Source organism: Pseudomonas sp. UBA5706, from assembly GCF_002419965.1.
Taxonomy (GTDB): Bacteria; Pseudomonadota; Gammaproteobacteria; order Pseudomonadales; family Pseudomonadaceae; genus Aquipseudomonas.
Genome location: NZ_DIHC01000061.1, coordinates 1 through 42,502, shown reverse-complemented (window position 1 = coordinate 42,502; position 42,502 = coordinate 1). Strand labels below are relative to the sequence as shown.

Annotated in this window: 34 protein-coding genes; 20 read left to right on the top strand and 14 right to left on the bottom strand. The window is 59.0% G+C overall.

All coding sequences use genetic code 11. The features are described 5' to 3' along the window. Window positions 1-116: 116 nt before the first annotated feature. On the bottom strand, window positions 117-1,610 hold the full coding sequence (locus tag B3I26_RS28005) for a CoA-acylating methylmalonate-semialdehyde dehydrogenase (RefSeq protein WP_296262663.1): 1,494 nt from the start codon (window positions 1,608-1,610) through the stop codon (window positions 117-119). A gap of 66 nt (window positions 1,611-1,676) precedes the next feature. After that, window positions 1,677-3,023 (bottom strand): aspartate aminotransferase family protein, encoded by a 1,347-nt coding sequence (locus B3I26_RS28000; RefSeq protein ID WP_296262662.1) that lies wholly within the window; start codon window positions 3,021-3,023, stop codon window positions 1,677-1,679. Between the two features lie 144 nt (window positions 3,024-3,167). On the opposite strand from B3I26_RS28000, the gene B3I26_RS27995 reads away from it, so the two are divergent. From B3I26_RS27995 to B3I26_RS27955, 9 genes are all read left to right on the top strand, one after another. Next, the gene (locus B3I26_RS27995; RefSeq protein WP_296262661.1) at window positions 3,168-4,088 is read left to right on the top strand and encodes a LysR family transcriptional regulator; all 921 of its coding nucleotides are present in this window, start codon (window positions 3,168-3,170) and stop codon (window positions 4,086-4,088) included. Window positions 4,089-4,377: 289 nt separating this feature from the next. Beyond that, window positions 4,378-5,763: a uracil-xanthine permease family protein gene (locus tag B3I26_RS27990; protein ID WP_296262660.1), complete on the top strand. Its 1,386-nt coding sequence runs from the start codon at window positions 4,378-4,380 to the stop codon at window positions 5,761-5,763. An 84-nt stretch (window positions 5,764-5,847) separates the two neighbouring features. Next, the gene (locus B3I26_RS27985; RefSeq protein ID WP_296262666.1) at window positions 5,848-6,525 is read left to right on the top strand and encodes a TetR/AcrR family transcriptional regulator; all 678 of its coding nucleotides are present in this window, start codon (window positions 5,848-5,850) and stop codon (window positions 6,523-6,525) included. A gap of 18 nt (window positions 6,526-6,543) precedes the next feature. Continuing rightward, entirely contained in the window at window positions 6,544-7,137 is a 594-nt protein-coding gene (locus B3I26_RS27980) for an IMPACT family protein (protein WP_296262659.1), read from the top strand. Between the two features lie 592 nt (window positions 7,138-7,729). After that, window positions 7,730-9,289 (top strand): ABC transporter ATP-binding protein, encoded by a 1,560-nt coding sequence (locus tag B3I26_RS27975; RefSeq protein WP_296262658.1) that lies wholly within the window; start codon window positions 7,730-7,732, stop codon window positions 9,287-9,289. Between the two features lie 36 nt (window positions 9,290-9,325). Then, entirely contained in the window at window positions 9,326-10,426 is a 1,101-nt protein-coding gene (locus B3I26_RS27970; RefSeq protein WP_296262657.1) for an ABC transporter permease, read from the top strand. Further along, entirely contained in the window at window positions 10,426-11,352 is a 927-nt protein-coding gene (locus tag B3I26_RS27965; protein ID WP_296262656.1) for an ABC transporter permease, read from the top strand. Before B3I26_RS27970 ends, B3I26_RS27965 begins: the two co-directional genes overlap by 1 nt. A 104-nt stretch (window positions 11,353-11,456) precedes the next feature. After that, the gene (locus B3I26_RS27960; protein ID WP_296262655.1) at window positions 11,457-12,143 is read left to right on the top strand and encodes an SDR family oxidoreductase; all 687 of its coding nucleotides are present in this window, start codon (window positions 11,457-11,459) and stop codon (window positions 12,141-12,143) included. 276 nt (window positions 12,144-12,419) lie between these two features. Then, window positions 12,420-13,775: an 8-oxoguanine deaminase gene (locus tag B3I26_RS27955; protein ID WP_296262654.1), complete on the top strand. Its 1,356-nt coding sequence runs from the start codon at window positions 12,420-12,422 to the stop codon at window positions 13,773-13,775. 100 nt (window positions 13,776-13,875) lie between these two features. Here the strand turns inward: B3I26_RS27955 and B3I26_RS27950 are convergent, their stop codons facing one another. Then, window positions 13,876-14,967: a calcium:proton antiporter gene (locus tag B3I26_RS27950; RefSeq protein ID WP_296262653.1), complete on the bottom strand. Its 1,092-nt coding sequence runs from the start codon at window positions 14,965-14,967 to the stop codon at window positions 13,876-13,878. Between the two features lie 350 nt (window positions 14,968-15,317). On the opposite strand from B3I26_RS27950, the gene B3I26_RS27945 reads away from it, so the two are divergent. The 3 genes from B3I26_RS27945 to B3I26_RS27935 all read left to right on the top strand — a co-directional run bounded on the left by B3I26_RS27945 (window position 15,318) and on the right by B3I26_RS27935 (window position 18,530). After that, window positions 15,318-16,415 (top strand): BMP family ABC transporter substrate-binding protein, encoded by a 1,098-nt coding sequence (locus B3I26_RS27945; RefSeq protein ID WP_296262652.1) that lies wholly within the window; start codon window positions 15,318-15,320, stop codon window positions 16,413-16,415. A gap of 113 nt (window positions 16,416-16,528) precedes the next feature. Next, a complete protein-coding gene (locus tag B3I26_RS27940; RefSeq protein ID WP_296262651.1) occupies window positions 16,529-17,497 on the top strand; it encodes a 2-oxoglutarate and iron-dependent oxygenase domain-containing protein in 969 nt (322 codons plus the stop codon). Window positions 17,498-17,576: 79 nt separating this feature from the next. Further along, window positions 17,577-18,530 (top strand): adenosine deaminase, encoded by a 954-nt coding sequence (locus B3I26_RS27935; protein ID WP_296262650.1) that lies wholly within the window; start codon window positions 17,577-17,579, stop codon window positions 18,528-18,530. Window positions 18,531-18,692: 162 nt separating this feature from the next. On the opposite strand, the gene B3I26_RS27930 is transcribed toward B3I26_RS27935, so the two are convergent. Then, window positions 18,693-19,385, bottom strand: a complete 693-nt coding sequence (locus B3I26_RS27930; RefSeq protein WP_296262649.1) for an ArsR/SmtB family transcription factor — start codon at window positions 19,383-19,385, stop codon at window positions 18,693-18,695. 673 nt (window positions 19,386-20,058) lie between these two features. Continuing rightward, window positions 20,059-21,267: a multidrug effflux MFS transporter gene (locus B3I26_RS27925; protein WP_296262648.1), complete on the bottom strand. Its 1,209-nt coding sequence runs from the start codon at window positions 21,265-21,267 to the stop codon at window positions 20,059-20,061. Between the two features lie 247 nt (window positions 21,268-21,514). Between B3I26_RS27925 and B3I26_RS27920 the strand changes: the two genes are divergently transcribed. Both B3I26_RS27920 and B3I26_RS27915 read left to right on the top strand, forming a co-directional pair. Continuing rightward, entirely contained in the window at window positions 21,515-21,874 is a 360-nt protein-coding gene (locus B3I26_RS27920) for a hypothetical protein (protein ID WP_296262647.1), read from the top strand. Window positions 21,875-21,955: 81 nt separating this feature from the next. Next, entirely contained in the window at window positions 21,956-22,453 is a 498-nt protein-coding gene (locus B3I26_RS27915; RefSeq protein WP_296262646.1) for a GreA/GreB family elongation factor, read from the top strand. A 128-nt stretch (window positions 22,454-22,581) separates the two neighbouring features. Here the strand turns inward: B3I26_RS27915 and ettA are convergent, their stop codons facing one another. Beyond that, entirely contained in the window at window positions 22,582-24,246 is a 1,665-nt protein-coding gene (ettA, locus tag B3I26_RS27910) for an energy-dependent translational throttle protein EttA (RefSeq protein ID WP_296262645.1), read from the bottom strand. Window positions 24,247-24,632: 386 nt separating this feature from the next. Between ettA and B3I26_RS27905 the strand changes: the two genes are divergently transcribed. Further along, window positions 24,633-28,472, top strand: a complete 3,840-nt coding sequence (locus tag B3I26_RS27905; protein WP_409522090.1) for a bifunctional diguanylate cyclase/phosphodiesterase — start codon at window positions 24,633-24,635, stop codon at window positions 28,470-28,472. A 274-nt stretch (window positions 28,473-28,746) separates the two neighbouring features. After that, window positions 28,747-30,000 (top strand): serine hydroxymethyltransferase, encoded by a 1,254-nt coding sequence (gene glyA, locus B3I26_RS27900; protein WP_296262644.1) that lies wholly within the window; start codon window positions 28,747-28,749, stop codon window positions 29,998-30,000. A 180-nt stretch (window positions 30,001-30,180) separates the two neighbouring features. Here the strand turns inward: glyA and yjiA are convergent, their stop codons facing one another. From yjiA to B3I26_RS27885, 3 genes are all read right to left on the bottom strand, one after another. Beyond that, complete coding sequence (yjiA, locus tag B3I26_RS27895; protein WP_296262643.1) at window positions 30,181-31,158, bottom strand: GTPase; 978 nt, start codon at window positions 31,156-31,158, stop codon at window positions 30,181-30,183. A 146-nt stretch (window positions 31,159-31,304) separates the two neighbouring features. After that, window positions 31,305-31,502, bottom strand: coding sequence for a YbdD/YjiX family protein (locus B3I26_RS27890; protein ID WP_166598406.1), 198 nt, complete (start codon window positions 31,500-31,502; stop codon window positions 31,305-31,307). 26 nt (window positions 31,503-31,528) lie between these two features. Beyond that, a complete protein-coding gene (locus B3I26_RS27885) occupies window positions 31,529-33,598 on the bottom strand; it encodes a carbon starvation CstA family protein (RefSeq protein WP_296262642.1) in 2,070 nt (689 codons plus the stop codon). 179 nt (window positions 33,599-33,777) lie between these two features. Between B3I26_RS27885 and B3I26_RS27880 the strand changes: the two genes are divergently transcribed. After that, window positions 33,778-34,146 carry a PilZ domain-containing protein gene (locus B3I26_RS27880; protein ID WP_296262641.1) on the top strand — a complete coding sequence of 123 codons (369 nt, stop codon included), beginning with the start codon at window positions 33,778-33,780 and terminating at the stop codon, window positions 34,144-34,146. A 101-nt stretch (window positions 34,147-34,247) separates the two neighbouring features. Here the strand turns inward: B3I26_RS27880 and radA are convergent, their stop codons facing one another. After that, a complete protein-coding gene (radA, locus tag B3I26_RS27875; RefSeq protein WP_296262640.1) occupies window positions 34,248-35,618 on the bottom strand; it encodes a DNA repair protein RadA in 1,371 nt (456 codons plus the stop codon). Between the two features lie 197 nt (window positions 35,619-35,815). Here radA and mscL point away from each other — a divergent pair, with 197 nt between their 5' ends. After that, window positions 35,816-36,265 (top strand): large-conductance mechanosensitive channel protein MscL, encoded by a 450-nt coding sequence (gene mscL / locus B3I26_RS27870; RefSeq protein ID WP_296262639.1) that lies wholly within the window; start codon window positions 35,816-35,818, stop codon window positions 36,263-36,265. A gap of 199 nt (window positions 36,266-36,464) precedes the next feature. Here mscL and B3I26_RS27865 read toward each other — a convergent pair whose 3' ends face one another. Beyond that, complete coding sequence (locus B3I26_RS27865; RefSeq protein ID WP_296262638.1) at window positions 36,465-37,241, bottom strand: ferredoxin--NADP reductase; 777 nt, start codon at window positions 37,239-37,241, stop codon at window positions 36,465-36,467. A 360-nt stretch (window positions 37,242-37,601) separates the two neighbouring features. Here B3I26_RS27865 and B3I26_RS27860 point away from each other — a divergent pair, with 360 nt between their 5' ends. Together B3I26_RS27860 and B3I26_RS27855 are read left to right on the top strand one after the other, a co-directional pair. Beyond that, complete coding sequence (locus tag B3I26_RS27860) at window positions 37,602-37,832, top strand: helix-turn-helix domain-containing protein (protein ID WP_296262664.1); 231 nt, start codon at window positions 37,602-37,604, stop codon at window positions 37,830-37,832. Window positions 37,833-37,985: 153 nt separating this feature from the next. Then, a complete protein-coding gene (locus B3I26_RS27855) occupies window positions 37,986-39,110 on the top strand; it encodes a methyltransferase (protein WP_296262637.1) in 1,125 nt (374 codons plus the stop codon). A gap of 137 nt (window positions 39,111-39,247) precedes the next feature. On the opposite strand, the gene B3I26_RS27850 is transcribed toward B3I26_RS27855, so the two are convergent. The 3 genes from B3I26_RS27850 to B3I26_RS27840 form a co-directional block, all read right to left on the bottom strand. Beyond that, window positions 39,248-39,430, bottom strand: a complete 183-nt coding sequence (locus B3I26_RS27850) for a DUF2474 domain-containing protein (protein WP_296262636.1) — start codon at window positions 39,428-39,430, stop codon at window positions 39,248-39,250. A 67-nt stretch (window positions 39,431-39,497) separates the two neighbouring features. Next, window positions 39,498-40,505 (bottom strand): cytochrome d ubiquinol oxidase subunit II, encoded by a 1,008-nt coding sequence (gene cydB, locus B3I26_RS27845; protein ID WP_296262635.1) that lies wholly within the window; start codon window positions 40,503-40,505, stop codon window positions 39,498-39,500. A gap of 3 nt (window positions 40,506-40,508) precedes the next feature. Then, complete coding sequence (locus tag B3I26_RS27840; protein WP_296262634.1) at window positions 40,509-41,948, bottom strand: cytochrome ubiquinol oxidase subunit I; 1,440 nt, start codon at window positions 41,946-41,948, stop codon at window positions 40,509-40,511. Window positions 41,949-42,502 lie beyond the last annotated feature (554 nt).

Genomic DNA, 42,502 nt, shown 5'->3' with positions numbered 1-42,502 from the left:
CATCCAGAGGGGCGTCAACACTTAATTTCAAAAAGCTGAAAGTTTTTAGCGTAGAGCCGCAAGAGGTGGTTGCCCTGCCCGCCTGCGGCTTAAGACTCAAGTCTTGCGCCTACTTCTCAGAGGCTCGGAAACGCGAATTGCGACGCTTCATGACTTGCGCGCTGCGGCCAACGCTGGGTAATTGCTTTACGACGAGTATAGAAGCGCACGCCGTCAGGGCCGTAGGCATGCAGGTCGCCGAACAAAGAACGCTTCCAGCCGCCAAAGCTGTGGTAGGCAACCGGTACCGGCAATGGCACGTTTACGCCTACCATGCCAACTTCGATCTCGTCGCAGAATAAGCGTGCAGCTTCGCCGTCACGGGTAAAGATGCAGGTGCCGTTGCCATACTCGTGATCATTGATCAGTTGCATGGCCTGCTCAAGACTGTTTACACGAACGATGCACAATACCGGGCCGAAGATTTCTTCTTTATAGATGCGCATTTGGGCGGTGACTTGATCGAACAGGCAGCCGCCCAAAAAGAAGCCGTCTTCATGCCCGGATACGGTAAGGCCACGGCCGTCGACCACCAGCCTGGCACCCGCAGCAATACCATCTTCTATATAGCCACTGACCTTGTCGCGATGCTGACCGGTCACCAACGGCCCCATGTCCAGACCGCAAGTCGTCCCTGCACCAATCTTCAATGCTTTGATCTGCGGAACCAGTTTGGTAATAAGGGTGTCGGCAATCTGATCGCCCACGCACACTGCAACCGAGATCGCCATGCAACGCTCGCCGCACGAGCCGTAGGCAGCGCCCATCAGTGCACTCACCGCATTGTCCAGATCCGCATCCGGCATCAGCACGGCGTGGTTCTTAGCGCCCCCCAGCGCCTGAACGCGCTTGCCGCGAGCGGTAGCCTCCTTATAGATGTACTCAGCAATCGGCGTTGACCCGACAAAGCTCAACGCTTTCACTTCAGGCGCATCTATCAGCGCATCGACCGCCGCCTTGTCGCCGTGTACCACGTTAAGCACGCCCTTAGGCAGGCCGGCCTCGTGCAGCAGCTGTGCGATCAACAGGGTCGAACTCGGGTCGCGCTCCGAAGGCTTGAGGATAAAGCAGTTACCGCAAGCGATCGCCAGGGGATACATCCACAGTGGCACCATCGCGGGAAAGTTGAACGGGGTAATGCCTGCGACCACGCCCAGCGGTTGGAAGTCGGACCACGCGTCGATGTTCGGACCGACATTGCGGCTGTACTCGCCCTTGAGGATCTCCGGCGCGGCGCTGGCGTATTCGACATTCTCTATACCCCGCTTCAGCTCACCGGCGGCATCTTCCAGGGTCTTGCCGTGTTCTTCACTGATCAGCTGGGCGATGCGCGCCTCATTTTGCTCAAGCAGTTGCTTGAAACGGAACATCACTTGCGCGCGCTTGGCAGGTGGCGTATTGCGCCAGGCCGGAAACGCTGCTTTGGCTGAATCGATCGCCTGCTGTACGGTTTCGCGGCTGGCCAAGGGGACCTTGTGAATGGCCTGACCGGTGGACGGGTTAAACACGTCGGCCGTACGGCCGCTGTCGCTGACCAGTTCTCCATGGATCAGGTGTTGAATGTTGCTCATGCGTTACTCCGAAAAAAGAGTGCTTGCAGGCGCATCCGCGCGCGCCTGTAGATTAAGAAGAGGGGATCAGTCGATCTGATTGAGCGCTTCGCCCACGGCATCGAACATGCGATCAAGATCCTCTGGCTTGCTGTTGAACGTTGGCCCGAACTGCAGGGTGTCGCCGCCAAAGCGAACGTAGAAGCCAGCCTTCCACAGCTTCATCGCCGCTTCGAACGGACGAACGATTGCATCGCCGTCACGGGCAGCGATTTGAATAGCGCCTGCCAGCCCGTAGTTACGGATGTCGATGACGTTCTTGCTGCCCTTGAGACCGTGGAGCGAGTTTTCGAAATGCGGCGCGGTTTGCGCAACTTGCTGAACCAGGTTCTCGCGCTTGAGGATATCCAGCGCCGCCAAACCCGCGGCGCAGGCAACTGGGTGTGCCGAATAGGTGTAGCCGTGGGGAAATTCCACCGCATACTCAGGCGTCGGCTGATTCATGAAGGTCTGGTAAATCTCGCTGCTGGCAATCACCGCGCCCATCGGAATCGCGCCATTGGTCACCTGCTTGGCAATGCACATCAGGTCCGGCGTCACGCCAAAGCTGTCGGCGCCGAACATCGAACCGGTGCGACCGAAGCCGGTGATCACCTCATCAAAAATCAGAAGGATATTGTGCTGATCGCAGATTTCGCGAAGACGCTTCAAGTAGCCTTGCGGCGGAACGATCACACCGGCAGAGCCCGCCATTGGCTCGACAATTACCGCCGCGATGTTCGAGGCATCGTGCAACTCGATGAGCTTGAGCATTTCATCGGCCAGCGCGATACCGCCCTGCTCCGGCATGCCACGGGAAAACGCATTGCTGGCGAGCAAGGTGTGGGGCAGATGATCGACATCCATCAACTGGCCGAACATTTTGCGGTTGCCATTCACCCCGCCCAGGCTGGTACCGGCGATATTCACGCCGTGGTATCCCCGCGCACGACCGATCATCTTGGTCTTGGTCGCCTGGCCTTTGAGGCGCCAATAGGCACGCACCATCTTCACTGCGGTATCGGCGCACTCAGACCCGGAGTCGGTGTAGAACACATGGTTCAAGTTGCCCGGTGCCAGGTCGGTGATTTTCTCCGCCAGCTGGAATGACAGCGGATGGCCAAATTGGAATGCAGGCGAGTAGTCCAGAGTGCCCAGCTGTTTGGCGACGGCTTCCTGGATTTCCTTACGGGTATGCCCTGCACCACAAGTCCACAGACCGGAAAGCCCGTCGTAGATTTTGCGGCCTTTATCATCAGTCAGATAACTGCCCTCGGCCGCCACGATCAGTCGCGGATCGCGCTGGAAATTGCGGTTTGCGGTGTAGGGCATCCAGTGCGCGTCAAGCCTGAGCTGGCTGGCCAGGGACATATCGGACGACTCGGGCATATTCATTGAAAATAACCTCACAAGGGCGTGGGTGGCCTGGCTTCATGCGTCGGGGGTCAGGAAGCAGAGCCGTATTGCAGCTACGTTGCCACGGGCATAAAGTCGCTAAAACCCTGCATTTATGATCTTTAGTTGGTGGACTACTAAACAATGAGTACACGCCGTTCTGATCCGCTGGCCCAGGTCAGCGACTTTGATATCCGGCTATTGCGCATCTTCCGAAGTGTAGTCGAATCGGGAGGTTTCTCGGCGGCCGAAAGTGCACTGGGCATCGGCCGCTCTGCCATCAGCCAGCAGATGAGCGATTTGGAGCAACGCTTGGGGTTGCGCCTGTGCCAGCGCGGCCGAGCCGGTTTCTCCCTGACAGAAGAGGGGCGCGAGGTCTATCAGTCATCGCTTCAACTATTGAGTGCCCTGGAAAGTTTTCGCACAGAGGTCAATGGCCTTCACCGACATTTGCGAGGTGAGCTGAATATCGGCCTGACCGACAACCTGGTCACCCTCCCCCACATGCGCATCACTCACGCGCTCTCGCATCTAAAAGAGCGCGGACCCGATGTGCACATCAATATCCGCATGATCGCGCCTAATGAAGTCGAGCAGGGTGTGCTAGATGGCAGCCTGCATGTCGGCGTCGTGCCACAAGCCAATGCCCTGTCGGGCCTTGAGTACCAAGCGCTCTACGGCGAACGCTCGTTGCTGTACTGCGCAGTCGGCCATCCGCTGTTTTATGTGGACGATGCTCAGTTGGGCGACGAACGACTGGCAGATCAGGAGGCGATTGCACCGACCTTCCGCCTGCCTGCAGAAATACAGGCGCATTATCAGGCGCTCAAATGCACGGCCAGTGCGTCGGACCGCGAGGGCATGGCCTTTCTGATCCTCACGGGGCGCTATATAGGCTATCTGCCTGATCACTACGCATCGCTCTGGGTACAACAAGGTCGCCTGCGCGCCTTAAAACCCTACGCACGCTTTTATGACTTGTGTTTGGTCACGGTCACCCGTAAAGGTCGCCGCCCTCATTTGGTGCTGGAAAGTTTCCTGGAGAGCCTGGCCGCCACACGCTGAGGCTTCCGAGTACGATAACGCGAGTGACTAACACGGCTTAGTTAGCTGGGTTAAACAACGTAACCCTATGTTATATATAGACATAAACAAAATTTTCAGAAAAGTATCTGATCAGTTGGACAGGTTTTTGCAATAGCGACTGATGTCGGTGGGATATTTCGGGTCGATGTGCGACCTGGTATCTGTAGCGTCTGAAAACCCTCGTCAACGGCCGACTCTCAAAGAACCAGGGCGTTTCGAAAGTGGACAGGCTCACCAACCTGGTTAAACACAAAACCGAGAATCCAGCATGCAGCCTGAAGCGACAAACACCAACGACCTGATCTATGGACTCAATGACCGGCCCAAACCCGGGCCTGCCATGCTTGCCGCTATCCAGCATGTGCTGGCGGCATTCGTCGGCATCATTACACCGCCGCTGATCATCGGTTCGGCATTGGGACTGGGCGCCTATTTGCCTTACCTCATCAGCATGGCGTTGATGGTTTCAGGTGTAGGGACTTTCATCCAGGCTCGTCGTCCGTTTGGCATCGGCGCGGGAATGATCTGCCTGCAAGGCACCAGCTTCGCGTTCCTCGGTGCGGTGCTTTCTGCCGGTTTTATGGTCAAGCAACGCGGCGGCAGCCCCGAGGACATCATGGCGATGGTGTTCGGCGTGTGTCTTTTCGGCGCCATCGTACAGATCGTTCTCAGCCGTTTCATCGGCCAATTGCGCCGCGTCATCACGCCGCTGGTAACGGGCATCGTCATTACCCTGATCGGCGTTAGCCTGATTAAGGTGGGCGTGACCGATCTGGGTGGCGGCTTCAATGCCCCGGACTTTGGAGACCCGATTAACTTGTTCCTGGGTGCGTTCGTGCTACTGGTGATCATCCTGCTGAACCGCTCGACCACCCCTTGGGTGCGCTTGTCAGCCATCATCGCCGGCCTGGCCGCTGGCAGTATCGCCGCATGGTTCAGCGGTAAGCTCGTTCCTCACGCCGTCAGTGATGTCGCCCTGATCAGCATCCCGGTGCCGTTTCGCTTTGGCTTGCACTTTGACTGGGCTGCTTTCCTACCCGTTGCGCTGATTTATCTGATCAGCAGCATCGAAACCGTCGGTGATCTGACGGCCAACTGCATGCTGTCCCGCGAGCCAATCAAAGGCCCCCAGTACATTGCACGGCTAAAGGGCGGCGTGTTGGGCGACGGCGTAAGCTGCATGATCGCCGCTACATTCAGCGCCTTCCCCAACACCACGTTCGCGCAGAACAACGGCGTGATTCAACTGACGGGCGTGGCCAGCCGGTACGTCGGCCTCTACATCGGAGCAACCCTGTTTTTGCTCGGCCTTTTCCCTGTCATCGGTGCGATTGTTCAACAGATCCCCAAGCCGGTTCTGGGCGGCGCAACCTTGGTCATGTTTGGCAGTGTTGCCGCAGCGGGGGTTCGCATTCTGTCTCAGTCGCCGCTGGACCGTCGCAGCATGTTGATCATCGCGACATCGTTTGGCGTCGGTCTGGGGATCGCTGCGCAACCGGCCCTGTTGCACCAGTTACCACAACTGGTGCAGAACCTGTTCGACTCGGCGATCACCAGCGGTGGCATAACGGCGCTGGTGATGAGCCTGCTGCTGCCCGAAGGCAAGGAGGTCGTTGCTGAAAAAAAGCATGAAAGCCCAGCCATTGAGCATTAAATTGCATTGCCACGGCTTGCCGGATCGTCTCGGGTGCGTTATCTGTTCACCCCGCCGCACCCAATGATCCGTCTGGAACTGCACATGACCCTTGAAGTCCCTGCTCACAGCGTCAGCGCCACCAAACCGGCGAGCCGCATTCGTCAGAAGAACGAAGAAACGATCATGAAAGCTGCCGAGGACGAGTTCGCGCGTCACGGATTCAAAGGCACGAGCATGAACACCATCGCGCAAAATGCCGGTCTGCCCAAAGCCAATCTGCACTACTACTTCACCAATAAGTTGGGCCTGTACATCGCGGTGTTGAGCAACATCATCGAGCTGTGGGACAGCACCTTTAACAATCTCAAAGTCGAGGACGACCCAGCCCAGGCGCTGACCCACTATATCCGCGCCAAGATGGAGTTCTCCCGACGTCAGCCGCAAGCGTCGCGCATCTTCGCCATGGAAATCATCAGCGGCGGCGAATGCCTGAATGAATATTTCAGCCAGGATTACCGAGCATGGTTTCAGGGGCGTGCCTCGGTGTTTCAGGCCTGGATCGACGCGGGCAAGATGGACCCGGTCGACCCGGTGCACCTAATCTTCCTTCTGTGGGGCAGCACTCAGCATTACGCCGATTTCGCCACGCAAATATGTCAGGTCACCGGGCGTACGCGGCTGACCAAGCAGGATATGGAGCAAGCAGGCGATAATCTGATCCGTATCATTCTCAAGGGTTGCGGGCTGCAGGCTGCGATCCGAACGCAAGACCAATCCTGATAGTCAGCTGGAATCTTCATGCCATCTACCCTCGTCGGTCCTTGTGAGTTTCGTGAAGAAATTCGCAAGAGCCGCTTCATCACCCTGGCCACCCCGATCAACAGCCCCGCCGACGCCCAAGCCTTCATCGAACACAACAGCGATCTCAACGCCACGCACAACTGCTGGGCCTGGAAGTTGGGCGCGCAGTACCGCAGCACTGACGACGGCGAGCCAGGGGGCACGGCAGGTCGGCCGATTCTCGCAGCCATTGAGGCGCAAGACTTCGATCAGGTCGTGGTATTAGTGATTCGCTGGTACGGCGGCATTCAGCTGGGCACCGGAGGGCTGGCCAGAGCATACGGCGGCGGGGCAAATAAGTGCCTGCAACAGGCTGAACGCTTGCCGCTGATCAACCGCGTCGCGTTCAGTTTCGATTGCAACTTCAGCGAGCTGGCATTGGTGAAACTGCGCCTGGCCGAATTGAACGGCCTGGTGCAGAACGAGACCTTTACTGCGGCCGGCGTGGAGCTGTTGATCGCTCTGGGACCGGAACAGGTCGAACGCTATCAGCGTCAGCTCTCCGACATTAGCCGCGGACGCATCATGCTGCACCTGCAGCAAGACTCCTGACTAACTTCCGGTCAGGTCTGCTGGCACAAGTTGCCCACACCTACTGTGCACCTGCTTGTGGACAAGCTGAGCACATCCGTACACAGGCCGCGGAATACCTGGGCTTGAGAGTGGTGATCGTTTTTTGATCAATTGGTTTTATCCACTGCAGAAACCTTCTGGAAAACAGACAGTTAACTGCAGTTATTGCGAATTGTTCCTAATCTGCGCTTGTTTATATCGCCTAAACGCGTTTGCACACCGCAGCTGTGGAACAACCTGTGGATAACACGTGCAAGGTTGCCCACGACTCTGAAGCAAGCTCGCCTGTCGACATGTGGTTAATTTTTAGCCAACGCACGTGAACCAATTTGTAACGCGCAACAAATGCAGCGCCCTGATGCGGTGCCACCTGGTATGGCGTTGCCCTTATCGATCTTCATCGTGGCAGCACGACCATCTGCCAACGCCAACGATTCCAATGACGCAAGCACTGGCAAGCCTTTGCCGGTACAGGATTCTGCACTATCCGATCGCACACGCGACGAAAACCTGACCAGCTGGCCAAGAAATTGCTACATCCAAGGGCGATCCCACTCTCACTGAGCCTCTCATGCCCCAGCCAACGAATCAGGCGCGTCTGCAACTGCGCCAAATCACCAAGCGATACCCGGGATGTCTCGCCAATGACGCCATCGACCTGAGCATCGCGCCGGGCGAAATCCACGCGCTACTCGGCGAGAACGGCGCAGGCAAGAGCACGCTGATGAAGATCATCTATGGCGTGGTGCAACCCGATGCGGGCCAGCTTGTCTGGCAAGGCAAGACGCTGGCCATGCGCAACCCGGCTCAGGCCCGGGAACTGGGCATTGGCATGGTGTTCCAGCACTTTTCGCTGTTCGAAACCCTGACCGTTGCGCAAAACATTGCCTTGGCCATGGGCGCGGCTGCCGGTACGCCGAAACAACTGGAACCGAAGATCCGCCACGTCTCGCAGCGCTATGGCATGGCGCTCGAACCCCAGCGACTGGTGCACAGCCTGTCCATCGGTGAGCGACAGAAGGTTGAGATCATTCGCTGCCTGATGCAGGACATCCGCCTGTTGATTCTCGATGAACCCACTTCGGTGCTGACGCCATTGGAGGCCGAGGATCTGTTCGTCACCCTGCGTAGGCTGGCCCATGAAGGCTGCAGCATTCTGTTCATCAGCCACAAGCTGGGTGAGGTGCGCGCGCTTTGTCACAGCGCCACCGTCCTTCGCGGCGGTAAGGTTTCAGGGCATTGCGTGCCAGCCGAATGCAGCGATCTGCAACTGGCGCAGCTGATGGTGGGCGATGCCGAGGGGCTGGTCGCGCATTACCCGAAGGCGTGCGGCAGCTCGCCATTTCTACAGGTGGACAAACTCTCGTGGCATAACCCAGACCCCTTCGGCTGCTCGCTGAGCGAAGTCGAGCTAGAGGTACGCAGCGGCGAGATCGTCGGCATCGCCGGAGTCGCGGGCAATGGCCAGGACGAATTGCTGGCCCTGCTCAGTGGCGAGCACACCCTGAGCCGACTCGACGCCCGGCGTGTTCGCTTAGCCGGGAAGCCCATCGCCCACCTGCGACCGGACGCAAGACGCAGACAAGGCCTGGCCGTTGTTCCGGCGGAGCGCCTCGGTCATGGCGCAGTGCCTGACATGAGCCTGGCGGACAACGCACTACTCACAGCGTTTCAGCAAGGGCTTGTGAGCAAAGGGCTGATCCAACGCAGCAAGGTCAAGGTGCTGGCTGAAACCATCATTCAGCGTTTCGCCGTAAAGACGCCCAATGCGCAAACCGCTGCCCGCAACCTGTCAGGCGGTAACCTGCAGAAATTCATCCTCGGTCGCGAAATCCTGCAAAACCCGAAACTGCTGGTCGCCGCTCATCCGACCTGGGGTGTGGATGTCGGCGCTGCTGCTGCTATTCATCGTGCATTGATCGCCCTGCGCGACGCGGGCGCGGCCATTCTGGTGATTTCCGAAGACCTCGACGAGCTGTTCCAGATCAGCGATCGGATGGCGGCCTTGTCAGGTGGTCGCTTGTCAGGATTGGCGCCAACCGCGCAGATCAGTCAGGTGCAGGTCGGCGGCTGGATGGCCGGTCAATTTGATGCCGCAGCCTCTCGAGCTGACGCGACCACGCAGGTCTGACGACCGGATTCAACGACTTATTTAACGGAGATGGCGATGTTGCTCTCACTGGAACCGCGCGGGCAACAGTCACGCGCGATGTTGTGGTTTTCCCCGCTGCTCGCAGCCCTCCTGACCCTGGTGTCGGGCTCGCTGCTCTTTATGGCATTGGGGCTCGATCCGCTGTTAACCCTGCACACGCTGCTGGTCGTGCCGGTCAGCGATCTGTATGGCGTGTCCGAGTTGATGATCAAGGCGCTGCCGATTCTGCTATGCGCGCTGGGCCTTGCCGTGGCCTATCAGGCGCGGATCTGGAACATCGGCGCCGAAGGTCAACTGTTGATCGGCGCGCTGGCCGGCAGTGCGGTTGCGGTCAATGTGATCGATGTCGACAGTCGCTGGGTGCTGGTGCTGATTCTGTTCGCAGGCACAACGGCCGGGGCCGCGTGGGCAGGGCTGACTGCCTGGCTGCGCACCCATTTCAATGCCAACGAAATCCTTACCAGCATCATGCTCAACTACATCGCCCTCAACTTGCTGCTGTATTTCGTACACGGTCCGCTGAAAGACCCTGCAGGCATGAATTTCCCTGAGTCCGCCATGTTCGGCGACGCCAGTCGACTGCCGCTGTTGAGCGAAGACGTCCGCGTGCATGCCGGGGTGTATTTTGCGCTGCTGGCGCTCGTGGCGGTGTGGGTTTTGCTGCAACGCAGCTTCGTCGGCTTTCAGATCAAGGTTCTTGGGCTGGACAAACGTGCAGCCGGATTCGTCGGCTTTCGTGAGAAAGGTCTGATTTGGCTGGCACTGTTGATCAGTGGCGGGCTGGCCGGGCTGGCGGGCGTCTGTGAAGTAACGGGGCCGCTCGGCCAGCTGGTACCGCAGGTCTCACCCGGCTACGGCTACGCGGCAATTACTGTGGCCTTCCTGGGGCGGCTGAATCCCTTGGGCATTCTGTTCGCCAGCCTGCTCATGGCGCTGCTGTACCTAGGGGGCGAAAGCGCGCAGATGACACTCAATTTGCCTCAAGCGATTACGCAGTTGTTTCAGGGAATGATGCTGTTCTTCCTGCTGGCCTGCGATGTGCTGATTCTTTACCGCCCACGCCTCAAATGGCGCTGGGGCCGCCGCCAGATGGCCACCGTGCCGGGAGCCGTGTGATGGATATTGATCTGTTGAGTAACATTCTGTTCGCCACCGTGCGTTGCGGAACTCCATTGCTGCTGGTGGCGCTGGGCGAATTGGTCTGCGAGAAGAGTGGCGTCCTGAATCTGGGGCAGGAAGGCATGATGCTGTTTGGTGCGGTGATCGGTTTCATCGTCGCGTTGAGCACCGGCAGTCTATGGCTGGGCGTATTGCTGGCGATTCTTGCAGGCATGCTGCTGTCATCGCTGTTCGCCCTGGTGGCACTGCTGTTCAACGCCAACCAGGTGGCTACCGGGCTGGCGCTGACGATTTTCGGCGTCGGCTTGTCGAGCTTCATCGGTGCCGCATGGGTAGGCAAGCCATTGACCGGCTTCGAGCCAATCGTGATCCCGTGGCTGAGCGACGTTCCACTGATTGGACGAATGCTCTTCGCACAAGATGTCCTGGTGTATCTGTCATTCGCCCTATTCGCCGCGGTGGCCTGGACGCTGCAGAAAAGTCGTGTGGGACTGGTCATACAGGCGGTCGGAGAAAACCCAAACGCTGCAAGTGCGATGGGGCTGCCGGTACTGTGGGTACGCACGCTGTCGGTGCTGTTCGGTGGAGCGATGGCCGGGCTTGCCGGCGCTTATCTGTCGCTGGCCTACACACCGATGTGGGCAGAAAACATGAGCGCAGGCAGGGGATGGATCGCTTTGGCACTGGTCGTTTTCGCCAGTTGGCGGGTAGGGCGATTGCTGCTGGGCGCCTATCTTTTCGGTTTCGCCAGCATCCTGTATCTGGTTGCCCAAGGTGTCGGGCTGGCCATTCCTTCGAATCTACTGGCAATGCTGCCGTACGTCGCGACGATCGTGGTGCTGGTGTTACTGTCGCGCAACGCAGTGCGCACTCGACTGTATGCACCGGTGTCCCTCGGGCAACCCCGGCAGTCGGGGCACTGAGCATTGGCAGGACTGACCGTTGCGCCGGAAAAACAAATTCCTGAAGCCGACTGCGGTCAACCCTGCTAACGCTGCTTCGTTTCGATCTGCTAGGAGTGACATTCATGCCTGCCAACAAAACCGCGCTGATCATCGGCGCCTCCCGCGGCCTGGGTCTGGGGCTGGTACAACGCCTAACCGAACTGGGATGGGACGTTACCGCCACCGTCCGCGATGCACACAAGGCCGATGACTTGAAAGCCGTCCCCGGCGTGCACATTCAAACGTTGGACCTGGACGAGCAATCGTCCCTTGAAGTCCTCGCGCTCAACCTTAGGGATCAGGTCTATGACCTTTTATTCGTCAACGCCGGGATCATGGGCCCCCTGCACGACAACCCAACTGACGCTACGGCTGGCGAACTGGGCCAGCTGTTTTTGACCAATGCTGTCGCCCCCATCCGCTTGGCCAAACGTTTTGTCGGGCAGATCCGCCCCGGCACCGGCGTCATCGCGTTCATGAGCTCGGTGCTCGGCAGTGTCACGATGCCCGACGCTCCGGAAATGGCCCTCTATAAGGCCAGCAAGGCGGCCCTTAATTCGATGACCAACACTTTCGTCAGCCAGTTGGGCGACAACAAACCGACCGTGCTGTCCATGCACCCGGGCTGGGTTCGCACCGCCATGGGCGGCGACGGCGCCGACATAGACGTCCAAACCAGCGTGCGCGGCATCGTCGAACAACTTGAACGCTTTGCCGGAGAAGGTGGACATCATTTCGTCAACTACAAGGGTGAGACGATTCCCTGGTGATACTTCGCCGTTCGTATCAGCGGTGATGCACAAAACTGATAGCTGGCGCGCACATTTGCAGCAGCAACTTGCCGACGGTGGTTATTCCACACCGCTTACCGACGACGAAGCGTGCTGCTGCAGCGCCCGACCGATGCCCTTGCATCGGCTTTCAACAGCACCCTAAACTCCCCACCCTCGCCTCGCGACATGTGTTCAAGGTCGCGGCGACCCTGGATCAGCAGACAGGGCAAAACTGAGCTGGCTACCTGAACCCACTTTCAGAGGAGCCGGCCAATGCCTGCGATCCGTATCTGGTTGAAAAATCCCCTTGCTGTGTTCACTGCCAACGATCTCGATGCCCGAGGCGGGCTGGTGGTCGAGAACGGCGTAATCGTTGAACTGCTCGCCACAGGCCAGTCGCCCGAGAAGCCCTGCAATCAGGTCTTCGATGCGCGCGAGCATGTGCTGCTGCCAGGCCTGATCAACACCCATCACCACTTCTATCAAACCCTGACCCGTGCCTGGGCACCGGTGGTGAACCAGCCGCTGTTCCCGTGGCTGAAGACGCTATATCCGGTGTGGGCGCGCCTGACACCGGCCAAACTGGCACTGGCAAGCAAGGTCGCGTTGACCGAGCTGTTGCTGTCCGGCTGCACCACGGCGGCCGACCATCATTATCTGTTCCCGGACGGATTGGAAAATGCCATCGACGTTCAGGTTCAGAGTGTCCGCGAATTGGGCATGCGTGCGATGTTGACGCGCGGTTCGATGAGCCTCGGTGAAGCCGATGGCGGGCTCCCGCCGCAACAGACCGTTCAGCAGGGTCAGGTCATTCTGGAGGACAGCCAGCGTCTGATCGATTGCTATCACGAACGCGATGATGGTGCGCAGATTCAGATTGCACTGGCGCCCTGTTCGCCGTTTTCAGTCACCACCGAGATCATGGCCGAAAGTGCTGCACTGGCAGAAAAACTCGATGTTCGCCTGCATACGCATCTGGCCGAAACCCTCGATGAGGAAGACTTCTGCCTGCAACGATTCGGGCTGCGTACGGTGGATTACCTGGACAGCGTAGGTTGGCTCGGACCGCGTACGTGGCTGGCCCACGGCATCCATTTCAATGCACAGGAAATCGCACGCCTGGGCCAAGCGCGAACAGGTATCTGTCATTGTCCGAGTTCGAACATGCGCCTGGCGTCCGGCATCTGCCCGACGCTGGATCTGACCGCAGCAGGCGCGCCGGTCGGGTTGGGGGTTGACGGTTCGGCTTCCAACGACGGATCGAACATGATTCTGGAGGCCAAACAGGCGCTGTATTTGCAGCGGCTGCGTTATGGCGCCGAGAAGATCACCCCCGATCGGGTCCTGGGTTGGGCGACGCGTGGCTCGGCACAATTGTTGGGCAGAGGCGACATCGGCCAGCTGGCGGTAGGAAAACAGGCGGACCTGGCGCTGTTCAAGCTGGACGAGCTGCGCTTTTCAGGCAGTCATGATCCGCTGTCAGCGCTGCTGTTGTGTGGGGCGGACCGGGCGGATCGCGTAATGATCGGCGGCAAATGGAGGGTGGTGAATGGTCAGGTGGAGGGGCTGGATCTGAAAGGTCTGATTGCTGATCACAGACAGGCGGCGGCGGAGTTGATCAGGGGGTGATGTGAGTCGTCTGTAGCAGTCCGCTTGCCGGCGGTGGCGAGAAAACGGGCCGTCACCGCCGGCAAGCCGGACTGCTACAGGAACATGGACTGCAGTTGCCTCACAACCCCATCAACGACAACATCACGAACGTGGCGAACAGCACGAAGTGGGTCATGCCTTCGATGGCATTGGTCTCGCCGTCGTTGAGGTTGATCGCGCTGACCAGCAGGGTCACGAAGATCATCACCGTTTGTACCGGCGTCATCGCCATCTGGAAGGGCTGGCCGGTGTACAGCGCCATGGCTTCCATCACCGGGACGGTGAGGATCACCGTGGACAGCGATGCGCCCAAAGCGATGTTCACCACCGATTGCATGCGGTTGGCCAGTGCGGCGCGCAACGCCGTGAGGATTTCAGGCGCGGCGGAAATCGCGGCAACCAGAATGGCCGTCATCACAGGGGGAGCGCCACTGCCCTCAAGGCCAAGGTCCACGGTCTTGGACATAACCTCCGCCAGCGCGCCGATGATCACCACGCCGAACACCAGGATGCCGATGGACAGCGGCAGGTTTGCCTCTTTCTCGACGTGCTCAGGCTGAGCCTTGCGCCGCTTCTTGTCGGGGTAGCTGTAGCTGAAAAAGTAGCTGTGCGGGCCCACCTGCATGCGCAGAAACAGCCCATACAGCAACATCATCGCGCCAATGGTGAAGGCCGAATACATCTTCCAGTTCGACTCGGGAATGAACTCGGGCACCACCATCGACACGGCCATGGCGGTCAGGATCATCACGCTGTAGGAACGTGCCGAATCATCGTTGTAGGACTGTTCTCCATGCTTGAGCCCGCCCATCAACGCAGCCAGGCCGAGGATGCCGTTGACATCAAGCATGACCGCCGAATAGATGGTGTCGCGCACCAGCGTGGGCGACGGCTCGTTGCTCATCATGATTGCCAGAATCACGACCTCGACCAATACCGCAGCCAGGGTCAGGATCATGGTGCCGTAGGGGTCGCCGACCTTTTCGGCGAGCAGCTCGGCATGGTGCGCGACACGCATCGACGCACAGACGATAAACACGACCAGGACAATCCCGGCAATCAGCGCGACCATATTGCCGTGACTGAGTAATTGGTGCTCGAACGGATAGGCGAAGCAGGTCGCGATCACCGCCAACAGGAGAAATTTTTCTTGCTTGAGAATCGTGCCCATCGTTGCCTTTTATCCCTGCGACGGATGCCGCACGCCCATGAAGTGAGAACTGCTTAAGGCGTTGAGAGTGCTGGTTGTAAATAAAGGTTTCAACACAAGTGCAATCAGACCCGTCACCGAAGCTTGCGCTGGCACATCGTGCTACTGCCCGCGTCCCGGTTTTGCACCGGTTGGCAGCGTAGTCAACCGGCAGCGCACCGTGTACGAACATCTCTGCGGACAGCTGTATCCGGTGCAGCACAACAAACCCGTGCAATGCGGAGACCTGTCTTATTGGTCAGTTTTTTGCATTGAGTCGAACGCCCCGCCCAGACGGCCTGGCCCATAAGACCCACAGGAGCTCGACCTGCATGCTTTCCACTCTTCACTCCCATCGTCCGCTGAAAAAACTGCTGTGCGTCATGGCCGCTGTCGTTGGCCTGAGTTCAAGCCTGATGGCCGTTGCGGCTGATCCGTTGAAAGTCGGCTTTGTTTACATCGGCCCGATTGGCGACCACGGATGGACCTATCAGCATGAGCAGGGCCGTCAAGCCATGGCCAAGGCATTGGGCGATAAAGTAACCACCGGTTTTGTCGAAAACGTTCCGGAAGGCGCGGATGCCGAGCGGGTGATCCGCAACATGGCCAAGGGCGGCTACGACCTGGTGTTCACCACCTCGTTCGGCTATATGAACCCGACACTTAAAGTCGCCAAGCAATTTCCCAAGGTAACCTTCGAACACGCGACGGGCTACAAGCAGGACAAGAACATGGGCACTTACCTGGCTCGCACCTATGAAGGCCGTTACGTCGGCGGCTTCCTTGCGGCGAAGATGACCAAAACCAAAAAGATCGGTTATGTCGCCTCGTTTCCGATTCCGGAAGTGCTGCGCGACATTAATGCCATCCAGCTGGCCCTGAACAAATACAACCCCGGCACCGAGATCAAGGTGGTGTGGGTCAACTCCTGGTTCGACCCGGGCAAGGAAGCGGACGCCGCCAACGCCCTGATCGATCAGGGCGTCGATGTGATCTTCCAGCACACCGACAGCCCCGCGCCGATCCAGGCGGCTGAGCGACGCGGCGTTTACGCAGTCGGGTACGCCTCGGACATGGCGCATTTCGGCCCTAAAGCCGTACTGACATCCATCGTCAACAATTGGGGCCCGCATTACATCCAGGCGACGCAGGCAGTCATCGATGGCACCTGGAAATCACAGGACTACTGGGGCGGCCTGAAGGAAGGCACCGTGGAGTTACCGATCAGCGATCTGGTGCCGGCGGATGTGAAGGGTGAGGCACAGCAGATCATCTCAGACATCGAAAGCGGCGCGTTTCACCCGTTTACCGGACCGATCAAGGACCAGGCGGGTACGGTGAAAATCCCCGCGGGCAGCGTGGCAAGCAACGCGGAACTGGCCTCGATGAACTATTACGTTGAAGGCGTGAAGGCAGATTTGCCGAAATAAAACGCTCACAACGGTTGTTCCTGCAGCCCGGCTTGCCGGCGGTGGTGGTTGTAATGACACTGCTACAGCAAGTCGGGGGCGCTGCAGGACGATTCATCTGGTCCGGAGCTCGCATGAACCCGCTTCCCGTCATCGACATTTCCCCACTGTATGGCAACGACGATCAGGCCTGGCACGAAGTTGCCCGGCAGATCGACGGGGCGTGCCGTGAGTGGGAATTTTTCTACATCAAGGGCCATCCGATCACCGCCGCGCGCATCGACCAGGTGATTGCCGCGGCGCAGCGATTCTTCGCCCAGCCTTTGACCGACAAGCTGAAGATCGACATCATCCAAGGCCGGCATCACCGCGGCTATGGCGCCATCGCCACCGAGCAGCTTGACCCTGATCTGCCAAGCGATCTGAAAGAAACCTTCGACATGGGTTTGCACCTGCCAGCCGATCACCCGGATGTCATGGCGGGTAAACCGCTGCGCGGCCCTAATCGCCATCCTGATTTGCCGGGTTGGCAGCGTCTGATGGAGCAGCATTATCTGGACATGCAGGACCTGGCCTCGACGTTGCTGCGCGCCATGACCCCGGCGCTGGGCATCGAGCGGGACTTCTTCGATCAACGCTTCAAACAGCCGGTGAGCGTGCTGCGAATGATTCACTACCCGCCGCGCCACACTGCCACCAGCGCGCAACAGCAAGGTGCGGGTGCGCACACCGATTATGGCTGCGTCACCCTGCTCTATCAGGATGTCGCTGGTGGGCTTCAAGTGCGCGATGTGCGTGGCCACTGGGCCGATGCGCCGCCCATTACGGGTACGTTCGTGGTCAATCTGGGCGACATGATGGCGCGCTGGAGCAACGACCGATATGTGTCGACGCTGCACCGGGTTATCAGCCCGCTGGGCGTGGACCGGTATTCGATGCCGTTCTTCGCCGAGCCGCATCCGGACACGCAAGTCCAATGCCTGCCCGGCTGCACCGACGCCGAGCATCCACCGCGGTATCCGCCAACCACTTGCGCTGAGTTTCTGCTGTCGCGTTTTGCCGATACCTACGCCTATCGAAGAGACCACCAAACCGAGGTCTGAACCTTTCGGTCAGGTTTTTAACCCGCCTGCGCCCATGACTGTAGAATGCCCGCCATTGCACCTGATGAGAAAAAAGCACATGTACAACTGGTTGAACGACCTGCCCAAGGCCGAACTGCACCTGCATCTGGAGGGCTCGCTGGAGCCTGAGCTTCTGTTCGCGCTGGCCGAACGCAACAAGATCGCCCTGCCCTGGAACGACGTCGAAACCCTGCGCAAGGCTTACGCCTTCAACAATCTGCAGGAATTTCTCGACCTTTATTACCAGGGCGCGGACGTGCTGCGTACCGAGCAGGACTTCTACGACCTGACCTGGGCCTACTTGCAACGCTGCAAGGCGCAGAATGTCATCCACACCGAGCCGTTCTTCGACCCGCAAACCCACACCGATCGCGGCGTCCCGTTCGAAGTGGTGCTCAATGGCATTTCCAAAGCCTTGAAAGACGGCAAGGAACAACTCGGAATCGGCAGCGGCCTGATCCTCAGCTTCCTGCGTCACCTGAGCGAAGAAGAAGCGCAAAAAACGTTGGACATGGCCCTGCCGTACCGCGACACCTTCGTTGCCGTGGGCCTGGACAGTTCAGAAATGGGTCACCCGCCGAGCAAGTTCAAGCGCGTTTTCGATCGCGCCCGCAACGAAGGCTTCCTGACCGTGGCCCACGCAGGTGAAGAAGGTCCGCCCGAATACATCTGGGAAGCATTGGATCTGTTGAAGATTCAGCGCATCGACCACGGTGTGCGTGCCATCGAAGACGAGCGACTGATGCAGCGCATCATCGACGAGCAGATCCCGTTGACCGTTTGCCCACTGTCCAATACCAAGCTCTGCGTGTTCGATCATATGGGCCAGCACAACATCCTGGACATGCTCGAGCGCGGGGTGAAGGTCACCGTGAACTCCGACGACCCGGCGTATTTCGGCGGCTATGTCACCGAGAACTTCTTCGCGCTGCACGAGCACCTGGGCATGACTCAGGATCAAGCCAAGCGTCTGGCCCAGAACAGCCTGGATGCGCGGCTGGTGAAACCTTAATCCGTATTGTCTGGGCGAAGACCGCAGCAGTACGATTTGTCGGCGGTATTGTTCTCAAGGACGCTACCGCCGCACAGCGTGGTGCTGGATTAATGTGTCACCCGACACGACGTGCCCTGACGACCCCATTCATATTTTTTCGAACAGGCTCGTTTCGGGCGATCACGCCGCCGAAGCGATCTTGTTGATCTCCCGTTGCCCGTTGGACGACACCTGCAAGGTGGTGGCCTCTTCTGTGGCGCGCAGCCATCCCAGTTGCATGAACAATTGCAACAGCCCTGCCCCCAATGCTCCGCCCAGATGCGGGTTGATGTCACTGCAGTTGACACAGGCGCAGACCGTTTCACGCTGCCTGTGGGCAAGCGCCGGGACGAAAATACCCCGCTCGGCGAATCGAGAGATACCGACGCTGGTGACCTCCAGGCGCTGATCGCACTGCTCGATCCAGCCGGCGTCCAGCATCCGCAGGTAGAGTTCGGTGCCCAACTCGCCCCCCAGATGATCAGAACAGACACTCGCACGACGTAACGGTAAAGGCGGCAGCGGCTGCGCGACGCTGCGACTGACCACCTCCGCACTGATCATCGAGGCGCTGGCCAGCGCCTGCACGGCTGTGCCGACCTCCGGTGCCGCCAGTCTGAAAAATCGCTTTTTGCCGCGTGTCTCCACCCTGAGCAACCCGCCGGAAGCCAGCCGCGCCAGATGCGACCCGGCCGAAGATGTGGACAACCCGACCAGCAAAGCCAGTTCATCCGCCGCCCGAGAGGCGCCATCCATCAGTGCCCACATCATCGCGCAGCGTTTAGGATCCGCCAGCAGTGCGGCAATCTGACTGATGCAAGGTGCGTGTTCCATGTATTCACTCCCTGTTGAAACATTCGTCTAACGATGAGCGGGTCGCCACATACGGTATGCACCCACATTGTTGCCAAGCACCAATGAGGGCTTTGATCTGGATCACTTTCTGAAAACTCTGCGCTACCGAAGTACTCAGGCGTTACAGATTCATTTTTTGCAGCAAGACAGTTTCAATCTGTTGTTATTAAATCGGATCCTTAGTGGTGGCGTAGTATAAGCGCTGCATCAGCATGGAGAATTGGGCGGGCAATAATTCAGCTGTAAGTTTGTCAGGCTTACTGACAACATTTTAAGCAAAGGTTGCCCTGACTTCTTTGTTAGACAAAAAGTGAATCTCTTCTGAAATGCCCGAATAACAAGGCCTGCGCAGCGTCAACCTGACTCACCTCGCGAAAACAGCGCGGTAAATGCCTACAACATACACTCCAAAAACTCTCAAGAAAAACATCCCCTGTCATATCTCCAACGGGGAATGGATGGCGCACAGAAAAGTTCTGATTTGAATGCTTAAAAAGCTGACTGTAAGAATTTTCTTTATTTTAAGTAGTAAATTACATCGCATTGGCTTGATTCTTCCCTCTAGTGAACAAGCATGGACAGGCTTGTTCACGGCGGGTGCTGACGTCGCCAGAAGGAGAGTACTGCGACGCGAAGTACGTCGCAGTAACGATCAGATTCGTACGTCCCGGTGCGGAGTCAAGGCATCGCGTTTCATCTGCGCGCGCCGGGTAAGCAGTGCCAAAACTGCCGTCAGGACCCCGCACAGCGTAATGACCATCGCCATCGGCACCGCTGTGCCGTCGTGAAGTATGCCAACCAGCGCCGCAGCACCCGCGGCGACGCTGAACTGCAGACAGCCCAACAGCGCCGACGCACTGCCTGCGCGCTTGCCCTGTCCCGCCATTGCACAGGCCGACGCGTTGGGGATGATGCAGCCGAGACTGGCGATGTACACGAACAGCGGGACCAGCAGCGGCCATAGCTTTTCAGTGTGCACGGAGGCGATCGCGAGAAGCACCACGGCGGCGCCCAGGTACACCCAGACCGCACGGGACAACATCCATGCCGGACCAAAGCGACCCACCAGCCGTGCATTGACTTGCGCTATCAGGATAAACCCCGCCGCGTTGGTTCCGAACAACCAGCCATAGTGCTCGGCAGGCACGCCATATAACTTGATGAACACAAAGGGTGAGCCCGCGATGTAGGAAAACATCCCGGCCATGGCGATCCCACCCGTCAGCGCATGGCCGAGGAAGAGTCGGTCGCCCAACAATCTCCAGTAAGAACCCAATGCGCCGGACAGCGGCAGCCGTGGATGTGCAGCTGGCATGCTCTCGGGTAGACCGAGGGCGACTGCCAACGCCGTGAGGGCGCTGAACAGGGTCAGGGTGATAAAAATCGCCTGCCAGCCATACACATTGACCAGCAGGCCGCCGAGCATGGGCGCGAGGATCGGCGCCAGCCCCATAACCAGCATCAGTTGCGAAAACACCTTCGCCGAGTCCACCGGAGAGCATTTGTCGCTGACGATCGCCCGCGACAGAACCATGCCTGCGCACCCACCCAATGCCTGGACGAAACGCGCAACGATCAGCCATTCGAGACTTGGCGCAAACGCGCAGGCCAAGGATGCCAAGGTAAACAGGCCTACGCCGAACAATAGCGGCATACGCCGTCCAAATCGGTCGGCAATCGGGCCGTAGACCAGTTGCCCGATGCTAAGCCCCAGAAAATAGGAAGCCAGGGTCATCTGGACATGTTTTTCGTCCGTACCGAAGGCTAATGCTATGGCGGGGAAACCAGGTAGATAAAAATCGATGGCCATGGGGCCGAATGCGCTGAGGGCGCCAAGAATGAGGATTGTTCTAAGGTTCATTAATCTTCCTAAGCCATTTCGCGCAGCGCAGCTACCGTGCGTGCCCTGGCAGTTTACCAACCTTGAAAGCTCTGAGGCCGTCCACGGGAAAATTACTAAAAGTTTTTTCAGGCACCCTGGCCGTCAGGCGGAAACGGGGAACTAAACGTAAGCGACCGAGCATCGGTTAATGGATTTATCACCGCGCTTTTACAAATAACTCACGCAACCGCTTCTAGACTTTTTACATAAGTCGAGGGAAACGAAAATGAACATGCGTTGGGCTGTGCTGTGGTGCTGTTTAGTCGTCGCCGGTTGTCAGTCTACCCACGACCAGTTAGTGGCCGAAGGTTACCCCCCGGCATTCGCGGATGGATTTGAAGATGGGTGCGGCAGCGGACGGCAGTCCATTGATCCCTTGAAAGGGCAGTACAAAAAAGATGTGCAGCGCTATTTGCGCGACACGGTTTATGCGCAGGGTTGGGGCGATGGGTTCAGGCAATGCCAGGGGCAATTGGCCAACCACGATGTTCAGGATCAGGGCAGAGACAGTATCTGGAACGATCGTGATCGCGCGTGGGACCAGCAGAAGACCCAAGGTGCAGCAAAGGCCTATCGTTCGCCCTGATACCTGCGGCGCTTTCATTTGCGGAAACTTATAGGCTGCCAGCATGGCCGAAGCTAAACACGCCATGAACAGGAGCATGCCATGAGTCGGGCCTTCGTTAACGAGGACCACGCCGCCGCCCAAGCCAGTGCGCCGGTGGAAAGGCAGATTAGCGCTCAACCTAATTACGTCACCGCCAACGGGCTGGCGCAGTTGCAAGCCCACGTTACCTTGTTGCAAAAACAGCACAGCGAACAGTCGACACTTGGCGAAGGCGCAGACAAACAGCGCCTGGCCGATATCGAGCGGGATTTGCGCTACTTCAACAGAAGACTGCAAAGCGCGCAGTTGGTAACGCCGGCCCGTTCTTCCGACAAGGTGCAAATCGGCAGTTGGGTCACCTTCGCCGACGAAGATGACCGTCACCTGCGAGTGCAGTTGGTGGGCGAAGATCAGGCTGATGCTTCGATTCAGCTCATTAACTGGGCGTCGCCACTGGGCAAGGCATTATTGGGCACACAGATGGGTGACGAGGTGACCTGGAAGCGCCCGGCGGGAGATCAGGTAATCGAGGTTTTGCAGATCGAGGCCGATGCTTGAAAGCCTATGTCGGCGCCGGGCACCGTTTGTGCCGCCGACACGCAGGTACCTATAAGGTGAGTAGCTGTAAACGTACCCCATTTAAAAAACGGAGCCTTAAGGCTCCGTTTGTCATGACACCTATTTGATCAAGCCAGCTTCTTGTGACGCACGCGGTGCGGTTGAGCTGCGGCTTCGCCGAGGCGCTTCTTGCGATCGGCCTCGTACTCGGTGTAGTTGCCCTCGAAGAACACAGCCTGGGAATCGTCTTCATACGCCAGGATGTGAGTCGCCACGCGGTCCAGGAACCACCGATCGTGGGAGATCACGATGGCCGCGCCCGGGAAGTCCAGCAGGGCCTCCTCCAGCGAACGCAGGGTTTCGACGTCCAGGTCGTTGGACGGTTCGTCGAGCAGCAGGACGTTGCCACCCTCCTTCAAGGTCAGTGCCAGGTGCAGGCGACCCCGCTCACCACCGGACAGGTCCTTCACGAACTTCTGCTGGTCACCCCCCTTGAAGTTGAACCGCCCGACATAGGTACGCGACGGGATTTCGTAGTTACCAATCCTGATCTGATCGGAGCCGTCGGAAATCTGTGCGAAAACGGTCTTGCTGCCATCCAGGTCATCGCGGCTCTGATCGACGCACGCCAGTTGCACGGTTTCGCCGATCTCGATAGAACCCGAGTCTGGTTGTTCCTTGCCCATCAACATGCGGAAAAGGGTCGACTTACCGGCCCCGTTACCGCCGATCACACCGACGATCGCGCCCTTGGGCATGGCGAACGACAGGTTGTCGATCAGCACGCGATCACCGTAGCCCTTGGTGACGTTCTTGAACTCGATGACCTTGTCACCCAGGCGAGGACCCGCCGGGATGTAGATTTCGTTAGTTTCGCTGCGCTTCTGGAATTCCTGCGACTGCATTTCTTCGAAGCGTTGTAGGCGGGCCTTGGATTTGGACTGGCGAGCCTTGGCGCCTTTGCGCACCCACTCCAGTTCTTCCTTCATGGCCTTTTCGTGAGCCGACTGCTGCTTGGACTCCTGGGCCAGACGATCGGACTTGGCTTCGAGCCAGCCGGAGTAGTTGCCCTCGTAGGGGATACCGGCACCGCGGTCGAGTTCCAGAATCCAGCCGGCAACGTTATCCAGGAAGTAACGGTCGTGCGTGATCGCGACCACGGTGCCCGGGAAATCGTGCAGGAAGTGCTCGAGCCAGGCGACGGAATCGGCGTCCAGGTGGTTGGTCGGCTCGTCGAGCAACAGCATGTCCGGCGCAGACAGCAGCAGGCGGCACAGCGCCACACGGCGCTTCTCACCACCGGACAGGTGTTCGACTTTCGCATCCCAGGCCGGCAGGCGCAGCGCATCGGCCGCCACTTCCAACTGGCGTTCAAGGTTGTGACCATCGCTGGCCTGCAGGATGGCTTCGAGCTTGGCCTGTTCGGCGGCAAGTTTATCGAAGTCGGCATCCGGTTCCGCGTAGGCGGCGTATACTTCGTCAAGGCGCGCCTGGGCATCCTTGATCACGCTGACCGCTTCCTCGACCACTTCGCGCACAGTCTTGCTTGGATCCAGCTGTGGCTCCTGCGGCAGATAACCGATGTTCAACTCCGGCATAGGACGCGCTTCGCCGTCGAATTCGGTATCGACACCGGCCATGATTTTCAGCAGCGTGGATTTACCCGAGCCATTGAGGCCCAGCACGCCGATCTTGGCGCCCGGGAAGAACGAAAGGGAGATGTTTTTCAGGATTTCCCGCTTCGGCGGAACAACCTTGCTCAGCCGATGCATGGTGAAGACGTATTGAGCCATGAATTGAAAACCTGTTTTTGGCACTGTGAATAAGGGCGCGTGCTAAGCGCTGCGTCGCAATAACTGCTTTTATTTGCCTTGGGAACTTGCCGATCGGCGCTTCCGAGCCTTGAATTGATCAAGGCACGAGCAGCCCAGTCACGCCAACGCTACCGGGTATCGGTCTTGAAGCTGGAGCGCTGTTTGCAGGGATTGCGAAAGTCTTGCAGGAATCGGGCACATCGCACGTGGCGCAAAGCTACCCGAATGCAGACGAGAGGGCAAACCATGCCCGCCTTTTGGGCTGGCACTTAGCCACAAGTCAAGGCATGCTAGGCGTTCTTTTGACGTCAAGCTTATAGTGCATTGCGCACACGCTGATTCAGTCCAGTAGTCAGGATCACAGTTTGCCCATACCAACGCCCATGTCTCCCTTGCGCTCGTCCAGACGCGCGACGGCATTGCCATTTCGAAGCTCGCTCAAAGGCGCGCTCGCGATGCTGGTGTTGCTTATGCTCGTGCTTTTGATGTGGCAGCTGTTCGAACAGTTTCAGCAGACTCAGGAGCGTCAGCACCAGCGTAGCGTCGACTACAGCATTCAGCTCGCTGACCGGCTGAGCCTTAACATGGCGCTCAACGCGCAAGTGGCGTTGAACGTTCTGGACGATGCCCACGCAAAACCGCCGACCGCTCAACAGCTTGTCGCCCCCCTTGACCGGCTTAGAAAAGCGATGCCAGGACTGCACAGTGTTGCCTGGCTCGATGACGACGCCAATATCGTCGCCGACAGCGCGCAAGACAGCACGGACGCCAGCTTTTTGGCTCGGCAGCGTGAGCGCATCAATGGTCATACCTACTATTACGCCGATGGGCCTGATGGCTCGCGGTTTTATTTGTTCGTGCGCCAACCGGGCAATGAAGGTGAGCGCTATTGGGCCATCCGGCTGGAGCCGGTGGCGCTGACCGCCCTGACGCGACAAAGCGACCAGGAATTCAAAGGCGCCTGGCAGCTGGAAAACCGCGTAACGCAACGACCGGTCTATCGGGCAGAGGCGGACGATGACGAAATCGCCGACCTACAGGCACAAACCGTTCTGCTCGAACCGCTGACCAACAGCGACTGGCAACTGCGCGGCCTGTTCGACGCCGATAAGGTGCGCCAGGTCTTGATTGCACCGCTGGTCGGCAAGTGCCTGATCGCCCTGCTGTGCTCCATCGTGCCGCTGCTGGCCCTGCGCAGCCTGCGTCGGCGGCAGTTACAGCTGCATGAGAGTCGACGGCGCTACAAGGACATCTTCGAAGGTACGGGCGTAGCATTGTGTGTACTGGATCTGTCCGGTCTGCCCGACTATCTGCAGAAATTGCACCTTACTAGCCGCCAGGAGCTGGATCAGCATTTGATCAACCATGCGGACCAGTTGAACGGCTTGCTCCATCAGTTGCGCATCACCGAAGTGAACCAGGTTGCGGCTCATCTGCTTCGCGCCGAGTCCGCAACCCAGGTATGGCAACAGTTAATAGAAGGCTGCCCACGTTCGCGCCAGGGCATCGGCGTGCAATTGATCGGCGCGGTGCTCGACGGTCAGTCGCAACTGGAACTGGAGATACTGCTGCCCAACGCCAAGGGCTGCGATCAACACTTGTGGCTGGTCGTGCGGCTGCCCGAGCAGCCACAAGACTTCAACGCGGTGATCCTCAGCATCAACGACATCACCAACCGCAAGCAGACCGAACTGGCGCTGCAGGAGCGCGAGAGTTTCTGGTCGGACGTGGTGCGTACCGTGCCTGATCATCTGTACGTTCAGGACGTCATCAGCCGGCGCATGATCTACAGCAACCATCATCTGGGACGCACCCTGGGCTACAGCAAGCAAGAACTGGAGCAGATGGGAGATCATTTCTGGGAAATCCTGCTCCACCCGGACGACGCCCAGGCTTACGAACGATTGCGCCGGACCCGCAGCGAAGAGGCCAGCAGCGACCTCACCGAGTGTCACTTGCGCTTCAGGGATCACAATGGTCACTGGCGGCGTTTCGACATACGCGAGCGCGCCCTGTCCCCTGACGAAAACGGTCGGGTGACGCGGATCATCGGGGTGGCGAAGGACATTACCGATCAGGTAGAGGCCAGCCAATCTCTGCGCGAAAGCGAGCAGCGCTATCGCATGCTGGCCGAGAGCATCAGCGACGTCATTTTCTCCACCGACCACACATTGCGCCCGAATTACGTCAGTCCGTCGCTCACTACCGTGCTGGGTTATAGCGCGGAGTGGATCATGCAGAACGGCTGGAATTCGATCATCGCCAATCCACAACAACTCACGAGCCTGCAAATCCTATTGCTACGCGTCGCCAAGGCCCTGCGCAAACCCGAAACCCTGGCAGCGTTGCGCGCTGAGGTGCCGAACCAGATGTACCTGCTGGACTGCCTGCGCGCCGACGGACGCAAGATTCCCGTCGAACTGCGCCTGGTGCTGGTATGGGACGAATCCGGCGCTTTCGAAGGCATTCTGGGCGTCGGCCGCGACATCAGCCAGCAACGTCGCGCAGAAAAAGATCTGCGCATGGCAGCAACGGTGTTCGAACACTCCACCTCGGCCATTCTGATCACCGACCCTGCCGGTTACATCGTGCAGGCCAACGATGCTTTCAGTCGGGTCAGCGGCTATGCGGTTGCGCAAGTGCTCGATCAGTTCCCGTCGATGCTGACGATCGAAGATCAACAGCAAGCCCAACTGGGCTATATCCTCAAGCAACTGAACCAGCATGGCAGTTGGGAGGGTGAGCTATGGCTCAAACGGCGCGACGGCGAGCATTATCCGGCGTGGGTTGGCATCACTGCGGTGCTTGACGATGAAGGCGATCTGGCCAGCTACGTGTGCTTCTTCACCGACATCAGCGAGCGCAAGGCCAGCGAACAGCGTATTCATCGGTTGGCCTATTACGACGCCCTCACGCATCTGCCTAACCGCACGTTGTTCCAGGACCGTCTGCACACCGCCCTGCAGCAGGCCGAGCGCCAGCAAGCGTGGGTGGTGCTGATGTTTCTCGACCTGGACCGCTTCAAGCCGATCAACGACTCCTTGGGCCACGCCGCTGGCGACCGCATGCTCAAGGATATGGCGGCGCGGCTGCTGGCGTGCGTCGCAGATGACGACACCGTGGCGCGCATGGGCGGCGATGAATTCACCCTGTTGTTGCAGCCGGGCGCTTCGCAGCAGGCTGCGTTGACCCGCGCCATTCATGTTGCCGAGCAGATTCTCGCCAGCCTGGTCAAACCCTTCGTGCTCGAAGGTCGGGAGTTTTTCGTCACGGCCAGTATCGGTATCGCGCTGAGCCCGCAGGATGGCAACGAGCTAAGCCAGCTGATGAAAAACGCCGACACCGCGATGTACCACGCCAAGGAGCGCGGTAAGAACAACTTCCAGTTCTATCAGGCAGACATGAACGCCAGCGCCCTGGAACGGCTGGAACTGGAAAGCGACCTGCGTCACGCCCTCGAACAGAAGGAATTTACGCTGTATTACCAGCCGCAATTCAGCGGCGACGGCAAGCGCCTGACCGGTGCCGAAGCCCTGCTGCGCTGGCGCCATCCACGTCGCGGGCTGGTGCCGCCAGGGGATTTTATTCCGGTGCTCGAAGAACTCGGGTTGGTGGTGGAAGTGGGCGAATGGGTGCTCATGGAGGCCTGTCGTCAGTTGCGCGAATGGCATAAGGCCAGGGTTCGAGTGCCAAAGGTGTCGGTCAATATCTCCGCTCGGCAGTTCTCCGATGGGCAACTGGGCACGCGTATTGCCAATATTCTTCAGGAAACCGGGCTGCCGCCTGCCTGCCTTGAGCTGGAATTGACTGAAAGTATCCTGATGCGCGAGGTCAGCGAGGCAATGCAGATCCTTGATGGCCTCAAGCGGCTGGGCCTGAGCATTGCGGTCGACGACTTCGGCACCGGTTACTCGTCGCTGAACTACCTCAAGCAGTTCCCCATTGATGTGTTGAAGATCGACCGCACGTTCGTCGATGGTCTGCCTTCCGGCGAGCAGGACGCGCAGATAGCCCGCGCTATTATCGCCATGGCCCACAGCCTGAACCTTGCGGTGATCGCCGAAGGCGTGGAAACCTACGAGCAACTGGAGTTTCTGCGCGAACATGGCTGCGACGAGGTGCAAGGCTATCTGTTCGGTCGTCCGATGCCGCCGTCGCGGTTTGAGGCGCAATTCAGCAACGACGCGCTTTTCATGCTTGATTGATGCCGCGTAACGCATGCCGGTCTGCTGGCGAAGTGGTCGATGCAACGGCGCAGATTTTCATCGCAAAGCCTATCCATGCCGCAATCCGGTTTGCCGGCGGTGGCGATCACACGGCCGCGACTGTCGGCTGACCGGACTGCTACAGGAGCCGCGTCTCGACTCCTCCACCAGATGAAAACGGCTTGTCCAGCACATGACCCGCTTTCATATGCCAGATAAAAGCCGATGTTGTAGAATGCCCCCCTTTTCTACTGCCCGATCCCCGAGGACCGCCATGTTCAGCCGTAATTTGACTATCGCCAAGTACGACTCCGACCTGTATGCCGCTATGGAACAGGAAGCCAAGCGCCAGGAAGAGCACATCGAGCTGATCGCCTCGGAGAACTACACAAGCCCCGCTGTCATGGAAGCCCAGGGCTCGGTACTGACCAACAAGTACGCCGAAGGCTACCCAGGCAAGCGCTACTACGGTGGCTGCGAATACGTCGACATCGTCGAGCAACTGGCTATCGACCGCGCCAAGGAGCTGTTCGGCGCCGATTACGCCAACGTCCAGCCACACGCCGGTTCCCAGGCCAACAGTGCCGTTTACCTGGCCCTGCTGAACGCTGGCGACACCATCCTGGGCATGAGCCTGGCCCACGGCGGTCACCTGACCCACGGCGCCAGCGTTTCGTCCTCCGGCAAGCTGTACAACGCCGTGCAATACGGCATCGACGGCAACGGCCTGATCGACTACGACGAAGTCGAACGTCTGGCAGTCGAGCACAAGCCGAAAATGATTGTGGCCGGCTTCTCGGCGTACTCACAGATCCTGGACTTCCCGCGCTTCCGCGCCATCGCCGACAAGGTCGGTGCGTACCTGTTCGTCGACATGGCGCATGTGGCCGGTCTGGTCGCCGCAGGCGTCTACCCGAACCCGGTACCTTTCGCTGACGTCGTCACCACCACCACCCACAAGACCCTGCGTGGCCCGCGTGGCGGCCTGATCCTGGCTCGCGCCAACGCCGAGATCGAGAAAAAGCTGAACTCCGCCGTATTCCCGGGCGGCCAGGGCGGCCCGCTGGAGCACGTGATCGCGGCCAAGGCGATCTGCTTCAAGGAAGCGCTGCAGCCTGAGTTCAAGACCTACCAGCAACAAGTGGTCAAGAACGCCAAGACAATGGCCGATGTGTTCATCGAGCGCGGTTTCGACGTGGTGTCCGGTGGCACCGAGAACCACCTGTTCCTGTTGTCCCTGATCAAACAGGACATTTCCGGTAAAGATGCCGACGCGGCCCTGGGCAAGGCGTTCATCACCGTGAACAAAAACTCCGTGCCAAACGACCCTCGCTCCCCGTTCGTCACTTCCGGCCTGCGTTTCGGCACCCCGGCTGTGACCACTCGCGGCTTCAAGGAAGCAGAGTGCAAGGAACTGGCAGGCTGGATCTGCGACATCCTGGCCGACCTGAACAATGAGGCGGTGATCGATGCCGTTCGCGAGAAGGTCAAGGCCATCTGCGCCAAGCTGCCGGTTTACGGCGCTTGATTACACTCGTCTGATGTGAAAAAGCCTGGCTCTTTGAGCCGGGCTTTTTGTTGGGTGAGCGGTGATGTCACCGGTAGGAGCGCGCTTGCCCGCGAATGCAATGTGTCAGCTACCGAACATCAATCTGACACACCGTCTCGCGGGCAAGCGCGCGCCTACAATTGGACGCGGATCGCGGGATTATTCTGCCGCCACCTTGGCAAACCCTTCGCGAATCTTCTCTTCCGGCAAATCATCGGCGATGAACACGATCACGCTTTCACGGGGTTCATCGGCGCCCCACTCCACGTCGAAGTCGAAACCGTACAACTTCAATACGCCCTGGAATACCAGCTTGCGGTCTTCGCCAGCGATGTTGAGCACGCCCTTGTAACGCAGCAACTGCTTTCCGTGTTCTTCGAGCAGGTCGTTCATGAAGGTGCTGAGCCGGTCGATGTCCAGCGCCTTGTCGCTGCGCAGTACCAGGCTGCTAATGCGGTCAAGCGAGCGTCCCGCAGGCGCCACCGGGCGCAGCGCCATACCGCCGACATCGGCGTTGAGGTTAAAGCCGCGCACATCCAGCAGCTCGGCCAGATCGATCTTGCCATGCTCGACCACTCGAATCGGCGCGCGACGGTTGATGCGGGTCAGGCGCTCGCTCAGGGCGTTGAACGCAGACTCGTCCACCAGGTCGGTCTTGCTCACCAGCAAGCGGTCGGCAAACCCGATCTGCGCCTGGGCGATGGTCTGCTCCAGATGCGTATCGGCGTGGGCGGCATCGACCAGGGTGATAATGCCGTCGAGGATGTAGCGCTCACGCAGTTCTTCATCGATGAAAAAGGTCTGCGCCACCGGTGCTGGGTCGGCAAGGCCAGTGCATTCGATGACCAGACGATCGAACGCAATCTCGCCGCTGTCCAGTCTCTCCAGCAGCAAGACCAGTGCCTTGGTCAGGTCAGTGTGAATAGTGCAGCACACGCAACCGTTGGACAGGGTCATGACGTGTACCGGCTCATCGCCAAGCAACTGCGTATCGACCCCGGCATCGCTGAATTCGTTTTCGATCACGGCGATTTTCAGACCGTGCTCTGCCTTGAGCAGATGACGCAGCAACGTGGTCTTGCCCGCGCCAAGAAATCCACTCAGCACGGTGACGGGGATGGGGTGCGAAACGGTCATGCCTACTCCTGGTTTTCGGGCATCGGTGTCGGTCGCCTCTGCAAGAGCGAGTTCATCGCCGCGCATTAGGCAAACAAGGCATCCAAATAAAAACGCGCCACGACAAGCGTGGCGCGTCAGGTCAAACGGATCGACAGCCTAGGCCATCAACAGCACTTCGGCCCGCCCTTGCCGCCGTAACGTGCATCTTGGCGTTCGCGAAAAAACGCCTCGTACGACATCACCGGCTTGTCCGGGTGGGTATTCTGCATATGCTCGACATAGTTATCGTAATCCGGCATGCCGACCATCAGGCGTGCCGCCTGTCCCAGATACTTACCCAGACGACTCAGGTCATTGAACATATGCACCTCCCAGGCTCGCAGCGCACTCAGTGGGTTTTCGGGAAGGCCTGAAACGGCGCTTCCTTGTCGGTACGCTCTTTCTTGATCCAGGCGGCGCGACCGACCTTGATCGCATAGAACAGGATGCTCAGCACCACGAACAGAAACAGCGCGGTCAGCGCCGCGTTGGTGTACGCGTTGAAGATCACGTGCTGCATCTGCTCGACGCTTTTGGCCGGCGCCAGCACCTGTCCGGCATCTGCCGCAGCGCTGTATTTCTTCGCCAGAGCCAGGAAGCCGACGGCAGGGCTTGGGTCGAACAACTTGATAAAGCCTGCAGTCACCGTACAGATCAACAGCCACGATGCCGGCAGGATGGTGACCCAGGCATACTGCTGGCGTTTCATTTTGATCAGCACCACCGTCGCTAGCATCAGCGCAATGCCCGCCAGCATCTGGTTGGAGATACCGAACAGCGGCCACAGGGTGTTGATGCCGCCCAGTGGGTCGATCACGCCCTGATACAACAGGTACCCCCACAACGCCACGCAGCCCCCGGTGCCGATGGCGTTGGCGGTCCAGGACTCGGTGCGTCTGAGCGACGGCACGAAACTGCCGAGCAAGTCCTGCAACATGAAGCGGCCTGCGCGGGTACCGGCGTCGACTGCGGTGAGAATGAACAGCGCTTCGAACAGGATCGCGAAGTGGTACCAGAACGCCATGGTGTTCTGGCCGGGAAACGCCTGGTGCAGGATCTGCGCGATGCCCACCGCCAGTGTTGGTGCGCCACCGGCGCGAGCCAGTACGGTGTTTTCGCCGATGTCCTTGGCCACGGCGGTCAGTTGATCCGGGGTGATCAGGAAACCCCAGCTGCTGACCATCTGCGCGACGGAGGTAACGTCAGCGCCGACAACTGCCGCCGGGCTGTTCATGGCGAAATAGACGCCAGGTTCAATGACCGAAGCGGCCACCATGGCCATGATCGCCACGAAGGATTCCATCAGCATGCCGCCGTAACCGATGTAACGGGCGTTGACTTCATTATCCAGCAGCTTGGGCGTGGTGCCCGAGGAAATTAGCGCGTGGAACCCGGACACCGCGCCACAGGCGATGGTGATGAACAGGAACGGGAACAATGCACCCTTCCACACTGGGCCTGTACCGTCGGTGAACTGCGTCAGGGCCGGCATTTTCAGCTCGGGCGCCAGAATCAGGATGCCGATCGCCAGGGCAACGATGGTGCCGATTTTTAGAAAGGTCGACAGGTAGTCACGCGGCGCCAGCACCAGCCACACCGGCAGCATGGCGGCAACGAAACCGTAGCCGACCAGCATCCAGGTAATCTGCACGCCAGTGAAAGTGAACAGCGGCGCCCACTGCGGGCTGGCTGCCACTTGGCCGCCGAGCCAGATCGACAGCAGCAACAGCACGACACCGACCACCGAAATTTCACCGATGCGGCCCGGACGAATGAAGCGCATGTAGACGCCCATGAACATCGCGATCGGGATAGTCGCCATGACCGTGAACATGCCCCAGGGACTTTCGGCCAAGGCCTTGACCACGATCAGCGCCAGCACCGCCAGGATGATGATCATGATCAGGAAGCAGCCGAATAGCGCGATCGTGCCGGGTACACGGCCCATTTCCTCACGCACCATGTCGCCCAGCGAGCGGCCGTTACGCCGTGTGGAAAGGAACAGAACCATGAAATCCTGCACGGCCCCGGCCAGCACAACCCCGGCAATCAGCCAGAGCGTGCCGGGCAGGTAGCCCATCTGCGCCGCCAGCACAGGGCCGACCAAGGGGCCTGCACCCGCGATCGCCGCGAAATGGTGGCCGAAAAGAATATGTTTATTGGTCGGAACGTAATCCAGACCATCGTTGTTCAGTACCGCCGGGGTGGCCCGGGTAGGGTCCAGTTGCATGACGCGACTGGCAATGAACAGGCTGTAGTAGCGATAAGCGACCAGATAGATGGCAACCGCAGCAACCACAATCCAAAGTGCGTTGATGGCTTCTCCGCGACGCAATGCAACCACCCCCAGGGCCCAGGCCCCAAGAATCGCAACAATCAGCCAGGGCACGTGGCGCAGCAGACTATTATTATTTTTCATTTTTTTGTTTCCAGCAGAGTGGACGTGTATGAAGCAGCACAGAGTTTAGCGCCGCCGAAGCGAAAGGCCACCCCCACAATGGTCTAGCGCAGGATTTAGCCTATAGTCTGAGCAGTTGTTGCCCACTCAAGGTCCTGGCCAGCCCGTCCTGGTTGCCGGCGCCAAGGAGAAGTCGTGTCATGACAGATTCCCACGAAGACCGCCGTCGTTTTAAACGTATTTCGTTCAGTACCAAGACCGACCTGTCGCAAGGCGACCGGATCTGGCCGGTGGAGTTGCTCGACCTGTCGCTCAAGGGCTTGCTGATTCAGCGACCCGAGCCCTGGCAGGGCAACCCCGACGAGCCTTTCATCGTCGATATTCATCTGGACGCCGAGACCGATCTGCGCATGGAGGTGAGGCTGACCCACGACGGTCACAATCACCTGGGTTTTGTCTGCGAGCACATTGGGCTGGATTCGGTCACGCATTTGCGCCGGCTGGTCGAGCTTAACCTGGCCGATCAGCATGAGCTGGAGCGGGAGCTGGCGGCCTTGATCGGAATTTGAGAAGCGGCGCGAAGGCCGTAGCAATCCGACTTTCTGCAGTGGCGGCTGAGAGGACGCCGCCGCCGACAAGCTTGACGGTTTCAAGTCGCCAGGCTCGGCCCTTATTCTTCGAATAACGCATCCAGTGCCTGGTCCAGCCGTGTCACCGGAATCACCGTCAGGCCCGGCGGTGACTCCTTGGGTGCGTTGCCCTTGGGCACGATGGCACGTTTGAAGCCATGCTTGGCCGCTTCCTTCAATCGCTCCTGACCGCTCGGCACAGGGCGCACTTCGCCAGACAACCCCACCTCCCCGAACACCAGCAGGTCCCCCGGCAGCGCCCGGTTGCGCAGACTCGACATGACCGCTGCCATCAATGCCAGGTCAGATGCGGTTTCCAGCACCTTGACCCCGCCGACGACGTTGAGGAACACGTCTTGATCGTGAGTCGGAATGCCGCCATGACGATGCAGGACCGCCAGCAGCATCGCCAGCCGATTCTGGTCCAGGCCCAGGGTCACACGGCGCGGATTGGACAAATGGCTGTCATCCACCAGCGCCTGCACTTCGACCAGCATCGGTCGGGTACCTTCCCACGTGGCCATGACCACACTGCCTGCGACAGCTTCCTGTGCGCGGGTCAGAAAGATCGCCGAGGGGTTGGATACTTCTTTCAAGCCTTTGTCGGTCATGCCGAACACGCCCAACTCGTTGACAGCGCCGAAACGGTTTTTGACCGCGCGCAACAGGCGCAGGCGCCCGTCCGACTCGCCTTCGAAATACAGCACGGTGTCCACCATGTGCTCAAGCACGCGCGGACCGGCCAGCGCGCCCTCCTTGGTGACGTGACCGACGAGGAAAATCGCCGTACCGCTCTGCTTGGCATAGCGCACCAGCAGGGCGGCACTCTCGCGCACCTGCGACACGCCTCCGGGAGCCGATTGCAATTGCTCGGTGAAGATGGTCTGAATCGAGTCGATCACCATGACTTTCGGCTGTTCGACCCGCGCCGTCGCAATGATGCTTTCGATGCAGGTTTCGGTCATCACCCGCAGTTTGTCCTGGGGCAGCCCCAGACGCCGGGCGCGCATGGCGACCTGCTGTTGCGATTCCTCGCCGGTCACGTACAGCGCGGGCATGCGCTCGGCGATGGCGCATAGGGTCTGTAAGAGAATCGTCGATTTACCGATACCGGGATCGCCGCCGATCAGCACCACGGAGCCGTCGACCAGCCCGCCGCCGAGTACGCGGTCCAGCTCGGCTGAGTTGGTGGAGAAACGCGGAATTTCTTCGACGCTGACTTGCGCCAAGGTCTTGATCTGCGCCTGCTGGCCAGTCCAGCCCGCACGACCGCTGGGGGCTGCGGCGCCACCGCTTTCGATGACGGTCTCAACCAAGGTATTCCAGGCACCGCATTCGCCGCACTGCCCGGCCCATTTGGGAAAGGTCGCGCCGCACTCGGTGCAGCCGTACATGCGTTTGGCCTTGGCCATGGAACCCCCGCCGCAAAAAAGGGGCAATCATACCCCATGCCTGAAACGCTGGCGCGCAATGGCCGACGTAGACACCTTTGTGAATGATTTCATAAAACTAACCGGGCTAAAGCCGGTCGATTGCATGGATTAAGCGGGATGCATGTAGCTGACATACACTGCATTTACCACCCTCATCTGTAACAAAGGAATACACCATGAGCGTACTAAGCGAGTTCAAAGCCTTTGCCGTCAAAGGAAACGTGGTCGATATGGCCGTGGGTATCATCATTGGCGCGGCATTTGGCAAGATCGTTTCGTCGTTCGTCGGCGATGTCATCATGCCGCCCCTGGGACTGTTGATTGGCGGTGTGGACTTCAGTGACCTGGCGATCACCTTGCGCGGCGCAGTGGGTGACGCCCCGCCCGTAGTGCTGGCCTATGGCAAGTTCATTCAGACGGTGGTCGATTTCCTCATCGTTGCCTTCGCCATCTTCATGGGCGTCAAGGCGATCAACCGCCTCAAACACCAAGAAGCCAAGGCGCCTACGCTGCCACCTACTCCGAGCAAGGAAGAAATCCTGCTGGCCGAGATTCGTGATCTGTTGAAAGAACAGAACAGCCAGCCCGCGGCACCGTTGCCTGTGAGTCCTGATCGGTTGGTGTAAGCCATTCGATCGCGCGCGGCAACGATATTGCCGCGCACTCGCTTCCTTAGCGCACGACTCCTATACGCAGCAGCACCCTGCCGGCGGCGGCGTTTCTGAAATCGCAACCGCCGGCAAGTTGCTGCTGCTCGTGGGAGCCCGGGCACAGCAGCACAGCAGCACGTGCTCGCGCTAACGCGCCGCGTCAACCATTCGGCATCTACCAATAATTCTCCACTGCCACCTGCCCCGGCTTGCGGGTCAGGGCCAGACGCATGTCGCGGGTCTTCAGCAGCGCTCGGGTATCGTCGATCATTTGCGGGTTACCGCAGAGCATCACCCGTGAGTGCTCCGGCGTAAGCTCGACGCCCGCGGCTTTTTCCAGCTCCCCGTTTTCGATCAGTGTGGTGATACGCCCATGCAGGGCCCCGGGATACTCTTCACGGGTCACCGTCGCAATGAACTGAAACTTGTGGGCGTACTCAGTCAGATAATCGCGCTGCGTCAGCTCGGTAATCAATTGCTGATAGGCCAGTTCCTTTGCCTCTCGCACGCTGTAAACCAGAATGATGCGTTCGAATTTCTCCCACACCTCGAAGTTCTGCAGGATCGACAGAAATGGCGCCACCCCGGTGCCGGTGGATAACATCCACAAATCGCGACCATCGGTGAAACGATCCAGGGTCAAATAACCTACCGCCTGTTTCTCGACCATCAGCGTATCGCCCACGCGCAAGCGACTCAGCTCACTGGTGAACTCACCTGCTGGCACGACGATGGAGAAAAATTCGAGAAACTCATCGAACGGCGACGACACCACCGAATACGCGCGCCACACCGTGCTGCCGTCAGCCTTGGTCACCCCCAGCCGCGCGAATTGCCCGGCCGTAAAGCGAAATCCCGGATCGCGGGTAGTGCGCAAGGTGAACAGGCTAGGGGTCAACGGGGTCACGTCGAGCAGCGTTTGCCGGGTGAATTTCTCTGCACTGGCGGTCATGGGCGCTCCTGGCTCCTTTACTCAAGTGCGTACAGTTTCCCGCAAACCGCAACTGATAAACACTGCCGGTTTGTAGTGTTATCCAATGCCGGCAGCTGAACGGAAATACAGCAGTTTTTAGAGCATTTTGCGATTGAGCTTATCGCGATCCTCTCCAAGCCAGCCGTTCAATGATCATTAACCCATTAATTTAATATGTTTTTTTTCAACTCCCCTCGTACTTACGCGCACCTCCATTCATCAGCGATAGAACGGTGATATCAAAACGCCAGAGAATTCCTTTCCTAGAATTCAATCGAAACGGTAGCGACTTTGAATCAGCCATGGAGGCTTGGAATGGAACACTTAAGACTGGACTTGATGCAGATGAGCAGAGCCGTTCCTCTGGTCCACAGCGGACTGACATTCAGGGAGATAGAGGTGCTCAAGTGGTCAGCCGAGGGCAAGACTGCTGCGGAAGTGGCGATCATATTGGACGTGAAGATACGCACAGTAAACTTCCACATCGGCAGTGCAATTCGCAAAATGGGCGTTACCAACAAAACGTCGGCGGTGGTACAGGCCGCGCTGCATGGCGTGTTTCAGCCTTAAGTCGATGTTGCTGGCAAATGACAACGAGACCCTGGGTGCTAAGCCATAGGAAAACCACGTAAAATCGCCGGTTTCGCGAATCGGGATCAGGCGCACTGTGTTCACAGGCGGCAATCACGGTTCGCGTCGTCTACGAATGGAATTCCCCAGCCCATGCCCCTGCTTACCTCGCCTTTCGCCCAGCTCGACCTGATTCGCCAGCCCGAACAGTCGGATGAACCGCTGCAGGCGTTCGATGCTGCCGATGAATACCTGCTCAATCACATCGCAGAGCATGGCCTGAGCCTGGAGACTCGGGTGTTGATCCTCAACGATAGCTTCGGCGCGCTGGCCACGAGCCTCGCGCCCCATGCCGCGGTGGTCAGCAGCACCGATTCGTTCCTGAGTGTGCAGGCGCTGGAAAAAAATCTGGTGCGCAACGGGCAGGCCTATGACGCCGTGCCGGTGATCCCGGCCAGCGCGTCATTGGGTGGTCCGTTCGACTGGGTGCTGATCCGCGTGCCGAAAACCCTTGCGTTGCTGGAAGAACAGCTGATTCGCCTGCAAGGTCGGCTGGCCGCCGGAGCGCGGGTGGTTGCGGCCGGCATGATCAAGCATCTGCCGCGTTCGGCCGGTGAGTTGATGGAGGAGTACATTGGGCCGGTGCAGGCTTCGCTGGCGGTCAAGAAAGCCCGGCTGCTGTTTTGCACGCCCGAGCGCAAAAGCTTGCAGGCCTCGCCCTACCCCACTCGCTACACAGTGGATGAGCCGAAGATCGAGCTGGTCAACCACGCCAATGTATTCTGCCGTGACGGCCTGGACATCGGCACTCGGGCATTTCTGCCCTATTTACCGAAAAACCTCGGCGCAGCGCGGGTGGCGGACCTGGGCTGTGGCAACGGCATATTGGCAATCGCCAGCGCGCTTGAGAACCCTGATGCGCTTTACACGCTGGTGGATGAATCGTTTATGGCGGTGCAATCGGCGCAGGAGAACTGGCAACTGGCATTGGGTGACCGCCAGGTGGAGATTCGCGCCGGTGACGGCTTGGCGGGACAAGAGCCGGACTCGCTGGACGTGGTGCTGTGCAATCCGCCGTTTCACCAGCTGCAGGTGGTGGGGGATTTTCTTGCCTGGCGCATGTTCCAGCAAGCTCGCTCGGCACTGGTAACGGGGGGTGCGTTGTACATCGTGGGCAATCGACACCTGGGTTATCACAGCAAACTGGCGCGGCTGTTTCGCGGGGTCGAGCAGGTGGCGGCGACGCCGAAGTTCGTGATTCTCAAGGCACGCAAATAATCACTGATCCCAGCGCAGCGTGCCATTGGTGGCGTCTGCACGACCGGTGCCGCCGGGAAGCCGGACTGCGCAACGAGTGGGGTTCAAGCGCTCGTTAAAAAACCCGCCGAAGCGGGTTCTCGGTGTTGCGCACCCAATCAATGCGCTCTCATGCCCGCTGCGGTCATGAACATGCGCAGCACGCTGGCGACGACGAACAGCGCCAGCACGCTGCCAGTCCAGATGATCACCAGCCAGCCCAGGCGCTGCCAAAGCGGCTTGTTCTGCGCCGGGTCTGGCTCGTGCGCAGGTCGCTCGGGAAAAGATTCTTTACTGGACATCGCTATACCCTCCTGTCTGAAGCAGTGACACGGCGCCCCATGTAGAAGTCACCGGGAGCGCCGCCCGTTAGTGGTAGCCATCTTCGTGGGTGACCTTGCCGCGGAATACGTAATAGCTCCAGAAGGTGTACCCAAGGATGAACGGGATGATGAGCAGCGTGCCAACCAGAATGAAGCCCTGGCTCTGTGGTGGCGACGCGGCATCCCAGATGGAGATTGCCGGCGGGATAATATTCGGCCACAGGCTAATACCCAATCCGCTGTAGCCGAGGAAGATCAGCACCAGCGTCAGCAGGAAAGGCGTGTAGTGCGCATTGCGTGCCACGGCCTTGAACAGCCCGTAAATAGTCAGCAATACCAGCGCCGGCACCGGCATGAACCAGATCAGGTTCGACGCACTGAACCACCGATCGGCTATGTCCTGATGCGCCAGCGGTGTCCACAGGCTGACGATGCCCATGACCACCAGCGTGGCGAGCGCCAACGGGCGCGCCAGGTCGTGCATGGCTTTCTGCAAAGCACCCTCGGTTTTCATGATCAGCCAGGTGCAGCCCAGCAATGCATAGGCCACGATCAGCGCCAGGCCACAGAACAGCGAGAACGGTGTCAGCCAATCCAGCCCGCCACCTGCGTACTGGCGGTTGACCACCTTGATACCGTCTATGTAAGCCCCCAACGCCACGCCCTGGAAAAAGGTCGCCACCAGCGAGCCGCCGATGAACGCCTTGTCCCAGAGATGGCGCTTGGCGTCGGTCGCCTTGAAGCGAAATTCGAACGCCACGCCACGAAAGATCAGGCCGATCAGCATAAAGATCAGCGGCAGATACAGGGCCTCCAACACAACGGAGTAAGCCAGCGGGAAGGCGCCGAACAAGCCGGCGCCGCCCAGTACCAGCCAGGTTTCGTTGCCGTCCCAGACGGGTGCAACGGTGTTCATCATGACGTCGCGGTCGGTCTTGTCCTTCATGAAGGGGAAGAGAATCCCGATGCCGAGGTCGAAGCCGTCCATGATGACGTACATCATGATGCCGAAGATGATGATCACGGCCCAGATCAGCGGAAGATCGATACCCATGATTCAGTTCCCCTCGTGCAGGGTGTCTTTATGGCCTTCTGCGCTGCTTTCATCTGCAGCGGACAGAGGACGTGCTGGAGTGCGTTTCTGGCCGGGGCCACCGTGGGGCGTACCATCGCCTTCGTGGGTTTTCGGTCCTTTGCGCACCAGACGCATCATGTAGCCGAAGCCTGTGCCGAATAGCAGGAAATAGACCACCACGAACAGCACCAGGGTGAGTGTCAGTTGCCCAACGCTATGGTGCGAAGACGCATTGGCCGTGCGCATCAGCCCGTAGACCACCCATGGCTGCCGCCCGATTTCGGTGGTAAACCAGCCCGCCAACATGGCGATCAATCCGGCTGGCCCCATCACCATGACCAGCCGCAGGAACAGCCGATTGGTGTACAGCCCGCCACGCCAGCGCAGCCAGGCACTCCACAGGCCTACCGCGATCATCAGCATGCCCAGCGCTACCATCACCCGGAACGACCAGAAGATGATCAGCGAATTCGGACGGTCTTCAGGTGGAAACGATTTGAGCGCCGGAATCTGTTTGTCCAGGCTGTGCGTCAGGATCAAGCTGCCCAGATAGGGAATCTCGACCGCGTATTTGGTGCGCTCTTCCTTCATGTCCGGGATGCCGAACAGAATCAGCGGCGTGGGCTCGTTGCCGACGTTTTCCCAGTGGCCTTCGATCGCGGCGATCTTGGCAGGCTGATGCTCGAGGGTGTTAAGGCCATGAGCATCGCCGACCACTGCCTGGATCGGCGCGACGATCAACGCCATCCACATCGCCATCGAGAGCATTCTGCGGATCGCAGGGTTATCGCGACCGCGCAGTAAGTGCCATGCCGCCGAAGCGCCGACGAAGAAGGCCGTGGCAACGAACGCGGCAATTGCCATGTGCGCCAGGCGGTAGGGGAAAGATGGGTTGAAGATCACCGCCAACCAGTCTGCCGGGACCACTCGGCCATCGACGATTTCGAAACCTTGCGGCGTTTGCATCCAGCTGTTCGAGGCTAGAATCCAGAATGTGGAGATCAGCGTACCAATGGCCACCATGGCTGTGGCGAAGAAGTGCAGGCCACGGCCTACGCGGTTCCACCCGAACAACATGACGCCCAGGAAACCTGCTTCGAGAAAGAATGCGGTGAGCACTTCGTAGGTCAGTAACGGGCCGGTCACCGCGCCGGCGAAATCGGAGAATCGGCTCCAGTTGGTGCCGAACTCGTAGGCCATGACCAACCCGGAAACCACCCCCATACCGAAGTTGACGGCGAATATCTTCGACCAGAAGTGATAGAGGTCGCGGTAGGTGTTGTCGTGGGTCTTGAGCCACAGGCCTTCGAGCACAGCCAGGAAACTGGCCAGACCAATGGTGATGGCAGGGAAAAGAATGTGAAACGAAACGGTGAATGCGAACTGGATTCGGGCGAGATCGAGCGCCTCTAAGCCGAACATAGGTCTTCCTCTATCAGGTGAAACCGGCTGCAGACGGGGCCTTCAGCGACCGCCCCACGGTGTATCGAGTACGACTGTGTGCAATCGTTCTTTTTAGTGTCGCGTTCAGTTTCAGGACGCGTCAGGTATGTCAAGCCGCCCAGTCGATCCAAGCGCATGACTTGGTTGACACAGATCAACCGACGCTGAAAGAGTAGTCCCATTTCGACACATGAACCGCGTGGTCTTTTGTCGCGTGACGAGTTGTCTCACCTATCGCTGCGGTTCCGAGGGGGAAATCGGGTGAAGGGGGGAAAAGACCTGCGATGCCACAGGTGCCTGTTCGGATGGGCTTCAGATCCTAGCCGCTGGCCGTATCGATGATCGAGCGTCTGATTCTGAACGCAGCCCGTGTGGCTGATCAGGCTTTTGATTCTAGTCGTAGGCCGTGTGGCCCGTCGGCTTTTGACTCTGACCGAAGGCCGTGTGACTGATCAGGCTTTTGGTTCTAGTCATAGGCCGTGTTGCTGATCGGCCTTTTTGATTCTGGCCGTAGGCCGTAGGAGCTTGGCTTG

What these genes read in the sequence shown, in the direction of transcription:
- B3I26_RS28005 (WP_296262663.1), bottom strand. Translation starts at nt 1,610, where the DNA reads ATGAGCAACATTCAACACCTGATCCATGGAGAACTGGTCAGCGACAGC.
- B3I26_RS28000 (WP_296262662.1), bottom strand. Translation starts at nt 3,023, where the DNA reads ATGAATATGCCCGAGTCGTCCGATATGTCCCTGGCCAGCCAGCTCAGG.
- B3I26_RS27995 (WP_296262661.1), top strand. Translation starts at nt 3,168, where the DNA reads ATGAGTACACGCCGTTCTGATCCGCTGGCCCAGGTCAGCGACTTTGAT.
- B3I26_RS27990 (WP_296262660.1), top strand. Translation starts at nt 4,378, where the DNA reads ATGCAGCCTGAAGCGACAAACACCAACGACCTGATCTATGGACTCAAT.
- B3I26_RS27985 (WP_296262666.1), top strand. Translation starts at nt 5,848, where the DNA reads ATGACCCTTGAAGTCCCTGCTCACAGCGTCAGCGCCACCAAACCGGCG.
- B3I26_RS27980 (WP_296262659.1), top strand. Translation starts at nt 6,544, where the DNA reads ATGCCATCTACCCTCGTCGGTCCTTGTGAGTTTCGTGAAGAAATTCGC.
- B3I26_RS27975 (WP_296262658.1), top strand. Translation starts at nt 7,730, where the DNA reads ATGCCCCAGCCAACGAATCAGGCGCGTCTGCAACTGCGCCAAATCACC.
- B3I26_RS27970 (WP_296262657.1), top strand. Translation starts at nt 9,326, where the DNA reads ATGTTGCTCTCACTGGAACCGCGCGGGCAACAGTCACGCGCGATGTTG.
- B3I26_RS27965 (WP_296262656.1), top strand. Translation starts at nt 10,426, where the DNA reads ATGGATATTGATCTGTTGAGTAACATTCTGTTCGCCACCGTGCGTTGC.
- B3I26_RS27960 (WP_296262655.1), top strand. Translation starts at nt 11,457, where the DNA reads ATGCCTGCCAACAAAACCGCGCTGATCATCGGCGCCTCCCGCGGCCTG.
- B3I26_RS27955 (WP_296262654.1), top strand. Translation starts at nt 12,420, where the DNA reads ATGCCTGCGATCCGTATCTGGTTGAAAAATCCCCTTGCTGTGTTCACT.
- B3I26_RS27950 (WP_296262653.1), bottom strand. Translation starts at nt 14,967, where the DNA reads ATGGGCACGATTCTCAAGCAAGAAAAATTTCTCCTGTTGGCGGTGATC.
- B3I26_RS27945 (WP_296262652.1), top strand. Translation starts at nt 15,318, where the DNA reads ATGCTTTCCACTCTTCACTCCCATCGTCCGCTGAAAAAACTGCTGTGC.
- B3I26_RS27940 (WP_296262651.1), top strand. Translation starts at nt 16,529, where the DNA reads ATGAACCCGCTTCCCGTCATCGACATTTCCCCACTGTATGGCAACGAC.
- B3I26_RS27935 (WP_296262650.1), top strand. Translation starts at nt 17,577, where the DNA reads ATGTACAACTGGTTGAACGACCTGCCCAAGGCCGAACTGCACCTGCAT.
- B3I26_RS27930 (WP_296262649.1), bottom strand. Translation starts at nt 19,385, where the DNA reads ATGGAACACGCACCTTGCATCAGTCAGATTGCCGCACTGCTGGCGGAT.
- B3I26_RS27925 (WP_296262648.1), bottom strand. Translation starts at nt 21,267, where the DNA reads ATGAACCTTAGAACAATCCTCATTCTTGGCGCCCTCAGCGCATTCGGC.
- B3I26_RS27920 (WP_296262647.1), top strand. Translation starts at nt 21,515, where the DNA reads ATGAACATGCGTTGGGCTGTGCTGTGGTGCTGTTTAGTCGTCGCCGGT.
- B3I26_RS27915 (WP_296262646.1), top strand. Translation starts at nt 21,956, where the DNA reads ATGAGTCGGGCCTTCGTTAACGAGGACCACGCCGCCGCCCAAGCCAGT.
- ettA (WP_296262645.1), bottom strand. Translation starts at nt 24,246, where the DNA reads ATGGCTCAATACGTCTTCACCATGCATCGGCTGAGCAAGGTTGTTCCG.
- glyA (WP_296262644.1), top strand. Translation starts at nt 28,747, where the DNA reads ATGTTCAGCCGTAATTTGACTATCGCCAAGTACGACTCCGACCTGTAT.
- yjiA (WP_296262643.1), bottom strand. Translation starts at nt 31,158, where the DNA reads ATGACCGTTTCGCACCCCATCCCCGTCACCGTGCTGAGTGGATTTCTT.
- B3I26_RS27890 (WP_166598406.1), bottom strand. Translation starts at nt 31,502, where the DNA reads ATGTTCAATGACCTGAGTCGTCTGGGTAAGTATCTGGGACAGGCGGCA.
- B3I26_RS27885 (WP_296262642.1), bottom strand. Translation starts at nt 33,598, where the DNA reads ATGAAAAATAATAATAGTCTGCTGCGCCACGTGCCCTGGCTGATTGTT.
- B3I26_RS27880 (WP_296262641.1), top strand. Translation starts at nt 33,778, where the DNA reads ATGACAGATTCCCACGAAGACCGCCGTCGTTTTAAACGTATTTCGTTC.
- radA (WP_296262640.1), bottom strand. Translation starts at nt 35,618, where the DNA reads ATGGCCAAGGCCAAACGCATGTACGGCTGCACCGAGTGCGGCGCGACC.
- mscL (WP_296262639.1), top strand. Translation starts at nt 35,816, where the DNA reads ATGAGCGTACTAAGCGAGTTCAAAGCCTTTGCCGTCAAAGGAAACGTG.
- B3I26_RS27865 (WP_296262638.1), bottom strand. Translation starts at nt 37,241, where the DNA reads ATGACCGCCAGTGCAGAGAAATTCACCCGGCAAACGCTGCTCGACGTG.
- B3I26_RS27860 (WP_296262664.1), top strand. Translation starts at nt 37,602, where the DNA reads ATGCAGATGAGCAGAGCCGTTCCTCTGGTCCACAGCGGACTGACATTC.
- B3I26_RS27855 (WP_296262637.1), top strand. Translation starts at nt 37,986, where the DNA reads ATGCCCCTGCTTACCTCGCCTTTCGCCCAGCTCGACCTGATTCGCCAG.
- B3I26_RS27850 (WP_296262636.1), bottom strand. Translation starts at nt 39,430, where the DNA reads ATGTCCAGTAAAGAATCTTTTCCCGAGCGACCTGCGCACGAGCCAGAC.
- cydB (WP_296262635.1), bottom strand. Translation starts at nt 40,505, where the DNA reads ATGGGTATCGATCTTCCGCTGATCTGGGCCGTGATCATCATCTTCGGC.
- B3I26_RS27840 (WP_296262634.1), bottom strand. Translation starts at nt 41,948, where the DNA reads ATGTTCGGCTTAGAGGCGCTCGATCTCGCCCGAATCCAGTTCGCATTC.